At 58.7% G+C, this 57671-nt stretch carries 49 protein-coding genes, 1 tRNA gene and 5 pseudogenes (2 of these 55 running past the window's edge); 22 read left to right on the top strand and 33 right to left on the bottom strand.

All coding sequences use genetic code 11. The features are described from left to right. A protein-coding gene (locus SULPSESMR1_RS01060; RefSeq protein WP_089419156.1) for an LLM class flavin-dependent oxidoreductase crosses the window boundary here: on the top strand, positions 1 to 837 show its 3' portion. 171 nt of this gene lie to the left of the window's left edge; only the last 837 of its 1008 coding nucleotides appear in the window; its start codon lies beyond the left edge, outside the window; it ends in the stop codon at positions 835 to 837. 156 nt (positions 838 to 993) lie between these two features. On the opposite strand, the gene SULPSESMR1_RS01055 is transcribed toward SULPSESMR1_RS01060, so the two are convergent. Next, a complete protein-coding gene (locus SULPSESMR1_RS01055) occupies positions 994 to 1689 on the bottom strand; it encodes a DUF1045 domain-containing protein (RefSeq protein WP_089419155.1) in 696 nt (231 codons plus the stop codon). Between the two features lie 63 nt (positions 1690 to 1752). Further along, complete coding sequence (locus tag SULPSESMR1_RS01050; RefSeq protein WP_240311457.1) at positions 1753 to 3081, bottom strand: sensor histidine kinase; 1329 nt, start codon at positions 3079 to 3081, stop codon at positions 1753 to 1755. A gap of 214 nt (positions 3082 to 3295) precedes the next feature. On the opposite strand from SULPSESMR1_RS01050, the gene SULPSESMR1_RS01045 reads away from it, so the two are divergent. Next, complete coding sequence (locus tag SULPSESMR1_RS01045) at positions 3296 to 4063, top strand: acyl-homoserine-lactone synthase (RefSeq protein ID WP_089419154.1); 768 nt, start codon at positions 3296 to 3298, stop codon at positions 4061 to 4063. Positions 4064 to 4090: 27 nt separating this feature from the next. Here SULPSESMR1_RS01045 and SULPSESMR1_RS01040 read toward each other — a convergent pair. Beyond that, a tRNA-Arg gene (locus tag SULPSESMR1_RS01040) sits at positions 4091 to 4167 on the bottom strand. 107 nt (positions 4168 to 4274) lie between these two features. On the opposite strand from SULPSESMR1_RS01040, the gene SULPSESMR1_RS01035 reads away from it, so the two are divergent. Continuing rightward, on the top strand, positions 4275 to 4799 hold the full coding sequence (locus SULPSESMR1_RS01035) for a superoxide dismutase family protein (protein WP_089419153.1): 525 nt from the start codon (positions 4275 to 4277) through the stop codon (positions 4797 to 4799). Positions 4800 to 4802: 3 nt separating this feature from the next. Here the strand turns inward: SULPSESMR1_RS01035 and SULPSESMR1_RS01030 are convergent, their stop codons facing one another. From SULPSESMR1_RS01030 to SULPSESMR1_RS01010, 5 genes are all read right to left on the bottom strand, one after another. Then, entirely contained in the window at positions 4803 to 5264 is a 462-nt protein-coding gene (locus tag SULPSESMR1_RS01030; RefSeq protein WP_089419152.1) for a GNAT family N-acetyltransferase, read from the bottom strand. A 34-nt stretch (positions 5265 to 5298) separates the two neighbouring features. Further along, entirely contained in the window at positions 5299 to 6216 is a 918-nt protein-coding gene (locus SULPSESMR1_RS01025; RefSeq protein ID WP_089419151.1) for an MYG1 family protein, read from the bottom strand. Between the two features lie 490 nt (positions 6217 to 6706). After that, a complete protein-coding gene (locus SULPSESMR1_RS01020; protein WP_089419150.1) occupies positions 6707 to 7414 on the bottom strand; it encodes a sulfite exporter TauE/SafE family protein in 708 nt (235 codons plus the stop codon). After that, positions 7411 to 8808, bottom strand: coding sequence for an amidohydrolase family protein (locus tag SULPSESMR1_RS01015; RefSeq protein ID WP_089419149.1), 1398 nt, complete (start codon positions 8806 to 8808; stop codon positions 7411 to 7413). The genes SULPSESMR1_RS01020 and SULPSESMR1_RS01015 overlap by 4 nt, the downstream gene beginning before the upstream one ends. After that, a complete protein-coding gene (locus SULPSESMR1_RS01010) occupies positions 8805 to 10160 on the bottom strand; it encodes a uracil-xanthine permease family protein (protein ID WP_089419148.1) in 1356 nt (451 codons plus the stop codon). The genes SULPSESMR1_RS01015 and SULPSESMR1_RS01010 overlap by 4 nt, the downstream gene beginning before the upstream one ends. A 173-nt stretch (positions 10161 to 10333) precedes the next feature. Between SULPSESMR1_RS01010 and SULPSESMR1_RS01005 the strand changes: the two genes are divergently transcribed. Then, positions 10334 to 11332: a LacI family DNA-binding transcriptional regulator gene (locus SULPSESMR1_RS01005; protein ID WP_089419147.1), complete on the top strand. Its 999-nt coding sequence runs from the start codon at positions 10334 to 10336 to the stop codon at positions 11330 to 11332. 44 nt (positions 11333 to 11376) lie between these two features. Here SULPSESMR1_RS01005 and SULPSESMR1_RS01000 read toward each other — a convergent pair whose 3' ends face one another. Further along, the gene (locus SULPSESMR1_RS01000; RefSeq protein WP_089422067.1) at positions 11377 to 12360 is read right to left on the bottom strand and encodes a GlxA family transcriptional regulator; all 984 of its coding nucleotides are present in this window, start codon (positions 12358 to 12360) and stop codon (positions 11377 to 11379) included. 176 nt (positions 12361 to 12536) lie between these two features. Between SULPSESMR1_RS01000 and SULPSESMR1_RS00995 the strand changes: the two genes are divergently transcribed. Continuing rightward, complete coding sequence (locus SULPSESMR1_RS00995; protein WP_089422066.1) at positions 12537 to 13367, top strand: alpha/beta fold hydrolase; 831 nt, start codon at positions 12537 to 12539, stop codon at positions 13365 to 13367. A gap of 592 nt (positions 13368 to 13959) precedes the next feature. On the opposite strand, the gene SULPSESMR1_RS00990 is transcribed toward SULPSESMR1_RS00995, so the two are convergent. Together SULPSESMR1_RS00990 and SULPSESMR1_RS00980 are read right to left on the bottom strand one after the other, a co-directional pair. Continuing rightward, complete coding sequence (locus tag SULPSESMR1_RS00990; RefSeq protein ID WP_089419146.1) at positions 13960 to 15075, bottom strand: hypothetical protein; 1116 nt, start codon at positions 15073 to 15075, stop codon at positions 13960 to 13962. 716 nt (positions 15076 to 15791) lie between these two features. Further along, positions 15792 to 17042, bottom strand: a complete 1251-nt coding sequence (locus SULPSESMR1_RS00980; RefSeq protein ID WP_157728948.1) for a DUF1963 domain-containing protein — start codon at positions 17040 to 17042, stop codon at positions 15792 to 15794. Between the two features lie 201 nt (positions 17043 to 17243). Between SULPSESMR1_RS00980 and SULPSESMR1_RS00975 the strand changes: the two are divergent. Then, positions 17244 to 17731 (top strand): annotated as a pseudogene (locus SULPSESMR1_RS00975) (IS6 family transposase); the annotation flags it as partial. Positions 17732 to 18007: 276 nt separating this feature from the next. Here SULPSESMR1_RS00975 and SULPSESMR1_RS00970 read toward each other — a convergent pair. Beyond that, the gene (locus SULPSESMR1_RS00970) at positions 18008 to 19036 is read right to left on the bottom strand and encodes an IS110 family transposase (protein WP_089419143.1); all 1029 of its coding nucleotides are present in this window, start codon (positions 19034 to 19036) and stop codon (positions 18008 to 18010) included. A gap of 85 nt (positions 19037 to 19121) precedes the next feature. On the opposite strand from SULPSESMR1_RS00970, the pseudogene SULPSESMR1_RS24870 reads away from it, so the two are divergent. Together SULPSESMR1_RS24870 and SULPSESMR1_RS00960 are read left to right on the top strand one after the other, a co-directional pair. Beyond that, positions 19122 to 19229, top strand: a pseudogene (locus tag SULPSESMR1_RS24870) (IS6 family transposase); the annotation flags it as partial. Between the two features lie 227 nt (positions 19230 to 19456). Continuing rightward, positions 19457 to 19651, top strand: a pseudogene (locus SULPSESMR1_RS00960) (IS3 family transposase); the annotation flags it as partial. Positions 19652 to 19708: 57 nt separating this feature from the next. Here the strand turns inward: SULPSESMR1_RS00960 and SULPSESMR1_RS00955 are convergent. Further along, entirely contained in the window at positions 19709 to 20908 is a 1200-nt protein-coding gene (locus SULPSESMR1_RS00955; RefSeq protein ID WP_089422065.1) for an ROK family transcriptional regulator, read from the bottom strand. Positions 20909 to 21115: 207 nt separating this feature from the next. Between SULPSESMR1_RS00955 and SULPSESMR1_RS00950 the strand changes: the two genes are divergently transcribed. The 4 genes from SULPSESMR1_RS00950 to SULPSESMR1_RS00935 all read left to right on the top strand — a co-directional run bounded on the left by SULPSESMR1_RS00950 (position 21116) and on the right by SULPSESMR1_RS00935 (position 24673). Then, positions 21116 to 22129: a sugar ABC transporter substrate-binding protein gene (locus SULPSESMR1_RS00950; RefSeq protein ID WP_089419141.1), complete on the top strand. Its 1014-nt coding sequence runs from the start codon at positions 21116 to 21118 to the stop codon at positions 22127 to 22129. 95 nt (positions 22130 to 22224) lie between these two features. After that, the gene (locus tag SULPSESMR1_RS00945) at positions 22225 to 23286 is read left to right on the top strand and encodes an ABC transporter permease (protein WP_089419140.1); all 1062 of its coding nucleotides are present in this window, start codon (positions 22225 to 22227) and stop codon (positions 23284 to 23286) included. After that, positions 23286 to 24053: an ATP-binding cassette domain-containing protein gene (locus SULPSESMR1_RS00940; RefSeq protein ID WP_089419139.1), complete on the top strand. Its 768-nt coding sequence runs from the start codon at positions 23286 to 23288 to the stop codon at positions 24051 to 24053. Before SULPSESMR1_RS00945 ends, SULPSESMR1_RS00940 begins: the two co-directional genes overlap by 1 nt. After that, on the top strand, positions 24050 to 24673 hold the full coding sequence (locus SULPSESMR1_RS00935; RefSeq protein ID WP_089419138.1) for a nucleoside/nucleotide kinase family protein: 624 nt from the start codon (positions 24050 to 24052) through the stop codon (positions 24671 to 24673). The genes SULPSESMR1_RS00940 and SULPSESMR1_RS00935 overlap by 4 nt, the downstream gene beginning before the upstream one ends. An 877-nt stretch (positions 24674 to 25550) precedes the next feature. Here SULPSESMR1_RS00935 and SULPSESMR1_RS00920 read toward each other — a convergent pair. Together SULPSESMR1_RS00920 and SULPSESMR1_RS00915 are read right to left on the bottom strand one after the other, a co-directional pair. Continuing rightward, a complete protein-coding gene (locus SULPSESMR1_RS00920; protein ID WP_157728946.1) occupies positions 25551 to 26774 on the bottom strand; it encodes an SGNH/GDSL hydrolase family protein in 1224 nt (407 codons plus the stop codon). 1 nt (position 26775) lies between these two features. Beyond that, a complete protein-coding gene (locus SULPSESMR1_RS00915; protein ID WP_089419134.1) occupies positions 26776 to 27951 on the bottom strand; it encodes an MFS transporter in 1176 nt (391 codons plus the stop codon). 104 nt (positions 27952 to 28055) lie between these two features. Between SULPSESMR1_RS00915 and SULPSESMR1_RS00910 the strand changes: the two genes are divergently transcribed. The 3 genes from SULPSESMR1_RS00910 to SULPSESMR1_RS00900 all read left to right on the top strand — a co-directional run bounded on the left by SULPSESMR1_RS00910 (position 28056) and on the right by SULPSESMR1_RS00900 (position 31094). Beyond that, complete coding sequence (locus SULPSESMR1_RS00910) at positions 28056 to 28877, top strand: LysR family transcriptional regulator (RefSeq protein WP_162791907.1); 822 nt, start codon at positions 28056 to 28058, stop codon at positions 28875 to 28877. A 386-nt stretch (positions 28878 to 29263) separates the two neighbouring features. Further along, the gene (locus SULPSESMR1_RS00905) at positions 29264 to 30436 is read left to right on the top strand and encodes a low temperature requirement protein A (RefSeq protein WP_089419132.1); all 1173 of its coding nucleotides are present in this window, start codon (positions 29264 to 29266) and stop codon (positions 30434 to 30436) included. A gap of 1 nt (position 30437) precedes the next feature. Further along, complete coding sequence (locus SULPSESMR1_RS00900; protein ID WP_089419131.1) at positions 30438 to 31094, top strand: potassium channel family protein; 657 nt, start codon at positions 30438 to 30440, stop codon at positions 31092 to 31094. A gap of 303 nt (positions 31095 to 31397) precedes the next feature. On the opposite strand, the gene SULPSESMR1_RS00895 is transcribed toward SULPSESMR1_RS00900, so the two are convergent. From SULPSESMR1_RS00895 to SULPSESMR1_RS00830, 15 genes and pseudogenes are all read right to left on the bottom strand, one after another. Beyond that, the gene (locus SULPSESMR1_RS00895) at positions 31398 to 32180 is read right to left on the bottom strand and encodes a hypothetical protein (protein WP_089419130.1); all 783 of its coding nucleotides are present in this window, start codon (positions 32178 to 32180) and stop codon (positions 31398 to 31400) included. A gap of 145 nt (positions 32181 to 32325) precedes the next feature. Continuing rightward, on the bottom strand, positions 32326 to 33897 hold the full coding sequence (locus tag SULPSESMR1_RS25705; RefSeq protein ID WP_089419129.1) for a S1 family peptidase: 1572 nt from the start codon (positions 33895 to 33897) through the stop codon (positions 32326 to 32328). A 263-nt stretch (positions 33898 to 34160) separates the two neighbouring features. After that, a pseudogene (locus tag SULPSESMR1_RS24865) lies at positions 34161 to 34376 on the bottom strand (IS256 family transposase); the annotation flags it as partial. A 138-nt stretch (positions 34377 to 34514) separates the two neighbouring features. Beyond that, complete coding sequence (locus tag SULPSESMR1_RS25780; RefSeq protein ID WP_349813530.1) at positions 34515 to 35681, bottom strand: MFS transporter; 1167 nt, start codon at positions 35679 to 35681, stop codon at positions 34515 to 34517. 135 nt (positions 35682 to 35816) lie between these two features. Then, positions 35817 to 36056, bottom strand: a complete 240-nt coding sequence (locus tag SULPSESMR1_RS00880; protein ID WP_157728944.1) for a CcdB family protein — start codon at positions 36054 to 36056, stop codon at positions 35817 to 35819. 14 nt (positions 36057 to 36070) lie between these two features. Beyond that, positions 36071 to 36292 (bottom strand): type II toxin-antitoxin system CcdA family antitoxin, encoded by a 222-nt coding sequence (locus SULPSESMR1_RS00875; RefSeq protein ID WP_240311432.1) that lies wholly within the window; start codon positions 36290 to 36292, stop codon positions 36071 to 36073. Between the two features lie 400 nt (positions 36293 to 36692). Next, entirely contained in the window at positions 36693 to 37316 is a 624-nt protein-coding gene (locus SULPSESMR1_RS00870; protein ID WP_250161463.1) for a LysE family translocator, read from the bottom strand. A 259-nt stretch (positions 37317 to 37575) separates the two neighbouring features. Then, entirely contained in the window at positions 37576 to 38007 is a 432-nt protein-coding gene (locus SULPSESMR1_RS00865; RefSeq protein WP_089419125.1) for a GFA family protein, read from the bottom strand. 299 nt (positions 38008 to 38306) lie between these two features. Next, the gene (locus SULPSESMR1_RS00860) at positions 38307 to 39092 is read right to left on the bottom strand and encodes a 4'-phosphopantetheinyl transferase family protein (protein WP_157728943.1); all 786 of its coding nucleotides are present in this window, start codon (positions 39090 to 39092) and stop codon (positions 38307 to 38309) included. A 37-nt stretch (positions 39093 to 39129) separates the two neighbouring features. Beyond that, positions 39130 to 39666, bottom strand: coding sequence for an RNA polymerase sigma factor (locus SULPSESMR1_RS00855; RefSeq protein ID WP_157728942.1), 537 nt, complete (start codon positions 39664 to 39666; stop codon positions 39130 to 39132). A 224-nt stretch (positions 39667 to 39890) separates the two neighbouring features. Further along, a complete protein-coding gene (locus SULPSESMR1_RS00850) occupies positions 39891 to 41168 on the bottom strand; it encodes a lysine N(6)-hydroxylase/L-ornithine N(5)-oxygenase family protein (protein ID WP_089419122.1) in 1278 nt (425 codons plus the stop codon). Then, complete coding sequence (locus SULPSESMR1_RS00845; protein WP_089419121.1) at positions 41168 to 42220, bottom strand: GNAT family N-acetyltransferase; 1053 nt, start codon at positions 42218 to 42220, stop codon at positions 41168 to 41170. The genes SULPSESMR1_RS00850 and SULPSESMR1_RS00845 overlap by 1 nt, the downstream gene beginning before the upstream one ends. Positions 42221 to 42223: 3 nt before the next feature. Next, positions 42224 to 43135, bottom strand: coding sequence for an alpha/beta hydrolase (locus SULPSESMR1_RS00840; protein WP_089419120.1), 912 nt, complete (start codon positions 43133 to 43135; stop codon positions 42224 to 42226). Further along, positions 43132 to 44292 carry a PLP-dependent transferase gene (locus SULPSESMR1_RS00835; RefSeq protein ID WP_089419119.1) on the bottom strand — a complete coding sequence of 387 codons (1161 nt, stop codon included), beginning with the start codon at positions 44290 to 44292 and terminating at the stop codon, positions 43132 to 43134. Before SULPSESMR1_RS00835 ends, SULPSESMR1_RS00840 begins: the two co-directional genes overlap by 4 nt. Next, positions 44289 to 45614: an MATE family efflux transporter gene (locus SULPSESMR1_RS00830; protein WP_089419118.1), complete on the bottom strand. Its 1326-nt coding sequence runs from the start codon at positions 45612 to 45614 to the stop codon at positions 44289 to 44291. The genes SULPSESMR1_RS00835 and SULPSESMR1_RS00830 overlap by 4 nt, the downstream gene beginning before the upstream one ends. A 132-nt stretch (positions 45615 to 45746) precedes the next feature. Here SULPSESMR1_RS00830 and SULPSESMR1_RS00825 point away from each other — a divergent pair, with 132 nt between their 5' ends. Both SULPSESMR1_RS00825 and SULPSESMR1_RS00820 read left to right on the top strand, forming a co-directional pair. Further along, complete coding sequence (locus SULPSESMR1_RS00825; RefSeq protein WP_089419117.1) at positions 45747 to 45950, top strand: MbtH family protein; 204 nt, start codon at positions 45747 to 45749, stop codon at positions 45948 to 45950. Further along, complete coding sequence (locus tag SULPSESMR1_RS00820; protein WP_089419116.1) at positions 45947 to 49807, top strand: amino acid adenylation domain-containing protein; 3861 nt, start codon at positions 45947 to 45949, stop codon at positions 49805 to 49807. Before SULPSESMR1_RS00825 ends, SULPSESMR1_RS00820 begins: the two co-directional genes overlap by 4 nt. Positions 49808 to 49851: 44 nt before the next feature. Here SULPSESMR1_RS00820 and SULPSESMR1_RS00815 read toward each other — a convergent pair whose 3' ends face one another. From SULPSESMR1_RS00815 to SULPSESMR1_RS00805, 3 genes are read right to left on the bottom strand one after another with little or no spacing between them, the layout of a single operon-like run. Further along, entirely contained in the window at positions 49852 to 50634 is a 783-nt protein-coding gene (locus SULPSESMR1_RS00815; protein ID WP_089419115.1) for an ABC transporter ATP-binding protein, read from the bottom strand. After that, positions 50631 to 51575, bottom strand: a complete 945-nt coding sequence (locus tag SULPSESMR1_RS00810) for a FecCD family ABC transporter permease (RefSeq protein ID WP_089419114.1) — start codon at positions 51573 to 51575, stop codon at positions 50631 to 50633. Before SULPSESMR1_RS00810 ends, SULPSESMR1_RS00815 begins: the two co-directional genes overlap by 4 nt. Then, complete coding sequence (locus SULPSESMR1_RS00805) at positions 51572 to 52561, bottom strand: FecCD family ABC transporter permease (RefSeq protein ID WP_089419113.1); 990 nt, start codon at positions 52559 to 52561, stop codon at positions 51572 to 51574. The genes SULPSESMR1_RS00810 and SULPSESMR1_RS00805 overlap by 4 nt, the downstream gene beginning before the upstream one ends. A gap of 191 nt (positions 52562 to 52752) precedes the next feature. Here SULPSESMR1_RS00805 and SULPSESMR1_RS00800 point away from each other — a divergent pair, with 191 nt between their 5' ends. From SULPSESMR1_RS00800 to SULPSESMR1_RS00780, 5 genes and pseudogenes are all read left to right on the top strand, one after another. After that, a complete protein-coding gene (locus tag SULPSESMR1_RS00800) occupies positions 52753 to 53685 on the top strand; it encodes an ABC transporter substrate-binding protein (RefSeq protein WP_089419112.1) in 933 nt (310 codons plus the stop codon). Between the two features lie 131 nt (positions 53686 to 53816). Beyond that, a complete protein-coding gene (locus SULPSESMR1_RS00795; protein WP_157728941.1) occupies positions 53817 to 55964 on the top strand; it encodes a TonB-dependent siderophore receptor in 2148 nt (715 codons plus the stop codon). A gap of 290 nt (positions 55965 to 56254) precedes the next feature. Then, a pseudogene (locus tag SULPSESMR1_RS00790) lies at positions 56255 to 56799 on the top strand (IS6 family transposase). Beyond that, positions 56771 to 56998, top strand: coding sequence for a hypothetical protein (locus SULPSESMR1_RS00785; RefSeq protein WP_157728940.1), 228 nt, complete (start codon positions 56771 to 56773; stop codon positions 56996 to 56998). The pseudogene SULPSESMR1_RS00790 and the gene SULPSESMR1_RS00785 overlap by 29 nt, the downstream one beginning before the upstream one ends. A gap of 465 nt (positions 56999 to 57463) precedes the next feature. Next, positions 57464 to 57671, top strand: partial view of a PhnD/SsuA/transferrin family substrate-binding protein gene (locus SULPSESMR1_RS00780; RefSeq protein ID WP_157728939.1) — the 5' end (the start) only. Its footprint extends 641 nt past the window's final position; only the first 208 of its 849 coding nucleotides appear in the window; its start codon is at positions 57464 to 57466; the stop codon falls past the right edge of the window.

Below are 57671 nucleotides of genomic sequence, written 5' to 3'. Positions count from 1 at the left end.
GTGGTGATCGGCCATGTTGCGGGTGCCACGTCGCGCATTCGCGTCGGGGCCGGTGGCATCATGCTGCCCAACCACGCGCCACTGATGGTGGCCGAGCAATTCGGCACGCTGGCGACGCTTTACCCTGACCGGATTGATCTGGGTCTGGGCCGCGCGCCCGGCACCGATATGGCCACGGCACGCGCGCTGCGCCGGTACATGGCCCCCGAGGACAGTTTTCCGCAGGATGTGGCCGAACTGATCAACTATATGGACGATGGCGATGGCACCGCCGCCGTACGCGCCTTTCCCGGCGAAGGCACCAAGGTGCCGGTCTGGATTCTGGGCTCGTCGCTGTACGGGGCGCAACTGGCGGCGCATTTCGGGCTGCCTTATGCCTTTGCCTCGCATTTTGCGCCTGCGATGCTGGAGGATGCGCTGGCGATCTACCGGCGTGATTTCAAACCTTCGGCGTGGCTGGACAAACCCTATGTGATTGTGGCCGCAGGTGTGTGCGCTGCAGAAACCGATGCCGAGGCGGCCTTTTTGCGGTCGTCGCAATTGCTGGCCTTTGCGCGGTTGCGCACGGGGCGTCCGGGCAAGCTGCCCTATCCGGTGGAAAACGTCGAAGAACAGATTCCGCCACAGGTGATGGTGGGCGTGCAGCAGGCGATGTCCTGTTCAGCGCAGGGGACGCCCGAAAATGTGCGCGCCGGACTGGCGCGGATCATTGAGGCACACCAGCCGGACGAATTGATGGTCACCGGCATGATCCACGATCACACAGCACGGGTGCGGTCGTTCGAGATTGCCGCAGAAGCGCTGCGCGCATTGCAGGGCACGTCGGAAATGGCCTGACGACAACCGGCCGGACAGATAAAAAGTCCTGCGTATCGGGTGATACGCGGGGCTTTTGTTTGCTACGATGGACCGGATCAGGTCAGGGTGATGTTGTGATTGCCGTCGTGCTTGGTGACCGCGCGCCAGACCCGTCTTTGCGACCCGTCTTGTGACTCAGCGCGCCCGGGGTGCCGCGCCCAGTGGCAAGCGGGCGATCTGGTGGAAGCGGCCTGCGTCGTCCTGTCCCAGAAGCGTAAGCGCATCGATTGTGAAGGGCGCAAGGGGAACATCGGCAAGACGGGTGGCCAAAGCGGCCTGCGCAGTCTGGCGGGTGTCGGCATCCAACCGTCCGGTCAGGGTCATGTGATAGCGGAACTGGTCCATCACGTAAGGATAGCCCCAACGTTGCAAATGCGCCTCTTGCTGCGGGTTCAGACGGGCGGCGCGGCGTTTTTCGATTTCAGCGGGTGTCGGGGGCGCGCGGTGGTTGTCCAGTGTCTGCACCACCTCGGCCGCCATACTGGCCAGTACGGTGCTGTCACCGACGGGCACCAGCGCAAAAAACCCGCCCAGCCGCGCCAGCTCCAGCCCCTGCAATGTCACCGCTGGCAACCGTGCGCACAGTGCCGTCAGATCAGCCAGCAGCGCGTCGGGCGTGGTGTTCCGGGCCAGCCGGAAGGGTGGCTTGACCGTGCCGTGAAAACCGTAGGGGTGCGGGGCAGCGGTGATTGCAGGCAGGTCCAGCCCCGTCACATCGGGCTGCGCCACGCGCTGTCCCGTGGCGCTGTCCCATCCCAGCCACTGCGCGCCGAAACGGGCCAATGCGCTGTCAGGCGTGGCGGTGACATAGATGGCATAGCGGTGATACATAAGACGCCTTTCCGGTACCCTGCCCGACTGATGGCAAAAGTCGCAGGGTTTGCCAAGGCTGTCTTAGTCTTGCGGTGCGGCAGCTCTGATAGCCATACAGAATGTCGTGCCAGCGCCGATTTCACTGTCAAAGCTGATGTGGCCGCCGTGTGCTTCGACGATGCGCTTGGAAATGCTGAGCCCAAGGCCTGTCCCTTCGAACTGGCGGTCATCCTGAGAGTCGATCTGGAAGAATTCTTCGAATATCTTTTCCTCGGCCCCTTGGGGAATACCGATGCCTTCGTCCCTGACAAAAAGCTGCACATGGGTGTCGGTTTTGGCCAGCGACACATGAACGTTGCCTGCGTTTTTCGAAAACTTGGCGGCGTTCGAAAGCAGGTTCAGAATGACCTGTTCGATCCGTTTTTTGTCGCCGTCGATCCAGAACAAATCCGGTGCGGCCTCGACTTCGATCGTGACGCCCAGCCGCTGCGCATAGGGCAGCGTTTGTTCCACCGCATCCTGCGCCAGAACGCCAAGGTCCAGACGCTCTTTGTTCAGAACGACGCGCCCCGCATCGGAGGATTGCAGGAACAACAGATCGCCCACCAGATCGCCCAAACGGTCGCTGTTGCGCCCTGCCATGTCCAGCAGACGCTGCATTTTTTCGGGCGCCTGTCCCAGAACACCGGCGTTGATCATATCCAAGGCACCTTTGATCGAGGTCAGAGGCGTGCGCAATTCGTGGCTGACAGTTGCCAAAAATCGCGTCTTGGCCTCGTAGGCGGCCAAGGTGCGCTTGTGCTCGGCCTCCAGCGCGCTGCGGCTTTCCAGATGGGCCGAATATCCGACCAGAAAGCTTCGCGCGAGTTCGAAGATGAAACCAAGGACAAAAAGCACCGTGAACAGGTTCATCCAGATTTCCGACGACAGCGGTGGCCGGACAACCCAGACGTCGCGAATCGGGATGAACAGGATGGCCGACACATAGATCAGCAACCGCATTCCCAGGACAACGTGGAAATGGTGATTGTTCATCGCAGCAAAGATCGACGCCGAGACCAGCAAGAACAGCGGAAAGAAGTGGCCCGTTTCGGTGCCCTGCAGAATCGCGATGGAAATACAGAACATTGATATGGTCGTGGCACTTAGAATGGTGCCGACATAAAGCCGCAGCATCTGGGCGCGAAAAACCCGTGGCGAAAGGGAGCGGCGGCGTATGACGCTGCGAAAGCTGAGTGTATCGAAGGTCTCGCAAAAGGTGATCGCGGCAAAATACCAGCCCGCTGTGGCCCAGTCATAGTAGATTCCGGTTAGCAGAATTGCCGAAGAATATATGACGATGCGCTGGAAAAGCAGCTTCTGCCCGACCTCGGCATAGTCCCTGAGCCGATGGCGATCCGCCCATGTCACGGCGGTTCTCAGCCGTGCACGGGAATCTGGAGCAACTGACTTTGGCATCTCCATACTTTAATCTCACGCTGTGTGGGCAGCGCCCATCATTGTTGCAGAATAGTCAACAAAACCACTTTAACGTGAAAAATTGTCAACAAAATGGCGAAACTTTGCTGCAAGCGTACTAGTTGTGGTTGAATCGTTAACACAATCTTAAGGGTATCGCCAGAAGATGGGAACTTTTGCCAAGAAGATATCGAATGCCTCGAAACTCCCCGGCCTTCAACCACAAGGCCCGGACACCGCTGCGAAAAAGCCGGGTTCCTACAAAACCCGTTCGGATTATATCAATATCGATGCCTTCGAAGGGCAGTCGGGCCGGATCACCGAAACCACTGTTTCCGTGACCAACCAACACCGGTTTGGCGAGTTGTATGTTGATTTCCTGCGGGCCCGTAAACGTGTGTTTATCGATCACAAGAAATGGGATTTGCCCAATACCGACGGTATGGAATTTGACCAATATGACACGCCGCAAAGCTCTGCGGTGATTGTGCATGAATTCGGGCGCGTGCTGGCCGGTGTGCGGTTGTTGCCAACGACGGCCTATTGCGGGTGCTACAGCTATATGCTGCGGGATGCGCAGCGCGGGCTGTTGCCTGACATCCCCGAAACCGTGCTTTATGAAGAGGCACCCGTTGCCCCGCATGTGATCGAGGCAACACGGCTGTTCATCACCCCCGATGTCACGGCAGAGCGGCGTATGATCGTGCAGATGAAGCTGATGCAGGCGATGGCGAGTTCGGCAAGTGCCCAAGGCGCGAAATTCGTGATCGGCATCGTGCCTGCGATCTTCCAGCGCTGGATGACGCGACTGGGCTTTAGCGCGGTGCCGATGGGACCAAAGCTGAACATCAGCGGAGACAACACGCAAGCGGCGATCATGAACGTCAGCTCTGCCGTGACGTGGAACAAGTTGAGAAACACAGTCCCGTCCTGAGCGTGCCGCCCATAGAGGGTGGTATAATGGCGATCCCTGAAGGACTCGAACCCTCAACCTGCTGATTAGAAGTCAGCTGCTCTATCCGGTTGAGCTAAGGGACCGCTTGGGCGCGGTTATGGGCCAAGCCATCGCCTGCATCAAGAGGAACCATGCTACACCGGTGCGGGTTAGGGTGATATGATCACCATATGGTAAAGGGAGACCCATCATGAAACTGACCAAAACAATGCTCGCGTCCGCGCTGTGCCTTCCAATGGCACTGCCTGCATTTGCCGAAGGGCACATGACACCTGCCGCCACGGCAGAGGTCAATGGGGCCGAAGCGGATGTGTCGGGCACGGTGACGCTGAACCGGACGGCGTCGGGGATGACACTGGTGCAAATTGACCTGACCGGCGTGCCCGAGGGCGTACACGGCGTACACCTGCACGAAACGGGCGACTGTTCGGCAGATGATTTCACATTGGCAGGTGGCCATATTTCGGGCACCCAGACCCACGGTGTACTGTCCGAAAACGGCCCGCATCCGGGTGATATGCCCAATATGACCGTTGGTGCAGATGGCATTCTGAAGGCAGATGTGTTTCTGGACCTGCTGGATCTGGAAACAATGATCATGGACGAAGACGGTGCCGCGTTCATCGTGCATTCGGGGGCAGATGACTATACGTCGCAACCCTCGGGCGATGCCGGATCGCGGATTGCTTGTGGTACGTTCGCACCTGCTAGCTAGGCGCTAGATCGTCCGCGTCATAAAAACGCTTAGGGGATCAAGGTGGTAGTCGCCAAACGGCGGGCACTCTTTGAACCCTTGGGCCGCATAAAGCGCACGGGCCGGAGCGAAAAGCCGGGTCGTACCGGTTTCAAGGCTGAGGCGGTGCAAGCCCTTGGTGCGGGCCATATCTATCAGACCGCGCACCAGCGCCTGTGCGATGCCTTTTCCACGGGCTTCGGCGGCTGTGTGCATCGATTTCAACTCGCCGTGCTGCGCGTCCAGCGGTTTAAGCGCGCCGACGCCCAGAACCCTGTCACCCGCCCTTGCGGCCAGCAGCACCGCGCCCGTGCCGACGAGCGCTGCGGGGTCCATCACATGGCAGCTTTCGGGGGGCGATTCCGCCTGCATCATCTGCATGTGCCGGACCAGAAGTGCGGCAACATCGGTGTCATCGGCGGTGGCTGTTGTGATGGTATAGTGCATGTGCGGGCTCTTGGGTGTCTGGGGCTTTTGCGGATTACTCTGCCGCAATCACGGCACGCTCGGCCATCTGCAAAATCGCGTCGCGGCTGTCTGCAACCGCGATAAACAGACCATTGTGACAAAATTTTGCACCTTTGACGCCGGATGCTTGTTCCAGCGCCGCATCGGTCAGCCCGGCCCAAGCGGCGGGCAGATCGGCACGGGTGTCGAACGTGTCATCGCCGGTGCGAATGGTGGTCAACGCCCAGTCGTCGCCGCGCGGGTGGACGACGAACAGCAGATGGTCGGCACCCGCGCTTTCTACGCCTGCGCGGAACGGCATACCCATCGGCAACTCCAGAATACGGCTTTCTCCGGTGGCTTTGATCGCCGCCAGCACCATCGCCTCGGCGCGGAATTTTGCAGCCTTGAGTCGAACCTGCGCCTCGACAAAGGCGCGGGCCACCGGAAGGGCGACCATAAAGGCGCGATCATCGGCCGCCTCGGCGCGGTCGTCGAACACCGGCTTGAGTGTTTCGAGCAGCACAGGCAAGGTCAGCCCCGCAAACGGGCCCGCCTCGGAAGCGTTCACCGCTCCGTTGTCCAGCAGATCGACCGGCAGCACAAAGCCGCGATCAAAAGAGGCATGGATCGCCGCGACGTCATGTTGCGGGACATCCATCGCCAACAGATAGTCGCGACCATAATGCGCCCAGATCAGCCCGAAAGAGCTGTAAGGCTGCCCGTCATCGCGCAGGGGGTTGGGGCGCTGGTGGTGGTCAAAGATTTGCGCATCAGCATCGAACCGGCCACCGACGTCATAGATGATCCGGTCTGCGGCAGGGGTGATCCAGCCCTTGTCGCGGCTGCGGACAAGTTGTGCGTCGGGGAACAGCCGCGTCAGGATGACCGAGGACAAGAGTTCGTCGGCGTGAAAGCCGCCCGAATGGGTAACGAGATGGGTGATGGTCATGGCTGCGCCTTGCGTAAACGGGGCGACCGTCGGGCCGCCCTCGAGGTGTCGATTGTATGTGCGTGCGTTCCCTGCTGCCGGTCCATCCTATTGGCAGGACAGTTTTGCCAGCCTTAGCATGGCCTTGCGGTAGCGGCCAAGAGAGGCATTCGCACCGGCGACGCGGTTGGACCAGTAGCGCGCATATTCAAGGTCATATGACAATATCCCGCCCGCCTTGCGGAGAGTGGCCAAAGCTTGCTTGGCAACCCTTGTGGCTTGGATGCTCTGCTGTGCAGGTTGGAAATTAAATTTGGCAACAAACCAGAGATGGTCGGTTTGGAAAGCAAATCTTGTTCGCTTCAGCGATCCTCACGCCCTTGGCGAGAGGCGAGGTTCCAAGGGCGACCCGCAGATTCGTGGCCCTGTCTGGCGTTAGAAAAATCTGCCTGTGAAAGCGTCTCTCTGATGTGACAGTTTCAGGTACTTCTATCGCGGTTGCTGTGCAACCTCACCTGAGGATCAGAAAGAGACCACTGACAATTGCAAAGATCAACACTGCCAAGCGAAGCCCGGGCCCACTGATGCGACTGTGTGTCAACCGCGACAGACCGCTTCCCAAAAGTACAGCGGGGCACAGATACAGAGCGGCCAGAAGTTGTTCGTGGCCAATCCGTCCCGCTGCTGCGAGTACAATCAACGAAAGAACCTCGCCCACCAGGAAACACACTGCCACGGTTGAACGCAAAACAGGGCCGGACGCGTGTTGGTAAAGCAGAGCCAATGGTGGCCCCCCGATCCCTGTCGAGGTTTCGGTGATACCGGTAAATAACCCGACCCCAAGCGCGGTTGGCCGGTTTGGATCGAACGGGCGCGCAAACAGCGCCGCACCAGCCGCGAGTATGGTGAACCAGCCAACCGCCAGATCCAATTGACCTGAAGAAAGTGCCGCCAAGAGCCAAAGCCCTGCAAAAGTTCCAGCAAACCGCCCGACAGTGATCCACTTTGCACCGTTCCAGTCTACATGTACCCGTTCACGCCACCCAACGAGGCTGTTCAGCGGCAGCATCAGGATCAACAGAGTGACAGGAAGCAGGTCAGGGCGCATCAGGCCAATGATCGGCGCGACAATCAGCGCAAAGCCAATCCCGATCGCACCTTGAACGAACGCAGCGGCAAACACGACCAAAGATAGAATGAGCAGCAATTCAACGGTCACGATTTGCGTGCCTTCTTGTGCACGGCCGCAACCGGATGAATGCGTTGTATATCGGACCTCTCAATCGCCTTGCCCGCATGTTCACGAATCTCTGTCAACAACCCGCGGGCATCCCAATCCACGGGCCAGCCCTGCCACAGCCGAAGCTTACCTTGCGTGAACACCGCATCGATTTGATCGCGATTTCCGTAGCGCACCAGTTCCCAGATCAAATCATAGGTTGGCGTGAATTCTGGCCGCTCCAGATCGACCAGAAGAAAGTCGGCCTCAAGGCCGGTTTCCACCGATCCTGTGACTTTTGACAGCCCCGCACTGTCGGCGGCACGGCTGGTCGCGGCCTCAAGCCAGAGCCAGCCGCCACCACAGGATGAATCGCCACAGGCCAAACCAAAGCCTGCACGCTGAAGGCTTTCGGCGGCATCCATCAGGCGAAACCCATCCGCCCGTGTGCCGTCGGTCCCCAGACCAAAACGAATACCCAAGGCCTCCATTTGCAGGGCCGGTGCAATGGCATTTCCCTTCCAGACGCTGGCGACCGGATTGTAGGCAACCGCCGTTCCGCTGTCGCGCAACAGGTTCAGTTCGGTGGGTGTAACCAATGTCGAATGGGCAATCAGAACATGTGGCCCCAGCGCACCGATGTGCGCCAGATGTTCCAGAGGGCGCATGCCCCTGTCCACAAGCGACCGTTCGACAGCAACGAGGTGTTCATTGACATGGGTCTGGAAAATGGCACCAGCCTGACTTGCCATTTCTGATACGTCGTACAGCATCTCGTCGCTCCCGACCTCGGGTATGGAAATCGCCAACGACGGGTGGATCAAGGGCTCGTTTTGCCATCCGCCAAGATGGCGCTGCGCCCGATCCAGAATTTCCGCCCGATCAGGGATTTGCGCAGCACCGCCCAGATCGTTGCAGATTAACCCGATCACACTGCGCAGCCCGGTTTCCCGCGCGGCCTGTGCCAGCGCGTCGATGCACCCATCCGAACGGGTGCCTGCATCCACCGCTGTTGTGAAGCCCCCGCGCAAACATTCCAAAGCGGACAGTTTTGTAGACATATAGACCATCTGTTCGGACAGGCTGGATTCAAGCGGCACCCAGATGCGACGGAAAATCTCGGACGGTTCGCCGAAGACCAGCGATTTTCCAAGGGACTGCGTCAGATGCGTATGCGTGTCGATGAAACCCGGCATCATCAGATGATCGGGGAGGTTAATCGGCGACAGATCAGGGTGACGGGCAACAAGTGTCCCCGCATCGTCGATATCGTGGTACTTACCCTTTCGGATAAGTACCCCTTTTCCGGTTTGGCACGCGCCGTTGAGATAAAGCTGCGCCGGCAGCAACAACAGATCACCTTGAGCAGCCAGACGGTCACGCATGGTCATCATACGCCTGTCTCCGCTTCCGCCACGGCCTGTTCCGTCGCACTCAGCGTTTCTGCACCGATGTGGTGGAACAAGGCATTGATGATCACGGCTGTGATCGTTCCTATCGCAAGACCGTTTCCAAGGATCATCTGGGACCATTGTGGAAACTGGCTGTAGACACCGGGCACCAGGATGGGCAGCAGGCCCAAAGACAGGGCCGTGGCCAGGGTGAACATATTGCCATGCTCGCGTAGATCGACACGGCGCAACAGATCGATACCGATGACACCAATGATGGCAAATACGATGACCGCAGTGCCCCCGACGACCGGCCCCGGCAAGGCAGAGGCCAAGCGACCGATTGGTGCAATCAAGGCGATCACCACCAGAATGACACCCGCAGCGGCAGTCACATAACGTGATTTCACGTTAGTAGCACGCACGATTCCGATATTTTCACCTGAGGTAATGATCAAAGATGTGCCAAACAGACCGCCAACCAGCGATGTCAGCGCGTCACCGCGGATCGTCTTGGGAACAATGGCATGCGCATCGCCGCGTCGGCCGACAATCTCGGCTGTTGCAACGGTCTGCCCCGTCGCTTCGGCCATCGAAATAATGGAAAAGACAATCAGCGGCAGGGCGGCAAGCAGGTTGAATGTGGGCATGCCGAACGGAAACAGCTGCGGGATGGCAATGGCAGGGCCGGTCAAAACGCCGGACAAATTGACCTGCCCCAGCGCCATTGCAAGCAGCGTTCCGCCGACAAGACCCAACATGACTGCAAGGCGTTGTAGCGTTCCTTTGAAGAACCGGGCAAAGAGCACTGTCAAAACAATGGTGGCCAGAGCCAGTCCGATCTTCACTGGGTCAGCAAACCCATCGGAGCCGGGTTTTCCGGTGATCGTGCCTCCGTATATCCGCACAAGATTGATCGAAACCAGAAGCAACATCGTTCCAACCACGATTGGTGGAAAGTAGGCCAAGAGCCTCCTGAACATCGGCAATGCGATGAAGTAGAAGATCGCTGTCATAATCACAGCACCGACTGCAGTCTGAACGTCAGTTTGCATGGCAATCGCGAGAAATATCGCGATTGGCGCCCCACCCGGCACCATGATGAAAGGCAGCCGCGCACCAAAACCCGCGGGACCAAAGCTTTGCAGGATCGTGCCAAAGCCGCAGATCAGGAATGTCGCACTGATCAGCGAAACGGTCACGGCGTCATCAAAATTCAGCGCCTTGGCAACCAGGAATACGGCCGTGATCGGCGACGCCGCCATCACCAGAACATGTTGCAGACCAAACAGGATCAGACTGCGCAGCGGCAGAACCTCATCGGTTGGATCGCGGGTTTCATCAATTGTTGTCATTTCTTTCCTCCCTGTTGTCACCAGATTTCATGGCAATGACACGAAACATGGCTATGCAAATCGGTTTGCACTCACCCTGCGTAGCAGAAAATCTGATTCTTGCAAATCGATTTGCAAGCACCCCGTAATCGTTTACCTTTGGACAAAGAGACTGTTCTTGATATCGGGGTGAAATGAGCAAACCGACAATAAGCGATCTGGCCCGTCTGGCTGGTGTCTCGAAGACAACTGTTTCCCATGCCTTTAGCGGTCGGCGGCACGTTGACCCCGAGACGTGCAAAAAGATCAGGGAACTGGCGCGGGAAATGGGCTATCGCCCCAACCGATCGGCGCAATCCCTTCGCACCGGACGGACAGGTATGATCGCACTGGCTTCATCGATGCCCTTCTCGATTGCTGCAGGGCCATCGCGGCTTGGATTCTTCATGGAAATTGCCGCAACTGCTGCGGTGGCTTCGCTGACACGCAATCAGGCGCTTTGCCTGATCCCGCCAATGGAGGCCGACAGCGAACTTGATGCCATCGCGATGGATGGTGCCATTCTGGTCGAACCTTTTCTTGGCGACCCAATGGTGGATCGGTTTTTCAACATCGGAATCCCACTCGTCTCAATCGGGCGCGTGCCCGGACGGGATGACATTCCTTTTATCGACCTGCATTCTCACGCAACGGCTCTTATGGTCCTGAACCACCTGCTTGATGCCGGTGCCAGTCAGATCGCCCTAATAACTGGGACCCAACGCCGCAATTCCTATCTGGAGACCGAGGCAGCCTATAGCGCATTTTGCGAAAGCCACTGCATCTCGCCAATCCTTGTCCGCGTGGACGAGACCGGAGGTGAAGCCGAAGCCGAGCAATGTTGTGCCGCCTTGCTAGCAGATCATCCGGGCCTTGACGCCCTCTATGTCCCAGTCGACGCATTTGCATCCGGAGCGACAAAAGCCGCCAAGTCATTGCACCGGGATGTGCCGGGAACCTTGTGTTTGGCCACGCGATATGACGGGACGCGTGCAAAGCTGGCTGATCCCCCCCTGACCGCAGTGGATCTGCATCTGGATGACCTTGCCAAACTGGCAGTTGATCTATTGAACCACACGATCGATGGCCAAACAGGCATGACATTGATGTCCCCTATGCCCGACCTGATACCTCGCCAGTCGTCTGAGCGCTGAAGCCAACGCAGGGTTCGCAATGCAACAGCAGTGCGGAGCCCACATCATCCTGCGATGCCGAATTGCTGGCGGTAGGCTGCTGGACGCAAACCAGTCAGTTTCTGGAAAAGTTTGCGAAACGCCGCCGCGTCGGAATATCCGACGTCCCATGCGATGGTTTCTACAGGCGTCAGCGAACGCTCCAGCGCCTCACGTGCTTTTGCGATCCGCACCTGCTGCAGATATTCTACCGGCGTCAGTCCCGTCGCCGCACGAAACCGTCGCAGGAATGTGCGCCCCGTCATCCCCGCCCTGTCAGCCAGTTCGGCCACACCCTGCATCGTCGAGGCATGAGCATGAATATAGTGCTGGCTGGCACGCACGGCGTCATCGCCATGATCAAACCGCGGAACAAACTGCGCAAAGGGCCGCTGGCTTTGCCGCGGTGGTTCGATCAAGAGGAACCGTGCCGTTGCCAACATCGTGGCCGGGCCAAGCAGACGATCCACCAGTGTCAGCCCCAGATCGGCCCATGCGAGTATGCCACCCGCAGTTATGATGTCGCCGTCGTCCACCACCATATGTTCGTCAGCCAACCGGATTTTGGGAAACCGTTCTGCAAGCTGTCGGGCAAAGGCCCAGTGCGTTGTTGCACTTCGACCGTCGATCAACCCTGTTTCGGCCAGCACAAAAGCTCCGGCACAGACCGAACACAGCGTGGCCCCCTTTGAATGCTGGTCACGCATCCAGGCAGCTGCGGCAGGCGCGGGCGCCATGCGTTCGGGCATGATGATGCTGGGCGGTGCAATCACATGCGTCAACTGGTGCGGGCTACCGGGATGGCTGTCCCAGACACAAGTGACGCCTTCATCATCCGCCTGCCAGTGCGAAACCCGCACCGCGCGCGCAACTTCTCCTGTCCATTCGCCCGCGATGCGGAACAGATCCGTCAGCCCGTAGATCGCGGCGAGTTGGCATCCCGGATAAAGCAGCAGTCCAATATCTGCGACCAGCGTCACATTTGTCACTTTTGCCTCGTTCATTGTCATTTGCGCCACCTCCCTGCACCCACCACTCCGCATAGTTTGTCCATACCGAAACGAAAGGCACCGCAATGAACACAGCCATCACAAGACGGACACTGATCACCTCTGCGGCCGCCGCAGCCGCCCTGCTCATCTTGCAACGCAACAGCACCAACGCACAAACACAAGGAGACATTATCATGTCAACATTCACCACAACCGACGGAACAAACATCTTTTACAAAGACTGGGGCCCGCGCGATGCGCAGCCGATCGTCTTCCACCACGGCTGGCCTCTTTCGAGTGACGATTGGGACAACCAGATGCTGCATTTTCTGGAACAGGGCTATCGCGTCATTGCTCATGACCGCCGCGGTCATGGCCGGTCAGATCAAACCGACCACGGCAACGAGATGGACACCTATGCACAGGATGTGGTCGAGTTGGCCCGTGCTCTGGATCTGAAGAACGCCATCCACATCGGCCATTCCACCGGTGGCGGAGAGGTCACGCACTACGCAGCCCGTGCCGAGGCCGGACGCATCGCCAAGGCCGTCTTGATCGGCTCGGTGACGCCGGTGATGGCCCAGACTGCGAACAACCCAGACGGCATCCCGCTCGAGGTCTTCGACGGATTTCGTTCCGCACTGATCGCAAACCGGGCGCAGTTCTTTCTGGATATACCTTCGGGCCCCTTCTTTGGCTTCAACCGTGAAGGTGCGACCGCCAGCCAGGGCCAGATCCAGAACTGGTGGCGCCAAGGCATGATGGGCAGCGCCAAAGCGCATTACGATTGCATCAAGGCCTTCTCGGAAACCGATTTCACCGAAGACCTGAAGGCACTGACCATCCCGGTCCTGCTGATGCACGGCGAGGATGACCAAATCGTCCCGATCGAGAATTCGGCGTACAAGGCGATCAAGCTGCTGCAAAACGGCACGCTGAAAACCTACCCGGGCCTGTCGCACGCCCCCTTCGCGACGCATCCCGAAGTGATCAACGCGGACCTGCTGGCCTTTGCCAAGGCGTAGTCGAACGAAACCACGGGGGGCGGGCGTGAGCCTGCCCCTTGGCTTTGAACACCTTAAACCCATAACAAACCAGTCCCCCTTCCAGCAGGCGTATGACATACGTACAGCCGTGGTGCCGGTCGATGCTGGTATTATTCAGAATGACAACTTTTATATTAAAAGCCCGACATGCCGATACAGAAGTGCCTTCCAGGTTTTGATCGTGTCGTGGGGAATACCGAATTCAGGCAATTCCATCAAATCCCATAGCTGTCAGGACCGAACCGATGTATTCGATCGACTTTTTCTGTAGGTGAGGCTGAGCCATCCAGACCGGCGTTGTTGCCCATCTCTGACGCCATAGGATTCACTTCGCGAATCCATGCGGTTACACAGGCTGCATGAGCAAGCCACCTCTCACCCGCTATCGTACGACGAACTGGTCCAGCTACAACGCGGCGCTGCGCAAGCGTGGATCTCTGCTGATCTGTTGAACCCTTCGGACGGCACTTCAAAGTCAACTGACGCTGCCCGGGAGAACTGGTCAGCGTGCTTAGATATCGCGATTGTATTAGGTGTTTTCACCGAAACGAATCCGCTTTGTGGACTTTCGTTAAGGTTCCCAGATTTGCGTGCCTGTGGCGGGAGCCGAGATTGGCGCATCGTAGCGCGAATGCACCTCATCCGCGGCCAAATACCATCCACCATCTTTCTCATAGTTGAACTCTACAAGGTTCGCACGCAGCGCATCCGCATGACTTTCGCGTGACAACGCGTCGCCAAGAGCTTGTGACACCTGATCGAGACGCCAGGCGGTATGACGCGATTTTGCATCATTGCTGGAAGCAAACTTCTCTGCGGCGGCTGACAGCAGGGCGAAAACGCGGTCCTGTTGCTGCTGCGTCCCCCGTGGCATGTAACCTGAGTGCGCAAGCCGGAACAGGATTTCCGCGCTTGCATTGCTACCCGCAGAGAACGCCAGGCTCTCCAGAGCACTGTCCCGCAACCTCCCGCTCGGACCGGGGTATTGTTTCCAGGGGTCCGCTCCGGATTGCAAGAGGATCAGCATTGCTCCAAGATTGTTTTCCAACCTCGCTTCTCCAAACGGGGTGCGCGGTAGAAAGCCATAGCGCTGGACATTTGGGTTCGCCCCAGCCTTAAGGCACGCCCGCAGGAAAGGCAGCATCGCGTCGAAATCCGGAAACATCATGAACGGCGGCGCACCGCGGGTCTTCTGCGTGACTGCCAGAAACAAGGCCTCTCCGTGGTTCTCATCCGGATCGGCTCCCGCCGCCAGAAGAGCCTGCGCTGCTTCAAAGTTGTATGCCAACACCGCCTCCTGAAGAAGAGTTGTCATAAAGACTACTGGCCGGTCATTGACGGTGAAATCAAGGCGCGGTGCCGGATAGCCGCGCGACAAGCCATCCCTTCCGATTTCGTGCAACGCGTTTGCCTCGGGTATCCTGCCACGCGCGATCTGCAAGGCTAATGCCACAATCTCTCGCGGCGCATTTCGCCACCGGTCCTCAAACCGGCTCAGTTCCTCTCCAGTCATGCCAAAACGTTCTGTTTCTTCAACTCCAGCTTCAACAAACCCTGCCAGCTGTACGGCCTCAATCGCTGGGCCCCTTCTGATCTTGGTGGAATCCGGTGCCAGAACCAACCATCCGATCCCACAGAAAAGTCCAGCCGTCGTCAGGCCGCAGATAATATGAAGGATGTTGTTCACTTGTGAAAACCTCAGTTTGATTTACCCGGAGTTGGGGTTGCCCCCCAAAAGACCGGACATGCTCAGGATTGAGATTGCGAGCTGATGTACTTGCACGGTGATTGATATCCTAAAGCACAATGAGGGTGAAGATTGTTATAGTGCTTGAACCAGAACGGTAGTTTGGAAGAGGTCGACAGGTGCGCTAGCCGTAACCTCAAAACGGGCTTCGCATAATACGCGGTCTGGAACGACAGCCGGGATGACGGCTTCCAACCCAAATTTTGGACATCGCCATAAGCGGCAACCTTGTCGTCGCCTCCAGAGGGAGGCCGTGAAACCGTAAACGCGGATATTTGTGACGGTATGGCAAGTCGTCAGCGCCGCATCTCTTGCGTCGAAGGGGCTTTCTGCAACCTTTGTCGATTATACGCTGGCATCCGGTATTGATGCTCGAAGTCCGGAAGCTACGAAGTTCTGCCCGGCCGCTTGCGGTTCGCGCCGAGTCCCCCGAGCTTGGCAGCGCTTCACCGGGCCAAGCTGCGCTCGTCTGGCTGTTAGCATTGCTAGGCAGCGGGACGGGCATCTCGAACGGGCGCGAAACCCAAGGTACTTAATATCACAAACCGATCCGGTCTCGTTTTTCTCTCTCCCATCGACAAGTGTGATCTCAAAGGGTTGACGCACAGGAAAAGGTCGGAGCGAAATCAACAGGCATTAAATCTTGGGCTCGCAGCTCAATTCGACTGATGAACAACCCAGGCCTTATCAAAGCGACGTTCCAGAAGGTCGTCGTGGCGCATCAAAACATAGTAGGCCCCGCCACGCAGACCAACAGCTTCATCAGCGCCCACCTGTAAAACGAGCTTCCAGTCCGCCGCGCCCTTGAGAATCTCTTTCGCCGCTGACGTGTCGTATGCGTACGACGTTCCGGCAAAAATGCCATTCGAGGCGAGTTGGGCCTGGGCCTGCATTCCGTTCTGTTGCGATTGCGGCCAGCCGCCGAGTTGGTGGTTTATACGCCCGGGCTCATCCGATGAGCCAAAGCGTGACAGCCAAGCCATATAGGACCAATAAGGCCCCTCACCGAATTCTTGCGACGACGCTTGATCGAGCAGATCGGCATCCCACGCTTTCACGCTCGGCGGGATGGGCGTTGCGACGCTGTGGGGAATAATCAGCGCTGGTTCGAGAACTAACGTCTCCCGATATTGCGTCTCGCTCAACGCAGCCGGAACGGAGACGCGTATCAAATCGATCGCCGGTGTTTCATCCCAGATCAGACGGAACCCGACACGCGAACTCGGCTCCCAGCCAGGTGGCGTTTCGAGCAAGTCATAGAATAACATCAGCCGCCCATTTTTAGGCAGATCGGGGTCGAAGCCAGGCTGGGCGGAGAGTTTACCAAGGTCGAGCTGTGCGATGAAGGATAAGGGAAAGCTCCTTGCGACCATCTGTGCCTGAAGGATGTGATCACGCGTCTCTTCGCGGGCGCGTTCCGGCGTGTAGATGCTCTGGGACTCAAGGAACTGGCGAATCTCGTTTGCCTCTTCTTTGGGAAGCATTGCCAGGGCTCCCTCAACCACTTCCTTTTCGATACGCCTTTGCTCCGCGACATAATGCTTACCTTCGTCTGGCGTCATCCACTCGGGTACGATTCCGGCTTTTGCCAGCGTCACTCCAATCAGGGAGCGATAGTGTTCCAGTTTGATCTGGGCATCTGCATAAGGCGGGCGCATTGGCCAGGGCATGCCGCGTGGCAGGTCGGGTGCCCCACCCATCTTGCTTGCGCCGAGCGGAATAGACGCTTCCGCGTGCGGCACTGTTTCCAACGAGACGGCTGGCAATGCCTGCTCGGACAATCTATCTACAAGAGCAGGCGTCAGTTGCTTCAGGTCGCCAAGGGAGGTCCGCAACTCCTCGCGTGTCGCCGGCAAAGGTAATGACGCCTGCTTGTAGACAGGAAATTCTCCGATCCGCTGCGCCATAGCCATCTCCTTGCTGCCTAAAATAACGGTTAAAGCCATACCCATTATTATTGTTCTGCCAATCATCTGCCGGGCCATGCTTTCAGGACGCGAACGCCTTCCGGTTCAGTTCCGAGCCAAAGCTGCACCATGTGGTGATCCTTTGCTTCGAGGGACATTGCCAAGGTGTTTGCCAAGCATGATTCAGCTATAAGTTGAGGCATGAAAATCCCTTCGTCAATGCCGCGCCTGAAAGGCTTTCGTTTTCCCCGCAAGATCGTCGTCCATGCGGTCTGAGCCTACAATCGTTTGCGCTCAGCACGGCAAATGTCGAAGATCTCTTGGCCGAGCGGGGCGTCATTGTTAGCCGTGAAGTGATCCGCCTTTGGATCAACCGGTTTGGCGCGCCTTTTGCGGCTAGCATCCGCCGGGACCGCCCCCGTTCGAGCGACAAGTGGCATATTGACGAGGTCGTGGTTTCGATCAGTGGCGTGAAGCACTGGCTTTGGCGGGCCGTGGATGCCAATGGTGACTCACTCGACGTTTTAATTCAGACGCGCCGTAATACCACAACCGCCAGGCGCTTCCTGATACGGCTGATCACTCATTTTGGCCAACCAATGCTGGTCATCGCCGACAAGCTGCGCAGCTATACAAAACCGATCGCGCGTCTGGCACCCGGTGCTGACCGTCGCGCCCACAAGGGTCTTCTGTGGTTGCCGTCCTTGATGCAAGATGTTTTTCAGACCTCTTGAGTTGGTGATCGAGTGCGTGCTTCTGTCAGGCCTTCGAGTGCGGCATTTCCAGAAGCCGCTGGCCGGGATGGTGATCTGCGGATCAGGTCCATATCTCGACAACGAGCTTCGACGCTCATTCCCTTATCCTGGTTTTCCCGATCCAGATCTGTTCGATCATTCTGCCCATTCAGGTCTTTGACTCCTTACACCTCCTTTACCGACGTCAATCGGCCCTGCGCTACACCGTGGTCATGTAACGACCGCCTGCGTCGGATCCCGATAATTTTCCTTCTTCGTTTGCATGGCCCATAGGGCCCGGGCCATCTTGTTGGCCAGCGCAATTGCGACCAGCATCTTCGGCTTGCGCGCGAGCATACGTTCCAGCCAAGATCCTTTGGGTATGGATTTGCGACCTAACTGGCTCAAGCGTGACATCGCTCCGATAATCAGAAGCCTTCTGATGTCAGATTGGCCCGCCTTTGACATTCGCCCCAGACGGGGTTTGCCGCCTGATGAATGCTGTCGTGGCACGAGGCCCAGCCAGGCCGCAAAGTCGCGGCCCCGGGTGAATGTCTCCAGTGGTGGAGCAAATGCCTCGATGGCAAGGGCGCTTAAAGGGCCAACGCCCGGCATCGTCTGAAGTCGTTTGGCCGTGTCCGTCTCAGTGGACAAGGCTTTGATCCGTTTCAACTTGGCGTCGATCCGGACAGTGGTCTCTTCAATCAGTTCGAAAAGGTCTCGACACTCCTGGCGGACCAGGTCTGGAAGATCGCAATTCGGGTCCTCAAGGATCTCATTCCCGCGGCTCAAATTCCCTATGCCCTGCGGGATTGTATGCCCGAACTCATAGAGGATTGATCGCAGACCATTTACCAACTCAGTCCGTTGGTTCACCAAACGCTCCCGGTTCCGGAACAGGATCGCACGGGCCTGTTGGCTCTCAGACTTGGCAGGAACAAACCTCATCTCCGGACGCTGCGCCGCGACGACGATAGCTTCTGCGTCCGCGGCATCGTTTTTCTGGCGCTTCACAAATGGTTTCACATATTGCGGCGCGATCAGTTTCACCTCGTGACCAAGTCGGGCCAGCTCGCGCGCCCAGTAGCTGGCACTGCCACACGCCTCCATGACGATGACCGCGGGTGGTTGCGCCGAAAGAACCTCCCGAAACTGTGAGCGGGACAACTTCTTACGAAACTTCAACTGCCCAGTCATGCTTGCCGCGTGAAGCTGGAAAACGTTCTTTGCCAGGTCCACTCCGATCATTGTATCTTTCATTTGCCGTCCTTTCCGTTTCATGATGTCGAACACCACGACCTTGGCACATTGCGATGCCGTTTGGGGAGGACGGCAACCACCCCATCTCAACAATCGATCCGAAGGGGCACATCGCCCCACGCGACGGCGAGAAAAGATTATGGGGAGGTTCAAATCGCCAAGACAAGACCAGCGATTTCTTTCCGCTCACGATTAGGACGCGAGGGTCTGTCCGTCGTCCTATAAAATGGGACATCAGAGCGGTTCGAACATTGGAGGCTCTGGTTCGGTTTCGTTATTGATTATGCTGCTTGTTATTGATGTTGCAAGCGGCGCTGTCGTATCGTCAGTTTCTTGATCTTCTCCCTTTCTCTCGGAATTGCTTTGTCTCGACCAAAGTAGACGTCGGCGGGTGTGACGTTGTTCAGGCTCTCGTGGTAGCGGGCCTTCCGCAGCCGTTCTGCCAGCCGCAGGCAATGGTCCGATCTGGTCACGCTTGCAAATATCAAGGAACAGTCCCGTCCCAGCCTGGGCAGCTATGGCAGGCCGCGCATGACGGAGTATCTGAAAGAGATCGACCTGAACGTTGGTCATCGCCGTGTTGGTCGTTTGGTGCGCCAGAACGGCATCTCCGTTAGGGTATCGTCCTGTGTGGAAGACATCGCAGCGGGCAGACACAATCTTCGCGACCCGTCAGAACGCGAATAAACCTGCATTTGTATTCAACAGAAACTGTGAAACGATGGGGCTACTGGCGGCACCGATTTCGCGCGCGCTTGCGCCAACGCTGCCGGCTTCGATTTGTGGCACGATCAGACCACGCGTATCCTGATTGACCAGATAACGCCGGACACGTTCGATCAACATTTCACGAACCGCAGCAGGGAATGCCCCGTCGATCAATATGGCCTCGAAATCGACTACGGAACACACGGACAGCGCGGCTTTCGCTAACTCCTGAGCGGTCTGACCGATCCAGGGTTCGACATACCGTGACAACCCGCTCCAGTCTTGCGGTTGTTGCCATAGAACACTGGGGTCCAGCCCCACCTCAACCAGTCGTGCCTCAAGCAAATGAAGCGAGGCGACGTCGATCAACTGCTGACTTTCGCCCGATGGACCGGTCGCGCGCATCGAACCCAGCGCGCCTGCATTGCCCTGATTGCCATCCACGACGGTGTGATTCATCACGATTCCACCACCGATGAACGAGCCGATAAAGAAATAGGCGTAGTCCCGGAATTCCTTACCCCGTCCATAAAGCTGCTCGGCCTGGCAAGCGGCGGTGGCATCATTCAGAACGAAGACCGGCAAATTACTGAACCGGGCAACCTGTTCGGCAAAGTCGATATCCTTCCACGAGCGGAACTTTGCAGCCGGGGCTCCAAGTTGGTCGCTCCACTTCCAGATTTCAAAAGGCGCGGCGATGCCAATGCCGCAAAGACGGCTTTGTGCGGTGGTATCCAGTTCACCCAGAATCTTCAACAGACCCTTGTCCAGAAATCCAAACACTGTCTCGGGCAGCGGATAGTCATAGGTCGTGTGGTCATGCGCCAGAACGTTTCCTGTCAGATCCAGCAGCAACAAATCGGCACTGCGGCGCCCGACTTTCAAACCAAGGGAAAGCACGCCTTGCGGGTTCAGCTCCATCGGAATCGAGGGTTTGCCAACCTTGCCACGGGTCGGTTCGCCCCGCATGAGCAGCCCGTCTTTTTCAAGGTTGCGCAAGATGGTGGAAACTGCGGGTGGCGACAGCCCCATACGCCGCGCCAGCGAGACCCCCGAAAGCCCGCCTTGTCGTTGAAGAATCGACAACAAAAGACGTTCGTTATGGTTGCGGACACCGCGTTGGTTCGCGCCGCCCCGAATGCTTCTGATCATGCCATCTTCCATGCGGCCAACCATATTCGTCTCTCCTCAGGTAGGGAAGATAGGGTAGAACAATTATTAAATAAAGTTAATTTATTAATTGACGGAGCCAATGGAATCAGGCCTATTGCATGACAACCTGCAGCAAACTTTCTGCTCAGGCTCAGGTTTGGGGAGGAGCCCGAACCGGCCAGATGTCACAGGACATCGAATGATCCTTGGGAGGAAACAATGAAAACACTCTTGAAAACATCTGCCATCGCCCTGACGCTAATGGCGGGCGCCGCTTCGGCTGAAGAGATCGGAGCCTGTTTGGTCACCAAGACTGACACCAACCCGTTCTTCGTGAAAATGCGCGAAGGTGCCGAGGCAAAAGCCGCTGAACTGGGCATCACGCTGAGCAGCTACGCCGGTAAGGTTGATGGCGACCACGAAACTCAGGTGGCGGCAATCGAGACCTGCATTGCAAGTGGGGCAAAAGGTATATTGCTGACCGCTTCGGACACCAGTTCAATCGTCACCGCAGTTCAGCAGGCACGTGATGCCGGCCTGCTGGTCATCGCCCTGGATACACCGCTTGATCCGGTTGATGCCGCCGACATGACCTTTGCAACCGACAACTTTCTGGCGGGTGAACTGATCGGCAAATGGGCCGCCGCAGCACTTGGTGACGACGCAAAGAATGCCAAGATCGCCATGCTTGATCTGGCCGTAAGCCAACCCACCGTCGGCGTCCTGCGCGATCAGGGTTTCTTGCAGGGGTTTGGCATTGATCTGGGTGACCCGAACAGGTGGGGTGATGAAACCGACCCGCGCATCGTTGGCAATGATGTCACCGCTGGCAACGAAGAAGGCGGTCGCAAGGCGATGGAGAACCTTCTTGCCGGCGATCCGATGATCAACGTGGTTTACACGATCAACGAACCTGCTGCTGCCGGTGCCTATGAGGCGCTGAAATCCATCGGACGCGAAAACGATGTCTTGATCGTATCCGTTGATGGTGGATGTCCAGGCGTGTCGAACGTCAAGGACGGCGTGATTGGTGCCACCTCGCAGCAATACCCGCTGTTGATGGCCTCCAAAGGGATCGAAGCGATCGCGGCATGGGCCAAGGACGGGGTCAAACCACAGGCGACCGAAGGCAAGGACTTCTTCGATACCGGCGTGACGTTGATCACTGACAAGCCGGTCGATGGTGTTGACAGCATCGACTCTGCCAAAGGCGCCGAGCTTTGCTGGGGTTGATGCAGCATTGAACTGCCTCAACACTCGGGGAAAGGGTAGGCTCAGCCTTGCCCTTTCCGCCAAAGTCGTTTCCAACACCGACGGGGAGACATAGAATGTCACAGCCAGACAACTACGAAACTGCCGTATCAAGCGCGACGTCAGAAATCGCGTCATTCAGCGAAAAGGAAAAGGGGTTTATTGGTCATTTCCACCATGCCCTGCACACCACACCTGCATTGGTGCCCCTGATCGTACTTGTTGCCGCGATCGGTGTTTTTGGCGCAGTACTTGGCAGCAAGTTCTTTTCGCCCTTTGCGTTAACCCTGATCCTGCAACAAGTGCAGATCGTCGGAATCGTGGCAGCGGCCCAAAGCCTTGTGATCCTGACAGCGGGCATCGACCTGAGTGTCGGCGCAATCGCGGTGATTTCGTCGGTAGTGATGGGCCAGTTTACCTTTCGCTATGGCCTGCCCCCTGTTGTTGCAGTTGCATGCGGCTTGGCTGTTGGCACAGCAATCGGCGCACTGAACGGCTGGCTTATTGCACGCATGAAACTGCCACCCTTTATCGTCACCCTTGGCATGTGGCAGATCGTGCTGGCAGCGAACTTCCTGTATTCTGCCAATGAAACAATCCGCAGCCAGGAAATTGCAGCGGAGGCACCATTGCTGCAACTGCTTGGCGCTAAGTTGCAGATTGGCGGGGCTGTTTTGACTCTTGGTGTGGTCTTCCTGCTGTGTCTTGTTCTGCTTCTTGCCTATGTGCTGCGCCACACCGCTTGGGGGCGCCATGTCTATGCCGTCGGCGACGACCCCGAAGCCGCCGAGTTGTCAGGTGTCAACGTCAAGATGGTGCTGATTTCCGTCTATGCACTGGCCGGCCTGATCTGCGCCTTTGCGGGCTGGGCCTTGATCGGACGGATCGGGTCGGTGTCACCGACCTCTGGACAGCTTCTGAATATCGAAAGCATCACGGCGGTTGTGATCGGTGGCATCTCGCTTTTTGGCGGCCGCGGCTCGATCATGGGAACGTTTTTCGGGGCGATGATCGTCGGGGTGTTCACATTGGGCCTGCGTCTTCTTGGTGCGGATGCGCAATGGACGTACCTGTTGATCGGCGCACTTATCATTGCGGCAGTTGCCGTAGATCAATGGATCAGAAAGGTAGCAGCATAATGGAACCGATTCTGAAAGGCCGCGGACTGGTAAAACGGTACGGCAAAGTCACCGCCCTGGATCATTGCGATTTTGACCTGATGCCCGGAGAAATTCTGGCCGTCATCGGCGACAACGGCGCTGGCAAAAGCTCGTTGATCAAGGCGGTGTCGGGCGCGATTATCCCCGACGCGGGAACTGTCACGCTCGAAGGCAAGGAAGTCCGCTTTGCCAACCCCATTGAAGCCAGAGAGGCCGGTATTGAAACCGTCTATCAAACGCTGGCAATGTCACCTGCCCTTTCCATTGCCGACAACATTTTCATGGGGCGCGAACTGCGCAAGCCGGGGTTCCGTGGAACATGGTTGCGTCAACTGGATCGCCCCGCGATGGAAAAATTTGCGCGGGACAAGCTGTCCGAACTGGGGCTGATGACCATCCAGAATATCAACCAAGCGGTGGAAACACTTTCGGGTGGCCAACGCCAGGGCGTCGCCGTGGCCCGCGCTGCGGCGTTCGGCTCCAAGGTCATCATTCTGGACGAACCCACAGCGGCACTGGGCGTCAAGGAAAGCCGCAAGGTGCTGGAACTGATCCAGGACGTGAAATCGCGCGGCATTCCGATCATCTTGATCAGCCACAACATGCCCCACGTGTTCGAGGTCGCAGATCGCATACACGTGCACCGACTGGGTAAGCGGCTGTGCGTGATCGACCCCAAGGACTATACGATGTCCGATGCGGTTGCGTTTATGACAGGCGCCAAAGATATCCAACAAGCGGCATGACCGCGCTGGAGGCAACAGCCGGAACGCTGGCTGACCTGGTTCTGGCAGCGCCACGGTCTGGCCGCAGGCGTCTTGTTGCCCTGGCGGGGGGGCCTGCCAGCGGCAAATCCACACTGGCCGGAGCGCTGGCCCAACGGCTGTCTGATACAGGATGCGCTGCACAGGTTGTGCCAATGGACGGCTATCATCTGCACAACCCCGTCCTGCTGGCCCGTGGCCTTCTGGATCGCAAGGGGGCGGCAGAAACCTTTGACGTGGCCGGTTTTCTGCATCTCGTCACCCGCCTGCACGATGAACCCGAAGTGTTTCATCCAACGTTCGACCGCCCCCGCGATATTGCAATCGCAGCAAGCGGTGTGATCGGCCCGTTATGTGATACGGTCATTGTCGAGGGAAACTATCTGCTTTTCGATGAACCGGTTTGGCGGGAATTGCACGCGCATTGGGATTTTTCGATCAAGCTTGATGTGCCGATGGACATCTTGAAATCCCGTCTGGTGGACCGCTGGCTCGACCATGGATTAACCGCCGACCAGGCCGAAATCCGCGCCGAAAAAAACGACATGGCCAACGCGCGCAAAGTTTCGAACGCCCCCTTGCCCGCCAGCATCGTCGTCTGAAGGCCCCGCGTTCAGTCCAACAGAACTATGGGCATCTGTTCGTGTTCGGCGGCAACCAGCGGCATTGAGGCAAGCCTTCATCATATCCCGACGCAAGCGGTCGCAAAGCTCTGGCGTCAGATTACGCGGCGGGGAAACTTTGGAGCTTGCTTGAGCGAGTCGTTGTTCATACCGACAGATATGTTCTGCGGTTCCATCAACGGCGCGGTAGATGATCGGAGCAGACCTCACGATCATGACCACATTGCTCGGCGACGTATCCCAGATGATGGCCTTGCCGCAGTGGTCCAGGAAAGTCGATTGGGCAGATGCGGCACCAGATAGGACTGCGAGGAAAATTGCGGCCGACAGGGCCAGACGGGCACAGGAAGAATGCGTCGGGGAACACTCCTGATCAAGGTGTAACCCTGACTGTAATCTAGCGTGGGACTTACTCTGTCCTAATCCAATTGTTTTTGTCAGACAAGCGTTGGTGAGCTTTGCTAGGGGGCTGGCCGATCGCGATGGTGAAAAAGCCGATCGTCAGTCCGGTCGCAGGATGGCCGGGCAGCGGCCGCATCCCCCAGATCGGGTAAATTCCGGAGAGCATCACGAAGGCGGCCCCGCAAATCGTCTCGCCGGGCAGAGCCGGTGCGGGTGTCATTCACCCGAAGCCGACTACAAGGATGGCAACCGCCATCAGCACACGAGATGCCCTGTGGATCCGTCCCAACCCGAACCGGGCAACGAGACCGCCCGCCCATCTTAGAAAGATGTTGCGCATTCTTCCCGTGGAAGATAACCGCCACGCCAGCGTCCGAGAACGCGTTGGCAGTAGCGGGGCCGATGCCCTTGGTCGAGCCGGTGACACGGGCGGCCTTTCCACTGAGATCAATCTTCATTCTTCCAGTCTTTTCATGACTGTCTCTGCCACGGCGCGGGCCATCGCCCGGTTTCCTTCCGCCCCAGGATGCAGGTGATCACCGCTGTCATGGGCGGGGTTTAGGCGCATGTCGTCACCCGGCGCGCTGAGTAAGTTGTCAAAGTCCACCAGCCCATCGTGAAAATCCGCCCTGCGCAACCAGTCGTTCAACTCACGGCGCAGCGTTTCCTTCTCGGGGCTCCAATAGGTCGCTTCCATTGGTGTCTCCGGCAGTGCGCCCGCAAAGGGCGGAACAGTGCCGAGGATCAGGTGCATGCCCTGCGCGTGAATGCGGGCGGCGACCTGTAGCAGCCCGGCTTGAAGGCGACTCAGGCTCATCGGGGCTTCCTCCGGCGAAAACGGCGTGCCTGGCCATGCGATGTCATTTGTGCCGATCAGCAAGACCAACGTGTCGGCCCCCGGCACGGCCAGTGCATCGCGCTCCAGCCGGGCCAGCACGCTGCGGCCCATGCCGTCGCTCAGCAGGCGGCCGCCAGAGATTCCGGCATTGACTACGGCGATCCCCTCATCAGCGAGCGCACGTGCAAGGAAATCGGGCCAGCGCACCATGGCGTCCATTGGGGCACCGTTACCATCGGTGATGGAGTCGCCCATGGCGATCACCACCTGCCGCGCCGATCGGTCTGAAAGGATCGTGCTCAGGGTGATCCGTGCCGGGATCTCGTCCAGCACCGCTGCGGCAGGTCGATCCGCATCGATCAGGTAGCTGGTTTCGCGGGCGTCCCAGTGGAAGTCTTCAGCGGTGGCACCCAATCCGTAGGTTAACGTTGCTGCGATGCGGGTTCCAGCCGCGGCCGCAAAGACGACCGGGTCCGAAACGACCTGTGCGCCCGGGGCGATTACGGTGCCTGGCTTGCCACCGAAAAGAACCGTTTCCGGCGCGTCGATGTCAGCCCCTCCGGCGCTGCGGGCAAGGGTTACCGCGTCGACAGGCAGGGGGCGCGTGCCATGCACATTCGACAGCACCAGCCGCAGCCGATCCGCCGGGAAGCTCAGCGTCAGCGGCTGCCGGATCGTGGCCCCGGCGATACTCTCCGGCAAGCCGGTGCCGAAAACGGTGGTATCGCTCCAGACAGCCTGGGGGCTGGCCATCCACGTCGGGGTCCAGCTTTCGGCCAGAGCGGGTGCAGCCAGTGTCAGGACGGCCAGAGCTGCGGTTGTCCGTGCGATCGTGCTCATGTCAGTTCCTTTCGGGGAGAAACGCCAGGGCCAGCGCGGCCAGTGGCAGGAGGGCTGCAAGCGGTGCGAGAGACGACAGACCAAACCCGGCAGAGAGCACGAGCCCCCCGAGCCAGGCACCGATGGCATTGCCGAGGTTGAAGGCAGAGATGTTCAGCGTAGAACCAAGGGTCTCGGTACCTTCAGGTGTTTTGGACATCATCCGGGCTTGAAGCGGCGCAAGAGTGGCAAAAGCCAGCAAACCGAGGAAGAACATCGCTGGCGCAGCGAGCACTGGCAGGACGAGCCCGAGGCGCAACGCCAGAAGGCCCCCAGCCAGACCAGCGAGCACAAGCGGCACCGCCGGGCCCGGCCAACGATCAGCCAGCCTCCCGCCAAGCACATTGCCGCCGACAATGCCCAGCCCGAAGAGCAGGAGGTATAGCGCGACCCACGCCTCCGGCACGCCCGCGACCTCGGTCAGCAGCGGGGTGATATAGGTGAAGACCATGAACACGCCCGCGTATCCCAGCGCTGTCATCGCGAGGGCGCGCAGCGGTGCGGGCCGAATAAAGAGCGCCAACTGGCGCAACTTCAGCGGTGTGCCGGGTGAGGTCTGTGGCACCAAGAGGGCGATGGCGACGAAAGCGAGTGCGCCGATGGCTGCGACCGCCCAAAAGGTGGCGCGCCAGCCGTAGATTTGCCCCAGCCAGGTGCCGAAGGGCAGCCCCAGCACCGTGGCGAGTGTCAGACCGGTGAAAACCATGGCGATGGCCGAGGCCTTGCGATGCGGCGGCACGATAGCCTGAGCAACGACAGACCCGGTGCCAAAGAAGGTCCCATGCGCAAATCCAGTGATCACCCGTGCCGCCAGCACCAGCCCAAAGCCGGGCGATAGTGCGCAAAGCAGGTTGCCGGCAGTGAAGATCGCCATCAGCAAGATTAGCACGGCGCGATGCGGCAAGCGGCTGGCCGCGATGGCCAAAATAGGGCCGCCGAAGGTAACTCCAAGGGCATAACCCGTGATCAGCAACCCCGCCGAAGGCAAGCTGACGCCGAGATCTTGTGCGACCTGAGGTAGCAGCCCCATGATGACGAATTCCGTTAGCCCGATGCCGAAGGCCCCAATTCCAAGGGCGATGAGGGGGGCCACGCGGGGTGATACCGTCCGCGTTGCGTGATCAGAAATGTTTGCCATTCGCGTGTCTCCAATTGTTCGGAGAGAGGATGGCAGCTTCTCGATTGTGGAATAATTGGCATTCTGATAACAATACTTGTGCCGCAATTTCACAAATTAGGCTAATGCGCGACACCAACCGCCTGCAAGAAATGGAAGTCTTCCTAGCCGTCGTCGACGAGGGCAGCTTCTCTGCCGCTGCGCTGGCACGGCAAATGACACCTTCGGGGGTGTCAAAGATGATGACCCGGTTGGAGCAGCGTCTGGGAGTCACGCTGATGCGGCGTACGACGCGAAAGATCCACATCACCGATGAAGGCATGGACTTTGCCCGTTCGACCCGTGGCATCCTTGCCGCGTTGGATCAGGCCGAGCGCGAGGTGGGCTGTGGCCCGGTGGCGGGCACGGTGCGGATCGCCAGTAGTTCGGCTTATGCCAACCACATTCTCGCACCGATCCTCCCTGAGTTGCTGCGTCAATATCCGGAACTGGAGGTCGAACTGGTGATCGGCGACGGTCTGGTGGACATGGGTGGACAACCCATCGACCTGGCAGTGCGTGCCGGTCCACTGCCGAACTCTGCGATGAAGGCGCGCTCTCTCGGCATCAGCGAGGTCATCACCGTCAGGGCGCCCGGAAGTCTGGAGGGCAGCCTGGCATTCGCCTATGCCCGCCGTGATCCGATCTGGCGCGAGGGGGGGTCACGTGTGCGGGCGACGGACGGCAACACCATTGCGGCGCTGGCGCTGCATGGCAACGGGACAGCTCGGGTGGGGCACTTTATCGTCAGGCAGGAACTCGTCACGGGCCAGTTGGAACGCGTGGCCGGAAGCCGCACGGTGCGCGAGGAATTCCACGTCGTCTACCTCGGGAAGGCGGCCGCGCTGCCCGCAAGGGTTTCCACCGTCATCGAGCACCTCGTTCACAGAGGGCGGGTCGATAGGTAGAGTCAGGACCATTCTCGCGCATCAGAGTATAACGCTTTTGCTTCCGGCCTATCTCGTTGAAATATTCACGCTTGATCGATTCGTCGATCTGGCGCGGAATCTTCTTGCGCCGGGCGTTTCCCGTCTTCGCCACCCTCCGGGCGATTGCCTAAGGCGATCATGGCAGGCGACCTTGCTAAAGGGCAGATCGCGTCGGGGCTGCCACGCGCTTTTGATCCCGCCCGATCAATATCCGCGCAATATGTACACAGGTAGCCTTCGGGCAACATGCCATCGCGATATTATCGCCCGCTTTAGCTGGTTTTCTGAAGAACCGCCGGTCTTCGAACCCTTGCAAATGCTGATGGATTTCAAGGATAGTTACGACGATTTAACAGGAAACGTTCATGCCCAGTATGTTGCACCGCCTTGTCCCGTCCAGCGCCTTGCGCACCCTCGATCCTGAACAAACGCCCCATGTCACTACGATGGAGCTGTTTTTCGACCTTGTTTACGTCTTCACCATCATTCAGCTATCGCACTATCTTCTGGAGCACGCCACCTGGCTGGGCGCACTGGAATATGTGACGCTGTTTGCCGCCGTATGGTGGGCGTGGAATTACACTGCGTGGGCCGCGAACTGGGTGAACCCCGACCATCCCAGTGGACGCGGGTTAATGGTTGTGTTGATGGGCTGCGCGCTCTTGATGGCCGTGGCCGCGCCGCAAGCATTCAGCGACCGCGCGGGCCTCTTTGCTATCGCTTATGTCGCGATGGCATTGATCCGCGCAGGCTATATGGTCTTGATCTTTCGAGGTCAGGTTATGGGACGCAACTATGCGCAACTTGGCTTGTGGAGTGCGATTTCCGGGGTCTTCTGGATTCTTGGCGCACTTATCGAGACCGTTCGGTTGGAGCTTTGGATTGTCGCGGTTCTGATTGACTACGCTGGCCCATATGCCGGGTTTTGGCTGCCGGGCAAGGGGGCGACCCCGATGTCAAGTTGGACATTGCGCGGGTTGCACCTGTTCGAACGCAACCAGTTGATCTTTATTATTGCACTTGGGGAATCCATCCTGCTTCTCGGAGGTTACCTGGTCAGCCATGAGATTCATTTTGACATCGGCTTGGCCGCATTAATCGGCTTTCTGCTGATCGTGACATTATGGTGGGTTTATTTTGTCGATTTGTCCGAACCCGGGGAACAGCGGTTCGAGCACGAGACCGACCACGCCAGCCTTGCCCGCGCAGGGTTAGCTTATGCCCATGGGGTGGCTGTTTGTGGAGCCATCGTCACTGCTGTCGCCATCGAGATGATTGTGGCGCATCCCCTCGATCCGATCCATGTCGAAACTGCGCTCATCGCCTTTGCCGGACCCTCACTGTTCTTGCTGGGATGCACCATCTTCCACCGGGTCACGGCTGAGCGACTGCGTGCGCTATACCTGCTGGCCGTGGTCGCATTGGCGGCATGGGCTTGGGTGGTCTTGAGTCTGCATCTGAACGGGCTGTGGCTTGGTGCGGGTGTCTTGCTGATCATGATGACCATGGCCGCGCTCGGACATCAAAGGGTGAAATGAGATGCTGACACTGCCCACGGCACGGAACAAGGTCACTGCAAACGGGATGCTTCTTGCGGCGATCCTGATCCATAACCTGACCTATCCGCTATCAGCGGCGGGCGGGACTTGGCCCGCGTTGTTCTATGGCTTCTATGCAGCGATATTCGTATTGGCGACATGGGCGCTGACGGACATGAAGACACTACGCCTCTTCGTCGGAAGCGCAGGGCTCGCCGTCTTCATTGCCGGAGTGCTAAACTCCTACGTCCCTTCTTCAACCACAGCTCTGGCCATCTATCTGGCCTCCATCGCCTATCACCTGGGCATGGTGGTGGTGTTGGTGCGCTATACCTTCGGCGCACGCACGGTAATGACCGATGTGCTGCTCTCTGCCACCTCGCTCTACCTCGTGATTGGATCGGGTTTTGCCGCCGTTCTGGCCTTGATCGAATGGAGCGCACCGGGATCATTCGTGGCGAGCTCCGGCACGGCCATTGACTGGCAACAGATGGTATATTTCAGCTACGTGACCCTCACCACCCTTGGTTATGGCGACATCACCCCGGTCAGTTTCTACGCCCAGTCCTTCGTAGTCTTTGAGGCGATTGGCGGCACGCTCTACACCGTAATCTTGCTGTCCCGCCTGGTGGGACTACACGCAAGTCAGGGTAGCTGAGAAAACCCCTTACTGCAGCACGTTGTGGCCCAATGAAAACCTTGCCCTTGCCAAGCTTAATGGCAGCGTCGGCTCTGGTGCAAACAACGGCGTGATCGGCGGACCAACGCAGGCTGTGCCAAATACAGGGCAAGCCCAAGCACGCCTAAGACAGGTAGTCACAATACATTTTCATTTCAGAGTTCCTTGTATTGAAGGCCGCCACAGCGTCCCGCCTTTACCTTGAAGCATCATGTATCGCCAATGTCCCAAGAGCACGAAGTTCGGCAGGGCATTGGCAATACAGGTTTAAGGCGGGGCGTGTTAAGGGAACGACCAGCCATCGTGCTCAATACGCATGATGCGAAGTGGTGCACCCGGTTGGCTGGGATCAGCGCGCAACCTGAACACCGCCGTGTGCGAGCGACCGAAGTTTACGATCTCGACGTTGAGCGTAATCATACCGCGAAACATGGGTTGATCAGGATCGGGTTCCGGTTCGGAAACGCTGCCCTGAAAATCCTGCGCTCCATAAAGTGGGTCGGCCTGAAGCGGTTGCGACCGCATAGCTGCGACGACATCCGAAGAGAAATAGTTGGCAACGTTTTCCGGATCCAACGGGTGCGGCCCCCCAAGCCTGGCCAGATCCGCATTCTCGTAAAGCGCCCGCACGAGATCCTGTGCATGGAATATCAGTTCGTCACCTGGTACCGCATCAGGACCCGTCGTCAACGAATCCACGGGCTCATAGCCTTCTCCGATAATGTAGCGTTGCGCCACCCAACCCGCCTTGCTCATGTCGGCTGAACGCATGAGACACCAGCGCGGCGGCAGACTGTTGATCTCGGCCTCGGACATCACCGAAAAATGCGCCATCGTATAGAAGGGAACGCAAGTGATCTGCTGCAAACCGCGTTCATCATGCGCAAAAGTGTCAATTACGGGATAGGTCGTGCCCGGCCCCATGCGGGCGTTGAGCACGTCATTGGTTGCAACGCCATGAACCTGCCAGGCATCGGGGCCGTGCCCGTCGATCTCGGCATAGGCTGCGAAGGGCTGCCACGCCAGGAGCAATGCACCGCTCAGGACAAGATATAATTTTTTCATTTAATGTATCCTTTTGCACAATCGAATATTTTTTCGAACGACGTATAAAAAGCAATCAGTATCGCGGCTATCCTTGAGGAGAGAACATATCGCCAGGGAATTCACTTGGGCGCAGGGTGCGGACGGCTGCTGTCCTTTGAAATCGTCACTCGTTCGGTAGGTCAACCTTTATGCCACCGGCATCCGCAGCAATTAGAAGTTTAAGCTTTGCAACCGGCACACCAAGGTTTGAACCGCCGAATTCGGGCAGTATAGCCGCATTTATACCGATGACTTCTCCTTGCAGGTTCAATACCGGTCCGCCACTGCCGCCCATCGTCGTTTCGGCATCATAAACAATCGCTTCAGACGCGACCTGAGCCGTAATACCGCGGCTGGCCAACGGAACGATCAAACCAGCCTCTGACAGGCGTTTGGACACATTCCAGAACTCTATGTCCTCGTCGACCTGCAACTGCCTGACAAACTCTTCACCAGACTGGGCCAGAAGACTACGAAGACCAGTTGGGTAGCCCAACAAAATAACCTCTTCTCCGGGTTCTGAAGCTCTTTCAGCCAGTTCCAAACCATCAATCTCAGGCAAGTCGGCATCCAGCTTCAAAAGTGCCAGATCAGCCGTCTGGCTCGCATTCACCAGGGAAACACCCACCGCTTCACTGTGGTTCGGGAAATAGGCGACAAATCTGGTGACCACTGGCTCAAAGACGTTTGTATTGATGACGTTTGAATATCTTCCATATTCCCAAGGCATTGCAACGTGGCGGTTGGTGGCGATCCAACGGTCACGTTGCAGCAAAAACCCGGTTCCGGTAAGTTGAATTTTTGCGACCGGGCCGTTGCCATCAAGGGCCAGCAGTGGTTGCCCCCTGGACAACATGACCGGAACGCCATCCCGGTTCAAAACGTGCCTCATTTCCTGACCCGTCAATGCATCCCGAAGGCGAAACTCCAGTTGAAGAAAAGCGACTGATTCAGTGGCCTCTCTGATGACACGCTTGACGGCACCCGAGTGGCGCTCCAGCTCGTTCAACCTTTCAACGTTGGAAGATACCTTACTGGTCAGCTCCTTTCTCAATTCGACCAGATCGCTTGGCTTCAACGCTTCAGCGCGTGCCTTTGCCAATGCGGCGGCTACAGAATCCAATTGACCGGAACTTGCCTCGATTCTCTCCCTCATCAGCAAACTTGCCTGGTATTGACTGTATGCAAACCCGGCAAGTGCGATGAGTGCCACAATGATGGTCACCCGGTAGGTAATCGTGGTCTGCCTGATCAACCGCCCCCCAAACTGGGCAGCGGCATGTCCAAGACGATACCCAAGCGGTGTTCGGCTAAAGCGGAGATATGCAACAGAGTCGCCAGCCATCTCAGCAATGGTCCACCTCAGGGGCAGACTGCCGGTAAACTGGTAATACCGCATCATCGGTCCGGTCTCGCCAAACTCCAACACGTCTCCATCCCGAAGGTTTGCTGAGTTGACAAGCCTCCGATTTATCCAGAACTCACGGTCATTAATTACTGAAATTGAATAGCTTTCATCAGTTCTGCGCAGTATTGTAAGAATATCGCTGTCATCCGCAACGTCCTGTTTCCCCACAAAGCGGAGGATCCGGTTGTTTTCAAGAATCCCGAATATGATGTCTTCATGCAAACGTACCTCAGCACCACGGCGCGCGCCGGTGAGTTGCTCAAGTATGGCAGTGTACTCCGTCAACATTGCATCTGCCTTTGTAACGGCTATTCTGGTCTCTTAAGAAATTCGGACACGGCTTTTGTGCAGGTGTCCAAAGAATCTCACGTTGGAAAATTGTCAAAACCGACCCTTTGACAGGGGCGTCACTTCTGCATCTGAAGAGTCAGTGATATATGTAGTCTTATCATCTCATAAGCTATTTGGTAAACATCCGGCGTAGGCTGCGGCGAGGTCAGCGCACCCGCTCGCGGACCATTTCGATGCACTCTCGCAGGTTATCAATATCGAACACAGAGAATGCGATGACTGCCGAGGTCGCGTTTCTGCCACGCACCATAATCTTTCCATCAGTAGGCCTTCAGCCCCTTGGCGTTCGGACCCAGCCGCGCCTCGAGCGCCTCGGTGAAATCGCCGGTGGGCACGCCCTTGAAGTAAGGCCACTGCGGCAACTTTTCGACCGATTTCACTTTGCGCAAATACCGTGGCAGGATGCTGGGCGTGAAAGGGGGATGACGAAGAAAACGACCGAACGGATCCGATTTGGGAGGCCCGAAATGTTTGACGAATTTATCACTTAGGCGACGAAGTATGAACCCTTCCTACGCCAGTTGGCACTATCGATCCTGTCGCTTGCGGGACCGCTATTGGGCATCTGCTTCTGGATGCAGCGCTCCTACGGTCTGGACACCCTGTGCCGAAATGGGGTGTGCGACCCCGTTGTCTTCGGGCGGCGCGCTGCTCAGCACGCGCACGATGGCCACCGTGGTCGTTAAGGCTCCCAATGTCGCAAGGAAGACAGGTACGCCAACGGTCCCCATAACTTCGAGGCTGGCAGGTCCCACAAAGGCACCAACAAGTATCCCGACGTTGAGACTCAACACCAGCGACCCACTTGCAGGAACAATCTGGGCGGGCACGAGGTGATCGTTGGCATAAGCCACGCACACCGAATAGACCGGAAGGACAGTGGCGCCCAAGAGGATCGCAGCGACCAGCACGGCGTCACCGAACAGGCCCATCGCGAGAGCAATGGATGTCAGTGTACAGGCCACCGCCAGTGCCGCTACGATGAAACGGCGATCCCAACGATCTGATACCAATCCGACAGGGAACTGTGCCACAGCGCCTGCGAGAGTGGCGGCCACGACCAACAGTGTCGCTTCGCTTGCCGCCATCCCACGTGCCAGTCCATAGAGAGGTAGTCCGATGTAGACAGTCGCTTGAGCCGCGCCGTTCAACATTGCCCCCAACACACCCATAGAGGTAATGCTCACCAGTTCACGGAGTGACATTCGCACTGGCGGTACGTACTCAGGTGCCGGATTGTGCGACATCAGGACTGGCAAAAACGACAAGGAGATCAGGATCGAGGCGACCCCAAACATCAACGCTCCAGAGTCTTCTCCCGCCCCCGCCAATGCTTGGCCTGCGGACGCTCCCGCCATCTGAACCACAAAATAGACCGAGAGCACCGTGGCACGTGACGTGTTAGCCGTACGAGCATTTAGCCAGCTTTCGCTGATCACATAAAGACCTGGAAAGCAAAATCCCGCGAGTATCCGCATTGCCCCCCAGGTCCAGACATCTACGGACAGCAGATGTACAATGGCGGTGATCGAGCACAGCGAACCGAGCGCCGCAAAAGCCCTTACGTGCCCAATCCGAGCGATCAATCGTGGTGCGTAGACGCAGCCTGCCAGCGCTCCCAATGGATAGCCTGATTGCATAAGTCCAATCGATGAAGCCGACATGCCCACCGCCGCCCCACGCACGCTCAATAGCGTGACCAAGAGTCCATTCGCAGCCATCAGCATGAGCATGCCAGCGAAAAGTGCCCAGTTTCCTTTTATGGAGTTTATCATGGAAAGAAGTCTACCAGAGTGGATGAGGTGGAACCATTCGCTTTAGGGCACGCGATCAAAACCCGATCAAGTGTTTTCCGATCAACAAAACCCTTGAAAAACCATGTCGATTGCGCGGGTGATCTCGTCCTGATGGTCCGACAGGTCACCCACCGCTGACCCAAGCAGTGCGACACGAACCGCAGCCATCGACTGGATGATCAGCACGAATTGCTTGCCATCCAGTGTAATCACTGGGTTAAGGTATTTCGCTGGAGGCAGGCTTTGATCGAGTGGAACCAACGGGGCCACCACCCGGCCAGCCCCGGGCAGGTCATGCACACTGAACTGCGCCGTCAGAACTGCCGGTACTTTTCAAGCGGCAGGCCGTTCTTTTCGACCCACGCGTTATAGCCTTCCAGCGCCGTGCGGTTTTCTTGCAGCCACTGCGCGGCCTTTCGGGCGCGCACGGCGTCGCGCAGACTGGCCTCGAACGTAGCAGAGAGGTTGATGTTCAACGCACGGGCTTCGTCCAGAAGCACCGGGTCGATGGTCAGGTTAGTTGCGCGTTTGTTCATTTGCGCCTCCTGTGGGTGCATCATGCGCATTCCTAACACACATGGGATTTGCGGACGAAGGTTGCGCGCCTACCGTCTTCATCATTTTACCTCGAACTCTTTCAGCAGATCACACATCCACAAAGACACAATCGAACTACGACTGTTGTTGGTGGCTTTGCCTTCCACAAGCCGCAGCGCGGTCGTTCCCGTTCCGCACCCCAGCTCCAGAAATCGGTTGCCTGTGCTTAGCCACTCGCGAGTCCGATCCAGCGTCCGCTCGTACCCGCCCTGATCCGATATTTTCGCCTTGGCATATCTTCGTGAAGCCCGATCCGAGAATCGGGCACCGCAAGGTGGGTTCGAGCCCACATGGCACTAAGCTGCACAATGCACAAATGTCTGCCATCTGGTCTTGCGGCTACCGTTGTGGCTGAAAGTCCTTGCTTGCCAGCAATGCGGCTGCGCCGATCATCAGCGCGCCGCAAACCTTGTTCACTAAGCCGAAGGAAAACCGCTTAAGCGCGGTGGCCGCTCGCACTCCCAGCCATCCCCAGAGCAGTAAGATCGCTCCATCGACCACCAGATACGTAATACCCAAGATGAACAGTTGAGGCAGTACGGGCATCGTCGGGTCGATGAACTGGGGAAAGAGAGCGCCAAAAAATACGACGGCAAACGGGTTTGCCATGGATGTCACAAAGCCTTGGCGGAACAAACGGAACGACTGACCAGATGTGTTGGCTGTAACATGATCCGCTTTTTCCTTCGAGAGAATGAGTTGAACGCCAATCCAGACCAGATAGGCAACCCCGAGCCATTTGATCCAGATGAACGCGCTTGCGGAGGTCGCGATGATCGCGGCAAGCCCGAAAGCCGCCCCCGTCATTTGCAAGCTGTTAGCTGTCAAATCTCCAGCGATGGTATAAACGCTGCGTCTTAGCCCGTGCCTTACGCTGTTCGATATGATGAGAAGCTGGCTGGTATCAGGGGGTGTTGCGAAAAACACGGCGACTGCTGCCAGATAAACCAAATAGATATCCATGGGCATCTTCGCGTTCCTTCGGCTGTGATGTTGCAAACTATGACCTTGGTGCCACTTTGGTCAAACTCTCATCGCTGCCATTTTCATCTGGATACTAGACGCCAACTCAGTCAGCTGACCGACGTTTCATCCAACAAGATTCTGCCCGATCCGCGAATGGCCTCTGTGGGTGGCTCCTGCATTGCAACGCAGCATCAGATCGTCGCGCCATTGTTTACAAAGGGCCGAAATTGGCGCGCATCGCAATACTGTGAACATTTCATTTGGTATGTGGATTAGATGCCTCATACGCCGCCGCAGTCTTTCGCGGGTGGTCACCTTCCAAGCGAACCGCAACCATAGCCTTGTCGGCGTATATCTCAGAGCGCAGTGGCCAGTCATGTGCGGCATCGAACAAACCAGGCATCAGATCATAATCCTCTGCTTGATCGTTCGTGTTTCGCATCCAGAGATGCGTTCCACACTTGCCGCAGAAAGCGCGTTCAGCAAATGAAGTAGATTGAAATCGCTTCACCGGCCCCTCTACAGTCACTGCATCGGCGGCAGCCGTGAATGCAAGAAAGACCCCGCCTGACCAGCGTTGACACATTCGGCAGTGGCAGGCACCCGGCTGCGCGTCGTGCTCGCCGTCGACGCTGATCGTAACCTCACCGCAAAGGCAGCGGCCTGCAAGTTTCGTCGCACTACTCATGTTTCACTCCTTATCAAGTGGCGGCTTGGCATTAGAAAATGCGCGACATGTTCATCCCGATTACAACTTTTACATCGCGTTTAACTTTTTTCGCATGGCTGCAAATTGTCACGGCATCAAGGGGCGCGCGGGCCTACCTGTCGGGCAGTGATCCTGCGGCGGTGGATGATGTAAAATTCAGATATTTGAGCCCCGAGTTTTAAGATAGAATGACGGGAGACGGCAGCAGCCCTTTCTCGCATCAGTATGCGTAGACAGCCAAAGGCGATCAATGCAATTGCATCGGAAGCAGAAAATCTTCACGAAACTGCAGTATTTGGGTCTGTGGCGACGTTGATACTATGACACGTTCGGCCAACAGACCCTGAACCTTGGGCCGTCGGATTGTCGTTGTTTCCCGCGCAGTAATACCACGTCAGCAAATATGACGACCGTCTGCGCAAATCTATGCGAAACTTCCTACCCGCCGGAAACAACGGACCAAGGTCAGCCGCCAACCCCAAGACCACTGCGGACGGTGTCGGCGGTGCAGCCAATACTGCAGCATCAAAACCGAAGTGGCGACCAACCCGCCCATTGATCGCCTTGAACAGGGTCTCTTTTGCCGAGAAAATCGCGGTGGTGGCCGTCGCGTAGTCCAGACACCGCTGCGCGCGCAATAGAGCAACCTCGGGGCCTGAAAGCGCAACCTTTTCGATCGCACGCACCGCGTTGTCATCGGCAACATGTTCTAGATCCAGCCCGACAAGGGCATCTGGATCGGTGCCGACGATGCAGGCGATCTTGGCAGAGGAATGGGTAATTGACCCGCACAGCCCCGGTGGCCAGACTGGCCCCCGTCTGCCGCCGATCCTGATTTGGGCCGTGGGAACATCAAGATGCCGTTGCGCGATCTGCACCATCATCCGGCCCGCCAGAAATTCTGCCTGCCGCTTGGCAATGGCCTTGGACATCGTTTCGGGGTGGTCAATCCCATTAACTGTGAACAGGGCCGGATCAAACAAATCGGGCCAAAACCGCCCCACACCCAGCAACACGCCGGGCCGCAGATTTTCAAAGCGAACCGCATCCAAAAAGGGTTTCACAAACGCACCCGTCCCCGCGTGGCAAGGTGCAACTGCGCTATTGTCTTGTGCCAATATGTACCATCCTGTCGTCGTGGTCTGGCGGGTCGACATAGTCGGCCAGCGCTGATTGCGTTCGGGCAATGATTCCGTTTATTCCGGCAGGAGACAGACCAAAACGACGGGCAATGTCTTTTTGCGTTTCGGCCCCGAGACGGTGCGCAAGAATAATTTCGGTTTCGCGCGCAGGCATTCTGGCCAGCCCGCCTGCCAGCCGCCGCAAGGCTTGACTGTCTTGTAACTGCTTTTCGGCATTGGGCCGGTCGCATTGCAGGTCATCCTCCGGCTCAAGCGGTGTTGCCCGTTCACTGACGTCGCGGCGTAACTGGTCCAGCGCCAGATTGCGCACAATCCGGCGCAGGAAACCACGCGGGCTAGCAATTTCGGCGCCAATCGCCTTGCTGTTCAGACAGCGCACGGCGGCATCTTGCACCACATCTTCGGCACGGTCGCGGCTGCCGATAATGCGCATTGCATCGCACAGCAGCATTTCACGCTCATCCACCAGATGACGCAGCAACTTTTGCCGTGTCAAGGCACAGCCAGAGATATGGTTATTTTGTGATTGGGCCATCGGTTTGCGCATGAAAAGGGAACGACACGACGTTGTGTTTGCCTAGCGCGCAAGCTGAGTTGATGTGCGGAAGCTGTACCCTCAACCATGGGTCACCACAATGATCTAATGACCTTGCGGCGGCGATTTTTCGCCAAATGCGTGTATTGGTCAGCCCGGAGAGAGGCAGGGCCGACCCATTGGTATCATTCAGCCGCAATGGCCGAGGAAGATTGACACAAGGTTTCAAGTGTTTGCGCAATCTCCTCTGAACGCAGCGCCAAAACCGACAGCAACGTATCGCTCAACCCATGCGTGGGCTCGCTAAAGCCCTGAACAATGATCGCAGGCTCAAACCCGTCTTTCATCGGCAAACGGTAATCGCGACCGGGTTCTTCGGCAGCTTGCCACGCGCCCAGATCCGCCAGCACCGAATGCTCCAGCGCCCGCCGGTATCCTGTTGCCAACACCACCAGATCATAGGTTTCGGTCTGGTGCCCCAAAGGTCCGCTCAGATGCAGCCTGATCCGGTCATCAACCTGCTGCACCTGACGCACATCGGTTTCAGCCCGCAGGGCTAACCGACTTTCGCCGCGCACGTCCTGTTCATAGAGCGTCTCGTAAATCTGCGCGATTAAATCGGCGTCGGCTACAGCGTAGTTTGTCGCCGCCAGATTGCGCAGGGCCTGCGCCCGCGCATCCGCCGACATGCTGTGGAACCGGTCCGTTTGCACTGGGTCGAAAATCTCGTTCACAAAGGGCGTGTCGTCCGATGGTTTCATCGCCCTTGCCCGCATGATCATGTCAACATTGGGCTGTTCCGCACGGACCTCAAGATCGGCAAACACCTCGGCTGCACTTTGACCCGCACCGATGACTGCAATGCGCTGGCCGGGCTTCAGTTTCGGAATGAACTGCGAAAGATAGCTGCAAGCGTGGATTACCCGGCCGCTGTCTCGCACAGGTTCGAACACCTCGGGCCAATGGGGCGTACCGCCCGGCGCCAGCACCAGATTGCGTGCGAAGTGACGCGCCTGCGTGCCGTCCGCGCTTTGGCTGTGGATAACAAGATGGGTCACACGTTCACCTGTCTGCACAGGCTCGATCCCGGTAACGCGGTTGTCATACTGGCAATTGGAAAACTGCCCCGCGATCCAGCCCAGATAGTCGTTGAACTCTTCACGACTGGGGAAAAAAGTCTTGCGGTTGATAAAGCGCGACAAACGGCCCTTGCTGTGCAGATAGCTGAGAAACGAAAACCCGCTGCGCGGATTGCGCAGGGACACCAGATCCTTAAGAAACGACACCTGCATGTCGGTGCCCGGAAGCATCATGTCCGGATGCCATGCAAATGCTGGCTTTGCCTCAAGAAACCCGGTGCGCAGGCGGCTGCCGCGTTCGTGCAAGGCCACGGCCAGCGCCAGGTTAGAGGGTCCAAAGCCGATGCCTATCAGGTCCAGTGGTCGCGTGTTCTTCTGGGTCATCATTGTTCTCCTGTGAGAAGCAAATTGGTTAGGGACAAGGCCAGCGGCGTGCCCTGCCCTGTGTCGGGGCGCGCCCAAAGGCGGGATTCGAAAAAGTGCTGGCGCTCCAGCCGCACCAGCGTCGCCCGTTTATGGGCAAAGTCGAAATCGCGCACATGGGCAAAGCCGCCGCGCCCGAGGTTCTTGAGTTGTTTGAGATGGCTTGCTTTGGGTTCCCCCACCAGCGCTTGCGTGCGGGGTTCGACCAGAAACATGTAATGCATCAGCGAGGGCATCCACGCCGTGACATAATCTGCCCCGCGCATGTCATCTTCACCGATCAACACATGCCAGCCCCGATCCCACGGGTCCGCGTCATAGACGCCGCCAATCCGGTTTTCGCGTGCCCAGTACAGTTCGAAATAGCCAAAATCGCGGCCGTCCAGACTGCCGATCACCGGCAGGATATGCGGGTCTGAAATCAGCGTTTTCAGGGTGTTTCGGTGGTCATCCAGCGTTCCCGTCCCTTCAAAAAAGACGGCAACGCGCGGATCATTCTGCCAGCGGTGAAAGACCGGCAAGTCCGCGATGTCTGCTGCCCGCAGTTCGATCTGCTGCCCCAACCATGGAATGTGCCGCCGATACAGCGGCCCGACCGGTTTGGGCGGGCGCACCGGATGACGGCCGTGGCGGCCTGATTGCCAGACGGTTGGCCACGGCGGGGTCTGGTGCATGATCCAGCGATCCGGCACCTGCCAGAACGCCACCGGAAGCACCCAGACCGCATCGGCGGTGCGCCATGCGACGCCCATTGCAACAAGCTGCGGCAAAAGTATCGCCCACCCTTCCCCGTCAAGACGGATCGCAACTTCGCCACCTTGTGCGCTCAGCACCTCAAAGGCGGCAAGTGCTGCAGCGACAGATGTTTCCGAAGTGGCACATTCCGGTGCGCTCAGCCCCAACTTGCCATCGCCTGCGTCACTCAGGGCAAGGGTGACGCCATCGCCAACCAACACCTGCTGACCGGCCCGCCGTGCCGTTGGATATTCCCTGTCGGGAAGGTCAAAAGCCATGATTCAGGTCCTTTCGTTGATTTGTGTCGTCGTTGTGGCCGAGTGCATGTTTTCGATAGCAAAGGCCCAGCGGATGGCGCGGTTCACCGCCACCGGCAGGACGGACATGTGCGTCTCGTCGGGGTAAATCTCGATTTCGGTCACAATCCCGCGCCCCGACAATGCGTCCGCCATCTGATGTGCGGCGGCCACCGTGCGGGTTCTGGCCTTTTCTGCCAGCCGCGCTTCGGCCTCAGGTCCGTGGGCCTGAAACGGCGCCAGCGCGTCGCCTTCCCATTCCCCGGCCGACAGATGCACCCGCAGTCGGTGCGCGCCCGCGTCAAAGCGGGCCAGATGGTCCAGAACAAAGCTGTCTTCCCACGTGATCGCGGGGCTGGCCGCAATCCAGTTCGCAAAGGCATCGGGGCGGGTGAACATCAGCCACAGGGCAAAAAGTCCGCCAAAGGAATGGCCAAACAGCGATTGCCGCGCCGGATCAAGCGGCGCCAGCCCGGAAATAAAATCGCACACGTCTTCCAGCAGAAACCGCGCCATTTCCGCGCCGCCGCCGGTCCTGACCTCGGGCCCATCCGGGGTAAACGGTGGATAATTCCGCCCCGGCGGCGGCCCAAGATCCCAACTGCGGCGAAGGGAATCATATGCGTCGTCGGTCGGATAGCCCACCGCGATCAGAACACCCCAGCCTATGTTGGTGCCCGTCGGCCAAAACGCCTGTGCCCGCATCGTATCAACGGCCGTGCCAATCACCGCGTTGCCGTCCAACAGCCACAACGCAGGCCATCCTGCGGCCGGGGCATCACCGGGCGGAACCCATAGATACACCCGGCGGATGTCGCCTGTCTGAGTGTCCTTCAGATCAAACCAACGGGTGCCGCCACAGTTGGCCACGCCCTCGGCCACCAAATTCTGCCTCATGCTGCAGCCTCTTGTGCAGCCTGCAGCGCGGCACAAAGGTCATCCATCAACAAATCGGCAGACTCCAACCCGGCGGCCAGCCGGATGGTGCGCGGGCTGACACCAAAGCGTTGAAACACATTCGCCGCTCCGGCCAGACCACAGGCGGCCTGACCCGGCACGATCAGGCTTTCGGGTCCGCCCCAACTGACGCCGATGCGGATATGACGCAACGCATCACAGAACCGGGGCACATCCACGTCTGCCGCCAGATCAAAGGCAAACAAGCCGCCAAAACCGTTCAGCCCTTCGGGACGCGCCGCCAGCAATCCGGGGTGATGCACCGCTACCACCTGTGCGTGCTGTGCCAGCCCCCGCGCCAGCGTCAACCCGGTTTCCATGTGGCGCGCCATCCGCATGTCCAGCGTTCGCATCCCGCGCAGCACAAGAAACGCATCCATCGGTGACATGCGGCCACCGAACAGATGTGTCGCCTCGTGATCGATAGTGCGGATCATCTGGCGCCGCCCCGTGACCAACCCGCCAAGGGTATCGCTGTGACCGGACAGGTATTTCGACGCCGCGTGAACCACCAGATCAATGCCCAGGTCATGCGGGCGCTGGAACAGCGGGGTGGCCCAACTGTTGTCAATTACCGACATGACCCCCAAACGGCGTGCTTCTGTCGCGATGGCCCGCAGGTCCTGCAGGCGGAATGTCCATGATGTCGGGCTTTCCAGATACACCAGTTTGGCACCGGGCAGCGCGTCAACCATCGCCTGTGTATCGCTGCCATCGACATAGACCGTTTCCACCCCGAACCGGGACAGCACGGTTTCGAACAGGCGAAAGGCGTCGGAATACAGATGCTCGACCGCAACAATGCGGTCACCGGCCTGAACAAAGGGCAACACCGCCCCGCAGATCGCCGCCATTCCCGACGAAAACCCCCGCGCCGCTTCGGCCCCCTCCAGTCGAGCAATCAGGTCTTCCAGTTCGCGCACCGTCGGATTGTCGCCGCGTGAATAAATGAACCTGTCTGACCGTCCGGCAAAGACGGCTTCGATCTGGGCATAGGTGTCGAACAGAAACGAACTGCTTTGAAAGATCGGTGTGGCGCTGGCGTCATGCGGCGCAGGGCCTGCGGGCGTAATCAGATCGGGTGGGATATGGGTCATGCAGAAGCTCCGGTAGGTGTAAGTGGAAAAATGACGTCACGGACTGTGACCAAGGCCAGCAAAGCCGCGAGCCACGCTGCGACAAGAACCGCAATGGCAATGCCGACAAGGCCAAGGCCCGGCACCAACAGCCCCATCGCAGGCCACAGCAGCCAGCCCATCGGCGCAAGGCCAAGAAGGGCGGCCTGCCAAGGCAGAACCATCGCTTGCAGGCTGATCTGAGCGCACAATCGCAGGGCAATCGCAGGCAGCGCAAAGGCTAGGCATCTCAGCATCATGGCAGCCTGATCCGCGACGGCAGGGTCGGTCACAAAAAGCCGCGCCAGCGGATGCGCCGCCAGACAGAACAGTGCGCCAAGCGCGACTGTAACCGCCACGCTGACGCGCAGGATCACCCGTAGCGTGCTGGCAAACCGCGCCGCGTTGGCACTGCCATGCGCATGGGACAGGATCGGCTGAACGCCAATGGCAAACCCTTCCAGCGGCAGCATCACGACAAACACCAACCGCAAGGTTATCCCCAAAGCTGCGACACCGGCAGGACCGCCAAGGTCTGCAGCGATACGCAGCAGGGCAATCAGGCCAAGTGTGGTCACAGCGATCGAGGCCGTCTCGGGCAGCCCGACGCGCAACACCGGCCACAAAAGCCGCAGGGGGCCAAGCGCCGGTCGGCGGCACGGGGCGGCGAAATGCCGTGCCCAAACCCCAAGGGTGACCAACTGCGCACAAAGCGTGGACCACGCCGCACCCGATACGCCAAGGTCCAGCCAGAAGATAAAAACCGGATCAAGAATTATGTTCAGGCCAAAGCACAGCGCCAGCGTCATCAGGCTGAACCGTGCATTGCCGCGTCCGATTGCCAGAAAATCGCACAGGATTTGCACGATCGCACAACCGATGGTGAACGCTTGTATCGTCAGATAGGTGCGTGCCGTCTCGAACAGCGCCCCCTGTGCCCCCAGCAGACGCAACAGCGGATCATCAAACACCAACAGCCCGCCGCAGGCGCAGATCGCCAGAACCAGCGCCGCACAGAATGACAGCCCCGCCACCGCGCGGGCTGCTTGTGGTTGGCCCGCGCCCAGCGATCTGGCGGTTGCACTGGCCGCACCGATGCCCAACCCGATACCCGCGGCCGCAACCAGCCCGGCCAGCGGAGTCAACAACACCAAAGCGGCCAGCGCATCCGCCCCCAGACGCCCAACAAAAGCCGCATCAACCACCTGGTGCAAAGCGTTCAGCGACAGCCCCGCCATCGCAGGCAGGCCCAGCCGCCACATCAGGCGGTGCAGGTTCAGGTCGGACAGATCGCTGTCGGCCATGTGTTTCTCCTTGTCTCCTTCACAGGACGCGGCGGCGGGCAGGAAATTCACCACCTGCCAGAATTTTTTAAGGGAAGTGAATTTTGCCCGTGCCGGAACGTCAGCAAGGAAAGAACTGAATGGAGAATCACAATGACCCAGCCTGACCTGACACAAACCCTCTGGCGCGTATTGCGCAATTCCGAGGGGCGCTTTTCACTGCTCCACGCCAATCACCCGATCCCTGCCGGTTGGTCGCCTGTGGGCGATGCGGCGGGCCGCGCCGACTGTCTAGATCGCATTGGTGCACTTTGGACAGACATGCGCCCTCTATCCGTACAAGAGGCCCTGAAATGAGTAAGGATTTTGTCTCTGCGCCAGCCGTGCCACTGACCCCGCTTGAGCGGCGCATCTTTGCACATGACCACGTCGGAGAACTGGCGCCCTTTACCCCCGAGTTGCTGATCTTGGGATTTGACCAGCGGCATGACCACGCCAGTCTGGTCGCTGCGATCAACGATGTCCTGTCGACCCATCCGGCCTTTACCGCGCGTCTTGATACGCTTGCGGGGGGCGAGGTGCTGCGCAGTGACTTGGCCCATACCCCTCTGGTGGTGCATGACACCGCAGATTTGCAAGCCGTCCGCGCCCATGCAGCGGCGCACAGGCCGGACCTGACCCGACAGGCAGCCTTTGCAGACCTGTGGCCAGACGGGTGCGGGGGGCATATTCTGGCCGTGGTCCTGCATCCCATTCTAGGCGATGACGCGACATTTGAAACCATTGAAGCGGCGCTGTTCGCTGCCCTTGGCCTGCGCTCCGCGCCATTGACATTCACAACAGCCCCGACCCTTTGCGATACAGAAACAACAGATGCTCGCAGGGTCTGGCGCGATCTGATGAACACCCATCAGACTGCACGCCTACCACATCGCTACGCCGCATCGGATCAGGTGGCACACACCGGAAAACGCTTTGCCAGACACGTCACGCTTTCCACACCACTCAGCGCTTTTACCACAGGCAACGACACCGCGACGTCCCTTGCCACAGCGCTTGGCATCGTCTTGCGCAGGTATGGCGCGCAGGGAGGGCTGCGCTTTGCGCTGGCCGCTCAGCCGGAAATGGCGTGGCGGCGCAGCACCAGTCTGCAACCCGTCTGTATTGTACCAGACCTGGGGGCGCGGTTTGCAGATAACGCGCAACACACAGCCAAAGCGTTGACTGCGGCAGCCGCTGTGCCATCCGAAATTCTGGTGCAAGACCAGCTTGCCCATGCAGGCGCAGATGTTCATCCGCTGGGCGCGATCGCACTGTATCTGCGCCGCGCCCGCGACTTGCCCCAAGGTATCTGCCATCACCTGCGCCCGTTGCCGCCAAGCGCCGAGGAACTGGTGCTGGTCGCAGAAGAGACACCGCAAGGGATTGTGCTGCACGCAGACGCCGATTCCGCGCTGTTCGAACCTGCATTGATTGAACGGTTTCTGGACCATCTGGCACGGGTTCTGCAAGCGGGCCTTGACCAACCCGACCTGCCCGTAGGCCGAATACCGTTGCTGGATACCGCCGAACTTGACGCGCTGTCGGCCCCCTATCCCGATGATACCCCTGTTGATCCAAGGGCAACGCACGAGATCATCGCGACCCATGCTCGAACTACACCGAATAAGGTCGCGATCATCTGCGGCCCCGACCGCCTGAGCCATGCCGAACTGGACGCCCGCGCCAATGCACTGGCGCACCGGCTGTGTGCTGCAGGGGTCGGGGCAGAAACGCCCGTCGCCATCCTGATCGAACGAGGCGCGGATGCGATTGTGGCGATCCTCGCCGTGCTCAAGGCCGGCGGATCCTATATCCCCGTGGAACCGGACCATCCCAGCAGCCGCAACCATCATATCCTGACCGATGCAGGTGTCGCGGTGGTCCTGACCCGCCGCACCTTCCGAGACCGGCTGCCCGCACAATTGGCTGCCCGGATCATCTATCTGGACGATATCAACGATGCGCCGCGCACAGATGCCCCGGCGGTCACGATCCATCCCGATCAACTGGCCTATGTGATGTATACATCGGGATCGACCGGCAAACCCAAGGGCGTGGCCGTCGAACACGGCCCCCTGTCGCATCACAATCAGACCACCGCGCGCGTCTATGAAATGAGCGCTGAAAGCCGCGAACTGCCGTTCCTGCCGTTTTCGTCAGATGGCGGGCATGAACGCTGGATGGTGCCGCTGATGGTGGGTGGATCAGTGGTGATCCCCGACGGGCCGCTGTGGACACCGGAACAGACGTTGGGCGCCATGCGCGAACATGGCTGCAACAACGCCTCGATTCCCACGACCTATCTGCAGCAACTGGCAGAATGGGCCGAAGACACCAGAACCGCCCCACCCATGCGGCTTTATTCCTTTGGCGGCGAAGGGCTGGCGCAATCCACCTTTGATCTGCTCAGCCGCGCGTTGAATGCTAAAACCCTGATTAACGGCTATGGCCCGACAGAAACCATCATGACCCCGATGGTCTGGAAGGTCGCAGCTGGCACGCGGTTTCACGGCATCTATGCCCCATTGGGCCGCGCCGTGGGCGACAGGCGGGTCTATGTGCTGGACGAGGATATGATGCCCTGCCCCCAATCAGTCGTGGGCGAGATTTATCTGGGCGGCACCGGTGTCGCGCGCGGCTATGTGGGGCAGCCGCAGGTCACGGCGGACCGGTTCATTCCCGACCCGTTCGGGCCGGAACTGGACGGCACATCCGGCGCGCGGCTGTACCGCACCGGCGATCAGGGGCGCTGGCGCGAGGACGGCACCGTTGAATTTGTGGGCCGCGTCGATTTGCAGATCAAGGTCAACGGATACCGCATCGAACCCGGCGAAATCGAGGCCGCGTTGCTGGCCGAGCCGGATGTGACCGAGGCGCTGGTGCTGCTGCGCGGCGACACGTCCGCGAAACGGCTGATCGGTTATGTCACCGGCCCCGCGCCGGGGAACGAAGACGCCCTGCGGCGCGCGCTTGAGATCAAATTGCCAAAGCATATGCTGCCCGAGGCGGTTGTCGTTCTGGAGAAGATGCCCACCAACCCCAACGCCAAACTGGACCGCGCCGCTCTGCCCCTGCCCGAGACGCGCAGTCGGCAGACAGCGGGCATTGCGCCGGACACGGCGACCGAGAGCCAGATTCTGACACTTTGGCAAGACCTGCTTGATCTTCCCGAACTGGGTGTGACGGATGACTTCTTTGCTATGGGCGGATCGTCTCTGCTGGCACTCAGGGCAATTTTCGGGATGCGTAAACTGTGGCCGGATGTGCCTCTGGCCATCGCCGATTTTTTCGATGCACCGACCGTTCGGGCCATTTCCGAACGGATCACACAGGGCGGGCAAACCGGCCGCGCGGCGATTACCCTGCGCGCCGACGGTACCCGTCCCCGGCTGTATTGCTTTCCGGGGCTTCTGGTTTCGACCCGCGAATACCTGCGGCTGACTGATTATCTGGGAGCAGACCAGCCAGTGACGGGGTTCCTGTGTCATTCGCTCAATGAAGAAAAACAACTGAACGTATCGGTGGCAGATGTGGTTGCAGACTATGTCGCCCATATCCGCCGTGAAAGCGCGGGGGCGCCGGTGGCGTTTCTGGGCTGGTCATGGGGCGGGTTGCTGGCATGGGAGGCCGCGCGGCAATTGCAGGGCGAGGTTGACCTGAAACTGCTCGGCATGGTCGACGTCTGTGATCTGGGCACCGATTTCACACCCGGCGTTGCGCCGGTTTTTGCTCCGGGCGAACGCGCGCAGCTCGAATCCGATTTGCAGGCCTGGCTGGCACGCACACAGATGCGCGCGCAATGGGATCAGTTGATCACCGCAATGGACAAAGAATGTTATGCGCAGTTTCTGCGGTTCATCGGAAACGAGGCCGATCCCCTGCCCTTTGACGGGCCGGAAATCTCCAGCCGCGAACATACGTTCTGGGTGTTGATCGACAATGCATTGGTGTTCCGCAAGCACAGGCTGACGCCGCTTGACGTGCCGGTGGCCTCGTTCAGTGCCGGCGACAGCCTGAGCCGTGGGCTGAACCTGATGGACTGGCGTAAATGGTCGGCGCGGGCGACCCCGGCCGAGATCGTGGCCGGCACCAACCACCTGCATATTATCGGCGAGCCTGCGTTTCACGAACGCTTTCGCGCGCGGTTGAATGCGGCCTTTGCGTCAGGGTGAAATTTTGTTCTGGCGGGCCGCTGTGCCCCGCCAGAACAACCGCGCTATTCTCTCGGATAGACCACAGGTTTGCCAAACACAGGGTCCCGCGCCACATCAACCTGCAGATCATACAAGGCCGCCACGGTTTGCGGTGTAATCGCCTGTTCCGCAGGGCCTGCACAGATCAACTGCCCGTCACGCAACCCCAGAAGATGGTCGCAGAACCGGCCCGCAAGGGTCAGTTCATGCAACACCATAACGATACTGCGCTGCTGTTCGTCCGCCAGTTGCCTCAGCAGACGCAGCAGCGACAACTGGTGCTGCAGGTCAAGAAAGGCGGTCGGTTCATCCAGCAGGATCACCGGCGTGTCCTGCGCCAACGCCAGTGCCAGCCAGACCCGCTGTCGCTGCCCGCCTGACAGCGCGGTCAGCCGTCGTGACCGGATTTCAAACAGTCCTGTCGCCCTTAGCGCGCGGTTTATGGCGTCATGATCCGCACCGGACAACGGCCTGAAGGCCTTGCGCCAGGGGGTGCGTCCCTTGGCAACCAATCCGGCGATGGTCATATCCGGCAAGATGGGCGGATTCTGGGGCAGATAGGCGATGCGGCGGGCCCGCTCTGTGGCAGCCAGTTCTGCCAGCGGCTGCCCCTCAAACGCAATCTGCCCTTCGTCTGGCTGCTGCACCCTCGCAAGACAGCGCAACAAGGTCGATTTCCCGCACCCGTTCGGCCCTACAATTCCGGTCAGCCCGCCCTTCGGAAAGGTGACGGAAAAGTGGTCATATATCTGACTGCGCCCAATACGCAGCGACAGGTTCTGTATGTCAAATAGAAAGCCTGTCATGCGCTGGCCCCTTGCTTTTCACGCCAGAGAAAGAAGATCAGATAAGGTGCGCCGATCAGACCCATGATCAGGCCCGTCGGAAAAACCGCGACGGGCGCAATCAACCGGGCCGCCAGATCGGATGCTGCAAGCAGGCACGCGCCGGTCAGTGCGGCGGGCCATATCGCCGGGGCTTCGGCCCCTGTGACAGAACGCGCCAGCGGCGCCGCGACAAAGGCCACAAACCCGATGGGTCCCACCGCCAAGGTGCTGGCGGCGGACAGGGCCGTCACAAGGCCCAGCACCAGAAAACGCATGCGCGGCAGATCGGTACCTAGTGACACCATGGCATCATCGCCCAGCCACAACAGCCCGAGGTCATGCGCGCGCACCGCAATAATCCCACCGCAAGCCATCAACACCAGCCACAGCCACCCCGCCGTGGCAAGATCGGCACGGGACAAGGACCCCGAAAGCCAGATCATGGCGCGGGCCGCCTTGGCATCCGGCGCGCTGACCAAAAGGATCGTCGTGACTGCCACGGCGGAGGCGCCAATCCCGATACCAAAAAGAACAAAGGCCAGAGCGCCGCGCCCACGCGCAAGGATGATCACCGCCATCATCGCCCCGGCCGCCCCGCACGCCGCGCCAGCCAGCAGGGCGACGTCCGCGATCAGCGCCACGGCATAGCCCAGACCAGCCCCCTGGGTCAGGCCGATGATATCCGGCGTCGCCAGCGGGTTGCGTGTCAGCCCTTGCATCAATGCACCGGCAATCCCCAATGCCAGGCCCGCCCCGACGGCAATCAGCACACGGGGCAGTCGCAGACCGTAGATCAGAAAATCCTGCGTGTCCGTCAAACCCTGTACCAGCGCCACGGGACCAAGCCAGTTCCGCCCTCCGGCGAGGGCCAGATAGACCAGCACCAAAAGCACCGAGGGCAGCAAGACGACCCGTCTCATGCCCGCGCCCGCGCGGTGCGCGGCAGCAGCCGCGTCAGTAGCACAACCAACCCAACGCCCCCGAACATGGCGACGATCAATCCGGCATCAATCTCGCCCGGCCGGGCGATCACCCGTCCCGCCACATCGCTGGCCATCAGCACCGCGGCCCCCAACGGAATACAATATCCGTATGCCTGCCGCAGATCCGGCCCCGCCAGGCCGCGCGCGGCAAAGGGCACCAACAGCCCCAAAAAAGCAATCGGCCCGACAATCGCAACCGAAGCACCGGACAGCACAGTGACCAGACCCAGCACAAGCGAGATGGTCACACGCGGATCGCGCCCCAGACTGTGGCTTTGGTCTGCTCCCAGCGTCAGCAAGGACAGCCTTTCACACACGAATAGCCCTGCGACCAGTGCGGCTCCGATCACCATCAGCGGTACTGTCTCGCCCCGTGGAACGGGCGGGATCGCACCCGAAATCCAGCGCAAATACCGCGCCTGGGATTCCGCATCTGTCAGGATAAGCATCAGCGCCAACGACAGGCACAGCGCCTGTATCGCAAGTCCGGCCAGCGGCAGACGGAGCGCGATACCGTCGTTGCCCAGACCGGCATCGCCCCCCGCCAGCAGCCACAGCACCACCCCGGCCAGTCCCGCCCCCGCGATGGCCGACGCCATCACCAGACTCGCGCTGGCCTGCGGCAAAAATTGCGCCGTGGCCACCGCCATCAGCGCGGCCCCCGCGTTGATGCCGGTGATGCCGGGATCGGCCAGTGGATTGCCCGTCAGACTTTGCAGCATCAGCCCCGACACCGCCAAAGCGGCGCCCACGGCCATCGCACACAAAGCCCGAAACGTCCGCCCCGTCAGCAAACCCGTATCCCCGCGCAACAGGACCTCTGCAGAAATCTGTGCCGTGCCGAACCGCAAGGCACAGACCAGCACCAGCGCGCAGGCGCTCCACAAAAGTAGGCTCAGAAACAGGGGGCGCAGCGGGGCCATGGCGATCCATCAGAATTGGAGGGGCTGGCGGGCACAAGGCTGGCTGCGCGCCAGATAGCGCCTATCCTGTGCAGCGTGCAACCCCCCGCCCATCGCTTGGCCGATCGCTTGACAGTGCTGTGGCCCCAGTTGAATGTCCGCGCACCCAGCAGTCGCCAGGCTCCCAGCATCCCTGCCCCAAGGAGTTCCCGATGCGCGCCGCCCTGCTGTTTTGCCTTTTCCTGTTGTCCGCGCCTGCACTGGCAGAGCCGGTTGAGATCATCCATCGGTTCGGGACCACCCGAATTGACGCACCGCCGCAGCGGATCGTGTCTGTCGGCTATCATGAACAGGATTTTCTATATGCCTTGGGCATCGCGCCTGTGGGCGTGCATGACTGGTTCGGCGCACGGCCCTTTGCCACATGGGTCTGGGCCGATCCAGCGCGCAAGGCAGTTGGCGCGAAACCGCAGGTTCAGCGCGGGTTCGAGATTGATCTGGAATGGGTCTGGCAATTACAGCCCGACCTGATCGTGGCCAGCTTTGCGCCGATGGACGCAGCGACCTATGACCAGTTGTCGCGCATCGCCCCCGTGGTGGGCCCGCCTTCGGGATACCCCGACTGGGGTGCGCCCTGGCAGGAAGAACTGCGGCTGATCGCCCGTGCCACAGGGCGTCAGGACCAGGCCGAAACGATAATAGCGGATGTGGCCGCCGTGCTGGCCGACATCCGTGCCAAATACCCCGCGTTCGACGGGGCAAGTGCTGCAGTGGCCCATGTCGCAGGTACCAAGCTGGTGGGATATGGTCCAGCAGACGGTGCAAACAGGTTCATGACGGCGTTGGGATTCAGCATTCCAGACGACTTTGACACATTGGCGTCCGAGGCGGGCAACTTCTCGGTCAGCCTTGAACGGATTGACCTGTTCGACCGCGACGTGGCCCTGTGGCTGGGCGATGCGGCGGGGCGGACGCTGGTCGAAGCCTTGCCGGCCTTTCAGGCCAGCGACCTTGCGCAGTCGGACCGTTCGGTCTGGGCCGATGAACAGGAAACAGGCGCAATGAGCTTTCAAACCCCGCTGTCCATTCCCTGGGCGGTACGACGGCTTGCGCCGAAATTTCACCAGGCATTGCAAGGCGACTAGACCGGCAATACCGGATTGACACCCCCCCGCAGAACCGTAAATTGCGCCCACCCAGGTCACTCCCAGGCGAGTGCTGATCTCTTATTAGCATACCGTGCATGACATCATGCCCCGCTTGGATAGGACCTGAGATGACATATTTCGCCCCGCGCCGATTTTCCCTGAACTGTATTCTGGCAGGCTGCACCGCGCTGTCCTGTGTAACGCTGGCCGTGCAGACGGCACAGGCGCAGGATGCTGAACCAATGGAACTGCCGTCGATCCTTTTACGCTACGAGCTCGACTATTCCGGCCGCGTCGACGGCTATCTTGCTCCGGCTACGGAAACCGGTGTGAAATCCGGCGTGCCGCTGAGCGAAGTGCCCCAATCCATTTCTGTCGTCACCTCGACCGAGCTTGAGACCCGAAGCCCCGACGAAGTCGAAAACGCAATTGCCTATGTGCCGGGTATCAACCCGTCGACATGGGGCACCGACGACCGGTTCGACCAGTTTTCCATCCGCGGTTTCGACATGGGGTCAAGCGCGCTGTACCGCGACGGCCTGCCCCAAAAGGTGCTGAGCTTTTCGGCCTTTTCCACCGATCCGTTCATGATTGACCGAATAGACGTGCTGCGCGGCCCCGCCGGGGTTCTCTATGGCTCGAACGATGCGGGCGGAATGGTCAACCTTGTGACCAAACGGCCGGTTTTTGACCGTCTGGCCGAGGGGCGCCTGAGCTATGGCAGCCACAACACCGCCGAAGCCGGTTTCGATTGGTCCGATACCATCAGCGCCGATGGCACGATGGCCGCGCGGGTGACCGGCCTGCAGCGAGACGGCGAAACCGAAGTCGACAGCTCGGCCAACGACCGGGCGTTCCTGTCAGGTGGCTTTACCTGGGCGCCATCGGACAACACCACGTTCACATTACTGGGCCACATACAACGCGACGCCAAGACTCCGATTATTATGTCGCCCGTTGCTGGTGAAGATTTTGATGCCTCTCTCGGGGCATTGCCCGGCGATTTCGCCTATCGCCAGTCGGATTACAACCATTTCAAGACCACGCAGGAATCTTTGGGTTGGGAACTGACACACCGTTTCTCGGAGGGGCTCACTTATAACCAGCGCGTTCGTTTTGCCCATCAGGAAACCGATTACGCACATCTCGACTACACACCCTCAGATGCCACTTCGGGCCTGACCTACTACGCGTTCCGTAATGACGAAGATGCCCGCACCATCGGGTTCGACAACAACGTGGAATGGGAAACACAACTCTTCGGTGCAGACAACAGCGTGATTGCGGGCATTGATTACCAATACAGCCGCTCCAGTGTCACACAATATTACGATGGCACGATCTACACGCTGCCCATTTCCGACCCCAAATTTGACTTCATTGTTACCGATCCGGCGTTGTCCTCGCGGTCGCGGACGACCTACCGCGAAACCGGAATTTATGCGCAGGACCACTTGAAGTTTGCCAACGGCACAGCAGTCACGGCGGGTGTGCGGTACAGTTGGTTCGACAACGAAGCCGCCGATCTTCTGACTGGCAGCACAAGCAGTCAAAGCGACAATGCCGCCACCGGCATGTTCGGCGTAACACATGAATTTGCCAACGGGCTGACGCCCTACATCGGCTATTCCGAAGGGTTTATCCAGAACGTCGGCACGACCATTTCAGGCGAAACGTTGGACCCGTCGAAAAGTCGGCAGTGGGAAACGGGGCTGCGGTATCAGCCATCGAACAACCTGATGCTCAGCGGCGCGCTGTTTGATCTGCGCAAGACCAACGTCAAGGATTACGATCTGGCCGATCGGACCTTTTCAAGCTTTACCCAAGTGGGCGAAGTACGGTCCAGAGGCTTTGAACTCGAGGCGCGGGGCCAATTGACAGCCGACCTGCAAGGCATCCTGAGCTATAGCTACCTCGACTCGGAGATCACCAAATCGTCGGATGCATCCAAGCTTGGGAATTCCAATGCGATGGCCCCCAGCCACCAACTGGCGCTTTGGCTGGATTATGATGCCTCGGCTTTTGTGCAGGGTCTGACAGTTGGCGCAGGCATCCGGTATTCGTCCGATTCGTTCTCGACCCAGGACAACGGGCGGATCACACCCAGCCACACAATCGCGGATATGTCGATGACCTATGCGGCTGACAACTTTAACGTAAACCTGAACGTCAGCAACCTGTTTGACCGCGACTATTACGGCGTTTGCTATGACGGATATGGCTGTGTCAAGGGCGAGGGCCGGATTATCAAAATGTCGCTCAGCCGACAGTTCTAAGCGTCAGCGTTGCCGGATGGAACGCCGTTTGGTGCGTTTCGTTCGGTGACCCGGCGCTTCGCTAGGACGCCCCCCAAGGAGCGATTCCAACACCCTGCATCGCAATTGTCCATCGACGAGTCCGTGAAAATAACCGCGAAGATCATCACAGATTGGAATATGGTGACATCCTTCGTAGATTTTTTGCCATATTCCCGAGCTTTCCCGCTTGGCCTGCCTCGGGGACTGTATTCAGAAGGGCACCGTAAAGTTAATGCACGTGCTGCGTTGATATGGGATGGGGCCGCATGATCAAAAAGAACGTCTCTCCACTCTATCACCGGCATCGTTTCCCGCCTGACGTAATCGTCCAAGCGGTCTGGCTGTATTTCCGGTTTCCGCTCAGTTTGCTGATGGCCGAGGGTCTGTTGGCTGAACGCGGTATCATCGTCTCGCATCAAACTGTCTGGGCTTGGGCTGAAAAATTCGGGTGTCCGTTCGCCGCAGATCGAGGGATCAGTTTGCCGACAAGTGGCATCTCGACGAGGTCGTGATCACCGACAAATTGCGGTCATACGCAGCGGCAAAACGGGAAATCATGCCCGGCGTCGAACATCGATCGCACAAAGGTCTGAACAATCGGTCTGAGAACTCTCATCAGCCGACATGGCAACAAGAATGGGCCTTGAAGAAGTTCAAATCGCCTGCCCCATTGCGGCGATTTCTCTCCATTCACGATCCAATCACCAACCCGCTCCAACTCCCACGCCACGAAATGCCATCCTCCGAATTCCGCGAAATGAGATCTCTGGCTATGCGGACATGGCGTGAAATCGCTCAAGTTGAAACTCATTAAGGCCAAGGGCTCTGAATTTCTTTGGTCGACGCCTGTTAACTTTACGCTGCTGGCCAATGGACGCGGCACAAAAGCGCAGTTCGGCGGTTCTGGCATTGCGTTCGTATTTGAGGTGGTGGGCAAGAACCAGCCGTGGTCTCCGGTAAACGGTGCTTCGATGGTGCGCTCGCCAGAGGTTGCGCCGCGGCCCCGATCATAGTCGATCGACAACCCTATTTCGTTAATGTTCGATACCAATAGATCGGTGAACAACGATACCAGAGGCGTCATTACAGGTACGCAACCATTTAGCTGGATTCTGGCTCAAGCTGCGATGCGTAATCTGTGCCGCCATTGATGGGTATGTTATCTTCTCTGTTGGACCGACAGGTCCGGATGTCGCAGTTTGTGAAATCCAGAGAGTAGCTCCTGCGTTGAAATCTGGCACATTATGGGGCGCGGAGTTTCATCTTGCGATGTTGATCGGGGGGCGCAGGCATGTCTGCATCGATCATGTCCAACTAAATCGATACTTGAACACACGCTTCTGACTCACGGGCGAACTTGTCGATAGCTGTTTCGTGCGCAAGGAAAACTGTGCAAAGCTATCTGCACGGATCAATCAACGATCCTTCTGACCCGGGTTGAAAGTATACAAATCCTGGCCAGGGGAGGAGCCCAGACCATGGACCATCCAATTAACCGGCGCTCCCTGATGGCAGGAGCATTTGCGGCCATGACCGTGAGCCAGGTGCGGGCGCAGCCGGTCTTTCGCCTTGGGCTTACGCCAGTGTTTCTGGACAACGATGCGGCGGTGATCGACGGGCTGCGCCTTGCGCTGTCGCGCGGCATGGGCCGAGATATCGAGCTAGTGCAACGGCGGACGTATCAGG

It is taken from the genome of Pseudosulfitobacter pseudonitzschiae (assembly GCF_002222635.1).
Lineage (GTDB): Bacteria > Pseudomonadota > Alphaproteobacteria > Rhodobacterales > Rhodobacteraceae > Pseudosulfitobacter > Pseudosulfitobacter pseudonitzschiae_A.
This window is presented reverse-complemented; position numbering and strand designations above follow the sequence as displayed.

Coding starts and splice junctions, on each gene's coding strand:
- SULPSESMR1_RS00915 (WP_089419134.1), bottom strand. CDS start 27,951: ATGGCAAACATTTCTGATCACGCAACGCGGACGGTATCACCCCGCGTG.
- SULPSESMR1_RS00955 (WP_089422065.1), bottom strand. CDS start 20,908: ATGGAAGATGGCATGATCAGAAGCATTCGGGGCGGCGCGAACCAACGC.
- SULPSESMR1_RS01015 (WP_089419149.1), bottom strand. CDS start 8,808: ATGATGACCATGCGTGACCGTCTGGCTGCTCAAGGTGATCTGTTGTTG.
- SULPSESMR1_RS00800 (WP_089419112.1), top strand. CDS start 52,753: ATGCGCGCCGCCCTGCTGTTTTGCCTTTTCCTGTTGTCCGCGCCTGCA.
- SULPSESMR1_RS00995 (WP_089422066.1), top strand. CDS start 12,537: ATGTCAACATTCACCACAACCGACGGAACAAACATCTTTTACAAAGAC.
- SULPSESMR1_RS00920 (WP_157728946.1), bottom strand. CDS start 26,774: ATGAGCACGATCGCACGGACAACCGCAGCTCTGGCCGTCCTGACACTG.
- SULPSESMR1_RS00830 (WP_089419118.1), bottom strand. CDS start 45,614: ATGGCCGACAGCGATCTGTCCGACCTGAACCTGCACCGCCTGATGTGG.
- SULPSESMR1_RS00870 (WP_250161463.1), bottom strand. CDS start 37,316: ATGGATATCTATTTGGTTTATCTGGCAGCAGTCGCCGTGTTTTTCGCA.
- SULPSESMR1_RS00970 (WP_089419143.1), bottom strand. CDS start 19,036: ATGAAAGATACAATGATCGGAGTGGACCTGGCAAAGAACGTTTTCCAG.
- SULPSESMR1_RS01010 (WP_089419148.1), bottom strand. CDS start 10,160: ATGACAACAATTGATGAAACCCGCGATCCAACCGATGAGGTTCTGCCG.
- SULPSESMR1_RS01035 (WP_089419153.1), top strand. CDS start 4,275: ATGAAACTGACCAAAACAATGCTCGCGTCCGCGCTGTGCCTTCCAATG.
- SULPSESMR1_RS00875 (WP_240311432.1), bottom strand. CDS start 36,292: ATGAACAAACGCGCAACTAACCTGACCATCGACCCGGTGCTTCTGGAC.
- SULPSESMR1_RS00910 (WP_162791907.1), top strand. CDS start 28,056: ATGCGCGACACCAACCGCCTGCAAGAAATGGAAGTCTTCCTAGCCGTC.
- SULPSESMR1_RS01000 (WP_089422067.1), bottom strand. CDS start 12,360: ATGACAATGAACGAGGCAAAAGTGACAAATGTGACGCTGGTCGCAGAT.
- SULPSESMR1_RS00805 (WP_089419113.1), bottom strand. CDS start 52,561: ATGGCCCCGCTGCGCCCCCTGTTTCTGAGCCTACTTTTGTGGAGCGCC.
- SULPSESMR1_RS00940 (WP_089419139.1), top strand. CDS start 23,286: ATGGAACCGATTCTGAAAGGCCGCGGACTGGTAAAACGGTACGGCAAA.
- SULPSESMR1_RS00850 (WP_089419122.1), bottom strand. CDS start 41,168: ATGACCCAGAAGAACACGCGACCACTGGACCTGATAGGCATCGGCTTT.
- SULPSESMR1_RS00825 (WP_089419117.1), top strand. CDS start 45,747: ATGACCCAGCCTGACCTGACACAAACCCTCTGGCGCGTATTGCGCAAT.
- SULPSESMR1_RS00840 (WP_089419120.1), bottom strand. CDS start 43,135: ATGAGGCAGAATTTGGTGGCCGAGGGCGTGGCCAACTGTGGCGGCACC.
- SULPSESMR1_RS00845 (WP_089419121.1), bottom strand. CDS start 42,220: ATGGCTTTTGACCTTCCCGACAGGGAATATCCAACGGCACGGCGGGCC.
- SULPSESMR1_RS25705 (WP_089419129.1), bottom strand. CDS start 33,897: ATGTTGACGGAGTACACTGCCATACTTGAGCAACTCACCGGCGCGCGC.
- SULPSESMR1_RS00945 (WP_089419140.1), top strand. CDS start 22,225: ATGTCACAGCCAGACAACTACGAAACTGCCGTATCAAGCGCGACGTCA.
- SULPSESMR1_RS00980 (WP_157728948.1), bottom strand. CDS start 17,042: ATGGCGCAGCGGATCGGAGAATTTCCTGTCTACAAGCAGGCGTCATTA.
- SULPSESMR1_RS00835 (WP_089419119.1), bottom strand. CDS start 44,292: ATGACCCATATCCCACCCGATCTGATTACGCCCGCAGGCCCTGCGCCG.
- SULPSESMR1_RS00950 (WP_089419141.1), top strand. CDS start 21,116: ATGAAAACACTCTTGAAAACATCTGCCATCGCCCTGACGCTAATGGCG.
- SULPSESMR1_RS25780 (WP_349813530.1), bottom strand. CDS start 35,681: ATGGCTGCGAATGGACTCTTGGTCACGCTATTGAGCGTGCGTGGGGCG.
- SULPSESMR1_RS00795 (WP_157728941.1), top strand. CDS start 53,817: ATGACATATTTCGCCCCGCGCCGATTTTCCCTGAACTGTATTCTGGCA.
- SULPSESMR1_RS00900 (WP_089419131.1), top strand. CDS start 30,438: ATGCTGACACTGCCCACGGCACGGAACAAGGTCACTGCAAACGGGATG.
- SULPSESMR1_RS00905 (WP_089419132.1), top strand. CDS start 29,264: ATGCCCAGTATGTTGCACCGCCTTGTCCCGTCCAGCGCCTTGCGCACC.
- SULPSESMR1_RS00895 (WP_089419130.1), bottom strand. CDS start 32,180: ATGAAAAAATTATATCTTGTCCTGAGCGGTGCATTGCTCCTGGCGTGG.
- SULPSESMR1_RS00810 (WP_089419114.1), bottom strand. CDS start 51,575: ATGAGACGGGTCGTCTTGCTGCCCTCGGTGCTTTTGGTGCTGGTCTAT.
- SULPSESMR1_RS01030 (WP_089419152.1), bottom strand. CDS start 5,264: ATGCACTATACCATCACAACAGCCACCGCCGATGACACCGATGTTGCC.
- SULPSESMR1_RS01005 (WP_089419147.1), top strand. CDS start 10,334: ATGAGCAAACCGACAATAAGCGATCTGGCCCGTCTGGCTGGTGTCTCG.
- SULPSESMR1_RS01055 (WP_089419155.1), bottom strand. CDS start 1,689: ATGTATCACCGCTATGCCATCTATGTCACCGCCACGCCTGACAGCGCA.
- SULPSESMR1_RS00865 (WP_089419125.1), bottom strand. CDS start 38,007: ATGAGTAGTGCGACGAAACTTGCAGGCCGCTGCCTTTGCGGTGAGGTT.
- SULPSESMR1_RS01045 (WP_089419154.1), top strand. CDS start 3,296: ATGGGAACTTTTGCCAAGAAGATATCGAATGCCTCGAAACTCCCCGGC.
- SULPSESMR1_RS00820 (WP_089419116.1), top strand. CDS start 45,947: ATGAGTAAGGATTTTGTCTCTGCGCCAGCCGTGCCACTGACCCCGCTT.
- SULPSESMR1_RS00935 (WP_089419138.1), top strand. CDS start 24,050: ATGACCGCGCTGGAGGCAACAGCCGGAACGCTGGCTGACCTGGTTCTG.
- SULPSESMR1_RS00815 (WP_089419115.1), bottom strand. CDS start 50,634: ATGACAGGCTTTCTATTTGACATACAGAACCTGTCGCTGCGTATTGGG.
- SULPSESMR1_RS01025 (WP_089419151.1), bottom strand. CDS start 6,216: ATGACCATCACCCATCTCGTTACCCATTCGGGCGGCTTTCACGCCGAC.